Origin of the sequence: Pseudomonas sp. A-R-19 (assembly GCF_019956575.1) — a bacterium.
Classification (GTDB): domain Bacteria; phylum Pseudomonadota; class Gammaproteobacteria; order Pseudomonadales; family Pseudomonadaceae; genus Aquipseudomonas.
Genome location: NZ_JAHBDR010000038.1, coordinates 1 through 55,769 on the forward strand (window position 1 = coordinate 1; position 55,769 = coordinate 55,769).

The 55,769-nt window shown below is 60.9% G+C and carries 55 protein-coding genes (1 of these 55 running past the window's edge); 20 read left to right on the forward strand and 35 right to left on the reverse strand.

Translation table 11 applies throughout. The features are described from left to right. Positions 1 to 501: 501 nt before the first annotated feature. Positions 502 to 750, forward strand: a complete 249-nt coding sequence (locus KGA88_RS06165) for a DUF6124 family protein (protein WP_110660892.1) — start codon at positions 502 to 504, stop codon at positions 748 to 750. A 179-nt stretch (positions 751 to 929) separates the two neighbouring features. Here KGA88_RS06165 and ilvD read toward each other — a convergent pair whose 3' ends face one another. From ilvD to KGA88_RS06185, 4 genes are all read right to left on the reverse strand, one after another. Then, on the reverse strand, positions 930 to 2,771 hold the full coding sequence (gene ilvD / locus KGA88_RS06170; protein WP_223589629.1) for a dihydroxy-acid dehydratase: 1,842 nt from the start codon (positions 2,769 to 2,771) through the stop codon (positions 930 to 932). Positions 2,772 to 3,157: 386 nt separating this feature from the next. Next, positions 3,158 to 3,616, reverse strand: coding sequence for an REP-associated tyrosine transposase (locus KGA88_RS06175; RefSeq protein WP_223589632.1), 459 nt, complete (start codon positions 3,614 to 3,616; stop codon positions 3,158 to 3,160). Between the two features lie 193 nt (positions 3,617 to 3,809). Then, entirely contained in the window at positions 3,810 to 5,006 is a 1,197-nt protein-coding gene (locus KGA88_RS06180) for an MFS transporter (RefSeq protein ID WP_223589634.1), read from the reverse strand. Between the two features lie 235 nt (positions 5,007 to 5,241). Next, positions 5,242 to 6,438 (reverse strand): class I SAM-dependent rRNA methyltransferase, encoded by a 1,197-nt coding sequence (locus tag KGA88_RS06185; protein WP_223589636.1) that lies wholly within the window; start codon positions 6,436 to 6,438, stop codon positions 5,242 to 5,244. 279 nt (positions 6,439 to 6,717) lie between these two features. Between KGA88_RS06185 and KGA88_RS06190 the strand changes: the two genes are divergently transcribed. Together KGA88_RS06190 and mutM are read left to right on the forward strand one after the other, a co-directional pair. Next, a complete protein-coding gene (locus tag KGA88_RS06190; RefSeq protein WP_223589638.1) occupies positions 6,718 to 7,587 on the forward strand; it encodes an HDOD domain-containing protein in 870 nt (289 codons plus the stop codon). Positions 7,588 to 7,618: 31 nt separating this feature from the next. Continuing rightward, positions 7,619 to 8,431 (forward strand): bifunctional DNA-formamidopyrimidine glycosylase/DNA-(apurinic or apyrimidinic site) lyase, encoded by an 813-nt coding sequence (gene mutM / locus KGA88_RS06195; RefSeq protein WP_110662736.1) that lies wholly within the window; start codon positions 7,619 to 7,621, stop codon positions 8,429 to 8,431. Between the two features lie 126 nt (positions 8,432 to 8,557). Here the strand turns inward: mutM and KGA88_RS06200 are convergent, their stop codons facing one another. The 5 genes from KGA88_RS06200 to KGA88_RS06220 form a co-directional block, all read right to left on the reverse strand. Beyond that, positions 8,558 to 8,809 (reverse strand): YfhL family 4Fe-4S dicluster ferredoxin, encoded by a 252-nt coding sequence (locus KGA88_RS06200; protein WP_003195146.1) that lies wholly within the window; start codon positions 8,807 to 8,809, stop codon positions 8,558 to 8,560. A gap of 206 nt (positions 8,810 to 9,015) precedes the next feature. After that, positions 9,016 to 9,495 (reverse strand): pantetheine-phosphate adenylyltransferase, encoded by a 480-nt coding sequence (gene coaD, locus KGA88_RS06205; protein ID WP_007939322.1) that lies wholly within the window; start codon positions 9,493 to 9,495, stop codon positions 9,016 to 9,018. Between the two features lie 115 nt (positions 9,496 to 9,610). Continuing rightward, the gene (locus KGA88_RS06210; RefSeq protein WP_223589640.1) at positions 9,611 to 11,206 is read right to left on the reverse strand and encodes a GMC family oxidoreductase; all 1,596 of its coding nucleotides are present in this window, start codon (positions 11,204 to 11,206) and stop codon (positions 9,611 to 9,613) included. A gap of 130 nt (positions 11,207 to 11,336) precedes the next feature. Beyond that, positions 11,337 to 11,882 (reverse strand): twin-arginine translocation pathway signal protein, encoded by a 546-nt coding sequence (locus KGA88_RS06215; protein WP_110660802.1) that lies wholly within the window; start codon positions 11,880 to 11,882, stop codon positions 11,337 to 11,339. Positions 11,883 to 11,910: 28 nt separating this feature from the next. Then, positions 11,911 to 13,341: a coniferyl aldehyde dehydrogenase gene (locus KGA88_RS06220; protein ID WP_223589643.1), complete on the reverse strand. Its 1,431-nt coding sequence runs from the start codon at positions 13,339 to 13,341 to the stop codon at positions 11,911 to 11,913. A 145-nt stretch (positions 13,342 to 13,486) separates the two neighbouring features. Between KGA88_RS06220 and KGA88_RS06225 the strand changes: the two genes are divergently transcribed. Both KGA88_RS06225 and KGA88_RS06230 read left to right on the forward strand, forming a co-directional pair. Beyond that, positions 13,487 to 14,158 carry a TetR/AcrR family transcriptional regulator gene (locus KGA88_RS06225; protein ID WP_103395789.1) on the forward strand — a complete coding sequence of 224 codons (672 nt, stop codon included), beginning with the start codon at positions 13,487 to 13,489 and terminating at the stop codon, positions 14,156 to 14,158. 32 nt (positions 14,159 to 14,190) lie between these two features. Next, on the forward strand, positions 14,191 to 15,045 hold the full coding sequence (locus KGA88_RS06230; protein WP_223589647.1) for a sulfurtransferase: 855 nt from the start codon (positions 14,191 to 14,193) through the stop codon (positions 15,043 to 15,045). Positions 15,046 to 15,156: 111 nt separating this feature from the next. On the opposite strand, the gene KGA88_RS06235 is transcribed toward KGA88_RS06230, so the two are convergent. The 7 genes from KGA88_RS06235 to KGA88_RS06265 form a co-directional block, all read right to left on the reverse strand. Next, complete coding sequence (locus KGA88_RS06235; RefSeq protein ID WP_223589650.1) at positions 15,157 to 15,996, reverse strand: AraC family transcriptional regulator; 840 nt, start codon at positions 15,994 to 15,996, stop codon at positions 15,157 to 15,159. A gap of 3 nt (positions 15,997 to 15,999) precedes the next feature. Continuing rightward, complete coding sequence (locus KGA88_RS06240; protein WP_223589652.1) at positions 16,000 to 17,013, reverse strand: hydrolase; 1,014 nt, start codon at positions 17,011 to 17,013, stop codon at positions 16,000 to 16,002. A gap of 79 nt (positions 17,014 to 17,092) precedes the next feature. Beyond that, complete coding sequence (locus KGA88_RS06245) at positions 17,093 to 18,508, reverse strand: M16 family metallopeptidase (protein WP_223589655.1); 1,416 nt, start codon at positions 18,506 to 18,508, stop codon at positions 17,093 to 17,095. Between the two features lie 29 nt (positions 18,509 to 18,537). Then, positions 18,538 to 19,878 (reverse strand): M16 family metallopeptidase, encoded by a 1,341-nt coding sequence (locus KGA88_RS06250; protein ID WP_223589657.1) that lies wholly within the window; start codon positions 19,876 to 19,878, stop codon positions 18,538 to 18,540. A gap of 126 nt (positions 19,879 to 20,004) precedes the next feature. After that, the gene (gene rsmD, locus KGA88_RS06255) at positions 20,005 to 20,601 is read right to left on the reverse strand and encodes a 16S rRNA (guanine(966)-N(2))-methyltransferase RsmD (protein WP_110662683.1); all 597 of its coding nucleotides are present in this window, start codon (positions 20,599 to 20,601) and stop codon (positions 20,005 to 20,007) included. Next, positions 20,601 to 22,091: a M16 family metallopeptidase gene (locus KGA88_RS06260; protein ID WP_223589660.1), complete on the reverse strand. Its 1,491-nt coding sequence runs from the start codon at positions 22,089 to 22,091 to the stop codon at positions 20,601 to 20,603. Before KGA88_RS06260 ends, rsmD begins: the two co-directional genes overlap by 1 nt. Then, positions 22,084 to 23,439, reverse strand: a complete 1,356-nt coding sequence (locus tag KGA88_RS06265; RefSeq protein ID WP_223589664.1) for a M16 family metallopeptidase — start codon at positions 23,437 to 23,439, stop codon at positions 22,084 to 22,086. Before KGA88_RS06265 ends, KGA88_RS06260 begins: the two co-directional genes overlap by 8 nt. Before the next feature lie 343 nt (positions 23,440 to 23,782). On the opposite strand from KGA88_RS06265, the gene ftsY reads away from it, so the two are divergent. From ftsY to rpoH, 4 genes are all read left to right on the forward strand, one after another. Next, entirely contained in the window at positions 23,783 to 25,303 is a 1,521-nt protein-coding gene (gene ftsY, locus KGA88_RS06270) for a signal recognition particle-docking protein FtsY (RefSeq protein WP_223589666.1), read from the forward strand. After that, positions 25,300 to 25,971 carry a cell division ATP-binding protein FtsE gene (gene ftsE, locus KGA88_RS06275; protein WP_007975383.1) on the forward strand — a complete coding sequence of 224 codons (672 nt, stop codon included), beginning with the start codon at positions 25,300 to 25,302 and terminating at the stop codon, positions 25,969 to 25,971. The genes ftsY and ftsE overlap by 4 nt, the downstream gene beginning before the upstream one ends. After that, positions 25,968 to 26,990, forward strand: a complete 1,023-nt coding sequence (ftsX, locus tag KGA88_RS06280) for a permease-like cell division protein FtsX (protein ID WP_110661215.1) — start codon at positions 25,968 to 25,970, stop codon at positions 26,988 to 26,990. The genes ftsE and ftsX overlap by 4 nt, the downstream gene beginning before the upstream one ends. A 120-nt stretch (positions 26,991 to 27,110) precedes the next feature. Continuing rightward, positions 27,111 to 27,965 (forward strand): RNA polymerase sigma factor RpoH, encoded by an 855-nt coding sequence (gene rpoH / locus KGA88_RS06285; protein ID WP_007975386.1) that lies wholly within the window; start codon positions 27,111 to 27,113, stop codon positions 27,963 to 27,965. A 190-nt stretch (positions 27,966 to 28,155) separates the two neighbouring features. On the opposite strand, the gene mtgA is transcribed toward rpoH, so the two are convergent. Then, complete coding sequence (gene mtgA, locus KGA88_RS06290; protein ID WP_223589669.1) at positions 28,156 to 28,878, reverse strand: monofunctional biosynthetic peptidoglycan transglycosylase; 723 nt, start codon at positions 28,876 to 28,878, stop codon at positions 28,156 to 28,158. Positions 28,879 to 28,952: 74 nt separating this feature from the next. On the opposite strand from mtgA, the gene KGA88_RS06295 reads away from it, so the two are divergent. From KGA88_RS06295 to trmB, 4 genes are all read left to right on the forward strand, one after another. Next, positions 28,953 to 29,324 (forward strand): DUF423 domain-containing protein, encoded by a 372-nt coding sequence (locus tag KGA88_RS06295; RefSeq protein WP_110663371.1) that lies wholly within the window; start codon positions 28,953 to 28,955, stop codon positions 29,322 to 29,324. 180 nt (positions 29,325 to 29,504) lie between these two features. Then, positions 29,505 to 29,705 (forward strand): sulfur carrier protein ThiS, encoded by a 201-nt coding sequence (thiS, locus tag KGA88_RS06300; RefSeq protein WP_181432169.1) that lies wholly within the window; start codon positions 29,505 to 29,507, stop codon positions 29,703 to 29,705. A gap of 60 nt (positions 29,706 to 29,765) precedes the next feature. Then, complete coding sequence (locus KGA88_RS06305; RefSeq protein WP_007975390.1) at positions 29,766 to 30,560, forward strand: thiazole synthase; 795 nt, start codon at positions 29,766 to 29,768, stop codon at positions 30,558 to 30,560. A 9-nt stretch (positions 30,561 to 30,569) separates the two neighbouring features. Continuing rightward, positions 30,570 to 31,295, forward strand: coding sequence for a tRNA (guanosine(46)-N7)-methyltransferase TrmB (trmB, locus tag KGA88_RS06310; protein WP_223589672.1), 726 nt, complete (start codon positions 30,570 to 30,572; stop codon positions 31,293 to 31,295). A 116-nt stretch (positions 31,296 to 31,411) separates the two neighbouring features. On the opposite strand, the gene KGA88_RS06315 is transcribed toward trmB, so the two are convergent. From KGA88_RS06315 to KGA88_RS06360, 10 genes are all read right to left on the reverse strand, one after another. Next, a complete protein-coding gene (locus KGA88_RS06315; protein ID WP_007987827.1) occupies positions 31,412 to 31,735 on the reverse strand; it encodes a DUF3392 domain-containing protein in 324 nt (107 codons plus the stop codon). A 9-nt stretch (positions 31,736 to 31,744) separates the two neighbouring features. Next, positions 31,745 to 32,950, reverse strand: coding sequence for a radical SAM family heme chaperone HemW (gene hemW, locus KGA88_RS06320; RefSeq protein WP_110659975.1), 1,206 nt, complete (start codon positions 32,948 to 32,950; stop codon positions 31,745 to 31,747). Beyond that, the gene (gene rdgB / locus KGA88_RS06325; protein WP_223589675.1) at positions 32,947 to 33,543 is read right to left on the reverse strand and encodes an RdgB/HAM1 family non-canonical purine NTP pyrophosphatase; all 597 of its coding nucleotides are present in this window, start codon (positions 33,541 to 33,543) and stop codon (positions 32,947 to 32,949) included. Before rdgB ends, hemW begins: the two co-directional genes overlap by 4 nt. Continuing rightward, a complete protein-coding gene (locus KGA88_RS06330) occupies positions 33,540 to 33,974 on the reverse strand; it encodes a DUF4426 domain-containing protein (RefSeq protein WP_110659973.1) in 435 nt (144 codons plus the stop codon). Before KGA88_RS06330 ends, rdgB begins: the two co-directional genes overlap by 4 nt. Before the next feature lie 26 nt (positions 33,975 to 34,000). Further along, a complete protein-coding gene (gene metW / locus KGA88_RS06335; RefSeq protein ID WP_007987819.1) occupies positions 34,001 to 34,621 on the reverse strand; it encodes a methionine biosynthesis protein MetW in 621 nt (206 codons plus the stop codon). Positions 34,622 to 34,628: 7 nt separating this feature from the next. Next, complete coding sequence (gene metX / locus KGA88_RS06340) at positions 34,629 to 35,768, reverse strand: homoserine O-succinyltransferase MetX (protein WP_223589677.1); 1,140 nt, start codon at positions 35,766 to 35,768, stop codon at positions 34,629 to 34,631. A gap of 184 nt (positions 35,769 to 35,952) precedes the next feature. Further along, entirely contained in the window at positions 35,953 to 36,246 is a 294-nt protein-coding gene (locus KGA88_RS06345; protein ID WP_223589680.1) for a DUF167 domain-containing protein, read from the reverse strand. Between the two features lie 4 nt (positions 36,247 to 36,250). After that, on the reverse strand, positions 36,251 to 36,841 hold the full coding sequence (locus KGA88_RS06350) for a YggT family protein (RefSeq protein WP_110659970.1): 591 nt from the start codon (positions 36,839 to 36,841) through the stop codon (positions 36,251 to 36,253). 10 nt (positions 36,842 to 36,851) lie between these two features. Then, the gene (proC, locus tag KGA88_RS06355; RefSeq protein WP_223589682.1) at positions 36,852 to 37,670 is read right to left on the reverse strand and encodes a pyrroline-5-carboxylate reductase; all 819 of its coding nucleotides are present in this window, start codon (positions 37,668 to 37,670) and stop codon (positions 36,852 to 36,854) included. Between the two features lie 35 nt (positions 37,671 to 37,705). Then, positions 37,706 to 38,392, reverse strand: a complete 687-nt coding sequence (locus KGA88_RS06360; RefSeq protein WP_110659968.1) for a YggS family pyridoxal phosphate-dependent enzyme — start codon at positions 38,390 to 38,392, stop codon at positions 37,706 to 37,708. 56 nt (positions 38,393 to 38,448) lie between these two features. Between KGA88_RS06360 and KGA88_RS06365 the strand changes: the two genes are divergently transcribed. Beyond that, positions 38,449 to 39,483, forward strand: a complete 1,035-nt coding sequence (locus tag KGA88_RS06365; RefSeq protein WP_110659967.1) for a type IV pilus twitching motility protein PilT — start codon at positions 38,449 to 38,451, stop codon at positions 39,481 to 39,483. A 176-nt stretch (positions 39,484 to 39,659) separates the two neighbouring features. On the opposite strand, the gene KGA88_RS06370 is transcribed toward KGA88_RS06365, so the two are convergent. Then, complete coding sequence (locus KGA88_RS06370) at positions 39,660 to 40,277, reverse strand: C40 family peptidase (RefSeq protein ID WP_110659966.1); 618 nt, start codon at positions 40,275 to 40,277, stop codon at positions 39,660 to 39,662. A gap of 251 nt (positions 40,278 to 40,528) precedes the next feature. Between KGA88_RS06370 and KGA88_RS06375 the strand changes: the two genes are divergently transcribed. Next, positions 40,529 to 40,957 carry an NINE protein gene (locus KGA88_RS06375; protein WP_223589684.1) on the forward strand — a complete coding sequence of 143 codons (429 nt, stop codon included), beginning with the start codon at positions 40,529 to 40,531 and terminating at the stop codon, positions 40,955 to 40,957. Between the two features lie 99 nt (positions 40,958 to 41,056). Here KGA88_RS06375 and KGA88_RS06380 read toward each other — a convergent pair whose 3' ends face one another. The 7 genes from KGA88_RS06380 to gshB all read right to left on the reverse strand — a co-directional run bounded on the left by KGA88_RS06380 (position 41,057) and on the right by gshB (position 47,046). Beyond that, on the reverse strand, positions 41,057 to 42,328 hold the full coding sequence (locus KGA88_RS06380; RefSeq protein WP_223589686.1) for a dihydroorotase: 1,272 nt from the start codon (positions 42,326 to 42,328) through the stop codon (positions 41,057 to 41,059). Then, entirely contained in the window at positions 42,325 to 43,329 is a 1,005-nt protein-coding gene (locus KGA88_RS06385) for an aspartate carbamoyltransferase catalytic subunit (protein WP_007939362.1), read from the reverse strand. Before KGA88_RS06385 ends, KGA88_RS06380 begins: the two co-directional genes overlap by 4 nt. Positions 43,330 to 43,356: 27 nt before the next feature. After that, positions 43,357 to 43,860, reverse strand: a complete 504-nt coding sequence (pyrR, locus tag KGA88_RS06390) for a bifunctional pyr operon transcriptional regulator/uracil phosphoribosyltransferase PyrR (RefSeq protein WP_110660098.1) — start codon at positions 43,858 to 43,860, stop codon at positions 43,357 to 43,359. 78 nt (positions 43,861 to 43,938) lie between these two features. After that, positions 43,939 to 44,376: a Holliday junction resolvase RuvX gene (ruvX, locus tag KGA88_RS06395; protein WP_223589689.1), complete on the reverse strand. Its 438-nt coding sequence runs from the start codon at positions 44,374 to 44,376 to the stop codon at positions 43,939 to 43,941. Further along, complete coding sequence (locus KGA88_RS06400) at positions 44,376 to 44,948, reverse strand: YqgE/AlgH family protein (protein WP_110660096.1); 573 nt, start codon at positions 44,946 to 44,948, stop codon at positions 44,376 to 44,378. The genes ruvX and KGA88_RS06400 overlap by 1 nt, the downstream gene beginning before the upstream one ends. A gap of 180 nt (positions 44,949 to 45,128) precedes the next feature. Next, positions 45,129 to 46,028 carry an energy transducer TonB gene (locus tag KGA88_RS06405; RefSeq protein ID WP_110660095.1) on the reverse strand — a complete coding sequence of 300 codons (900 nt, stop codon included), beginning with the start codon at positions 46,026 to 46,028 and terminating at the stop codon, positions 45,129 to 45,131. Between the two features lie 64 nt (positions 46,029 to 46,092). Next, positions 46,093 to 47,046, reverse strand: a complete 954-nt coding sequence (gene gshB / locus KGA88_RS06410; RefSeq protein WP_110660094.1) for a glutathione synthase — start codon at positions 47,044 to 47,046, stop codon at positions 46,093 to 46,095. Between the two features lie 357 nt (positions 47,047 to 47,403). On the opposite strand from gshB, the gene pilG reads away from it, so the two are divergent. The 5 genes from pilG to KGA88_RS06435 form a co-directional block, all read left to right on the forward strand. Then, positions 47,404 to 47,808, forward strand: a complete 405-nt coding sequence (pilG, locus tag KGA88_RS06415) for a twitching motility response regulator PilG (RefSeq protein WP_223589942.1) — start codon at positions 47,404 to 47,406, stop codon at positions 47,806 to 47,808. A 57-nt stretch (positions 47,809 to 47,865) separates the two neighbouring features. Continuing rightward, positions 47,866 to 48,231, forward strand: a complete 366-nt coding sequence (gene pilH, locus KGA88_RS06420; protein WP_101209186.1) for a twitching motility response regulator PilH — start codon at positions 47,866 to 47,868, stop codon at positions 48,229 to 48,231. A 10-nt stretch (positions 48,232 to 48,241) separates the two neighbouring features. Then, entirely contained in the window at positions 48,242 to 48,781 is a 540-nt protein-coding gene (locus tag KGA88_RS06425; RefSeq protein WP_223589692.1) for a chemotaxis protein CheW, read from the forward strand. Positions 48,782 to 48,933: 152 nt separating this feature from the next. After that, positions 48,934 to 50,994 (forward strand): methyl-accepting chemotaxis protein, encoded by a 2,061-nt coding sequence (locus tag KGA88_RS06430; RefSeq protein WP_110660092.1) that lies wholly within the window; start codon positions 48,934 to 48,936, stop codon positions 50,992 to 50,994. Positions 50,995 to 51,031: 37 nt separating this feature from the next. Then, a protein-coding gene (locus KGA88_RS06435; RefSeq protein WP_223589694.1) for an Hpt domain-containing protein crosses the window boundary here: on the forward strand, positions 51,032 to 55,769 show its 5' portion. The gene runs 1,283 nt beyond the window's last position; only the first 4,738 of its 6,021 coding nucleotides appear in the window; its start codon is at positions 51,032 to 51,034; its stop codon lies beyond the right edge, outside the window.

Here is a 55,769-nt window from a genome sequence, read left to right on the forward strand (position 1 = left end):
TGTGGGATATTTACCTCTGCAGTTACCTATTAGGCAGGCTGAAAAGCGGCGAGAGCCGCCTTTCAAGCCAACAGAAACGTAAAGGATGTCCCCGGTTTCAATCGTAAAGGATGTGTCCGTTTCTACACCGATGGGGCCAATCGGTGCAATGAAAGCCTCCGCTCGAACGACATCTCCTTACAGTCGAAACCTACGCATTCTTGCGTAGCGGCCTACGACTACGCCAGAATCCGCCGGCTTGTGCGCCTTACTCCTGGAATCTACCGTCTACCTGTCACTGAGCATCAGTGATCGGGTTTGGTAGCCCGGCTGTGTAGGGTGCAAAGCATCATGATTTGCAGGCGTTCTTGCGTCTCTGCTTTTTATGGTGGTCATGCACAGGGCGCTTTCGGGCGCGCCGGTTTCCTTACACCCCGGTCTACCAACCTGCGCATGGCCGCCACCCTTCGTTTGGTAGCGAGGGTGATGGCTCCTTGTCTTATGGTGTAAGGAGTTTTATCTATGCTCAAAATTACCCCCGATCCTCCGCGCAAACCCAGCCGAACATTCGTCATCGCCCCCGGCCTCGACACCGAAACCCTGTTGGCCCACGCCTGCGAATCCCTCGCCTCGGCCAATGTCATGGCCAGCGATTTCGCCGCACTGCTGGAAGGTTCGCAACGCAGCACAATGCTGGGGATTGCACAGGTGATCATGCTGGGCGAATTGGCGGTGAATCAGGCGTTGGATAATCTCGACCCGCAGGACTGATCGATGTGACGCCCACTGTAGGAGCGAGCTTGCTCGCGATGAACCTGAGAACGCCGCGGGGTGTCAGGATGCCAGCGTTATCGTTGACGACCATCGCGAGCAAGCTCGCTCCTACAGGGGATCGGCGCAAAAAAATGCCCCGCACTTGGCGGGGCATTTTCATGTTCGACGGTTAACGCTTACAGCCCGTCAAGCATCGCCTTGTTACGCACAGCACCCTTGTCGGCACTGGTGGCCAGCAGGGCGTAGGCTTTCAACGCGGTGGTCACTTTGCGTGGACGCACTTCCACCGGTTTCCAGCCTTTCTTGTCCTGCTCGACCCGGCGTGCCGCCAGTTCTTCGTCGCTGACCAACAGGTTGATCGAGCGGTTCGGAATGTCGATCAGCACTTTATCGCCGTCCTGCACCAGACCAATCGCACCACCGGCAGCCGCTTCAGGCGAAGCGTGGCCGATGGACAGGCCCGAAGTGCCGCCGGAGAAACGGCCGTCGGTGAGCAGGGCGCAGGCTTTGCCCAGGCCTTTGGATTTCAGGTACGAAGTCGGGTAGAGCATTTCTTGCATGCCCGGGCCGCCTTTCGGGCCTTCGTAGCGAATGATGACGATGTCGCCTTCCTTCACTTCGTCGGCGAGGATGCCGCGCACGGCGCTGTCCTGGCTTTCGAAGATCTTGGCGTTGCCTTCGAACACGTGGATCGACTCGTCGACGCCGGCGGTTTTCACCACGCAGCCGTCCAGGGCGATGTTGCCGTAGAGAACGGCCAGGCCGCCTTCTTGCGAGTACGCGTGCTCGACACTGCGGATGCAGCCGTTCTCACGGTCGTCGTCCAGGGTTTCCCAACGGGTCGACTGGCTGAACGCGGTTTGCGTCGGGATGCCCGCAGGGCCAGCCTTGAAGAAGTGATGCACGGCTTCATCGTTAGTCTGGGTAATGTCCCACTTGGCGATGGCTTCTTCCATGCTGCGGCTGTGCACGGTCGGCAGCTGGGTGTGCAGCAAGCCGCCACGGGCCAGCGAACCGAGGATGCTGAAGATGCCGCCGGCGCGGTGCACGTCTTCCATGTGGTACTTCTGGATGTTCGGCGCGACCTTGCACAGTTGCGGCACGTGACGGGACAGACGGTCGATGTCGCGCAGGTCGAAATCGATCTCGGCTTCCTGGGCGGCGGCCAGCAAGTGCAGGATGGTGTTGGTGGAACCGCCCATGGCGATGTCCAGGGTCATGGCGTTCTCGAACGCCTGGAAGTTGGCGATGTTGCGCGGCAATACCGACTCGTCGTTATCAAAGTAGTAACGCTTGCACAGTTCGACGATGGTGCGGCCGGCCTGCAGGAACAGCTGCTCGCGGTCGCTGTGGGTGGCCAGGGTCGAACCGTTGCCCGGCAGTGCCAGGCCCAGGGCTTCGACCAGGCAGTTCATCGAGTTGGCGGTGAACATGCCGGAGCACGAACCGCAGGTCGGGCAGGCGCTGCGCTCGTACTCAGCGACTTTCTCGTCAGAAGCGCTGGAGTCGGCGGCGATCACCATGGCGTCGACCAGGTCGAGGCCGTGGGAAGCGAGTTTGGTCTTGCCGGCTTCCATCGGGCCGCCGGATACGAAGATCACCGGGATGTTCAGGCGCAGGGACGCCATCAGCATGCCAGGGGTGATCTTGTCGCAGTTGGAAATGCAGACGATGGCGTCGGCGCAGTGGGCGTTGACCATGTACTCGACGGAGTCGGCGATGATCTCGCGGCTCGGCAGCGAATACAGCATGCCGTCGTGGCCCATGGCGATGCCGTCATCGACAGCGATGGTGTTGAATTCCTTTGCCACGCCGCCAGCGCGTTCGATTTCGCGGGCAACCAGCTGGCCCAGGTCCTTGAGGTGGACGTGGCCCGGTACGAACTGGGTGAAGGAGTTGGCAATGGCGATGATCGGCTTCTTGAAGTCGTCATCTTTCATCCCCGTGGCGCGCCACAGTGCGCGGGCACCGGCCATGTTGCGGCCGTGGGTGGATGTTTTCGAGCGGTAATCAGGCATGAAGCACTCCGGGCGGCTAATCAGGTATCAAAAGGGAAGTGAGCTTCTATTGACGTCTGGAACACTCAGAAATGGCCGCGTGTCCGGAAGTTGCCGATAACTTTGCGGGATCGCCGCGCGCTTCAGCTTGAGCTCATAAACCCGCCGGGGATGACTGGCGATGAATGTTCGCGATTCTACACGGCTGGCGGCTGGAGGGAATGGTCGTAAGCGTGGAGGCAGCATTCACAAGACGTGCGGGCAGGCCTGCGGAACTTCACATGGAACGATTATCTGTAGGAGCGAGCTTGCTCGCGATGAACCAGCGGGCAACGCGTTCATCCAGAATAAACGCGTTATCGTTGACGACCATCGCGAGCGAGCTCGCTCCTACAGTTGGCTGCGTTTCAGAGCCAGATGGCGTCCCATAGCGGATATTTGCCGATATGGTCGACTAGCCCTGCTCGCAATGGGTTGGCAACGATGTATCGGGCTATCGCTTTCAGGTCGTCCTCGTGACGCAGCGCCCGGTCAAAATAACCTTTTTGCCATAGCGTCTCGTGACAGCCTCTCGCTTTGTTGATAGCGCGGGCGCTTCGAGATTTGGTGGCTTGCATCAGTTTCGGCAAATCACCGCTATGCAACTCGACCAGCCAGTGAAAGTGATCGGGCATGATCACCCAGGCAATAGAGGAGGCTTGGCCGTCCTCAGTTGCTTTCCTGAATTCGCTTACCACCGTACGACCCATATGCAAGTCCTTGAAGACGGGTTGTCGCTGGTGGGTGACAGCTGTGAGCAAATAAATCCGGCCGTTTTCCGAGTAGCGACCGGTGCGTAAGTGATGGGCATGGGGTGCGTTGGACATTCCTTGGTCCTCTTCTGCGATTGGAAGAGAAACGGTAGGTGAGGAAGGGGAGCCTGTCGGTCCGACAGTAGTTCCAGATGTGTCTTATATCTGTAGGAGCGAGCTTGCTCGCGATGAACCTACAGACAACGCTGGTTACCAGAAGCGCTGCGTCATTGTTGACGTTTTTCGCGAGCAAGCTCGCTCCTACAAGTCAGCGCCCGATCCTGGTGTTCGTCAGCAAACCCCAAAGACTGAATACGATGTAGCTGACGGCAATGGCGATCAGCAAATTGTCCCCGGCTTGTGCGAGGGCGGCGCTGCTGACGGCCGCGGTGATGAACATGATGCTGTTGCCTGCGGATGCTGCCGTTCCGGCACTGCTTGAGAACAGCAACATGGCTGCGGAAATGGCGGCAGGGCGAACCAGGGTGACTGCCAGAGCACTGATCAGCATCGGTATGAGCAAGGTGATGGTTGTCATCGCCTCATAACGGATGATCAACGCCAACAATACGCCAGCGGCACCCAGTAAACCGAGGCCGATGTTGATTTGCAGAGAGAGGGAAATATGTTTCTGCACAGTGCTGGCAACGACTCCGCCCAGGAAATAGGCGACCCCATACACCATAAGTACCCAAGCGTACTGGTACTCGGACAGTTTCAACTCATCCATGAAGATCAGCGGTGTCACGCTGATCAACGCGAAATAGCAAGCGAACACTAACGCGGCTATCCACCAGTACCGGATGAAGTCTCGATTTCCAACAATGGATTTCAGCGTGCGTAGAACGGAAACGGGTGTTCTTTGATGGTTGACTGCTTTGGAGGGTAGTATCACTTGGGCATGGATAAACATGCCAAGCGCCATGAGCGCAAAACCATAAAAACTTCCCTGCCAGTCAAACGTGGTTTGCAACCATGATCCCAGTAGCGGTGACAGTGCAACAAAGGAACCGCTCAGCGTCATGTAATAAATGCGCACCCGGGCCCGATCCTGTTCTTCGAACAAGTCTTCCACCAATGCGTGACCCAGCACAAAAAAACCACACCCGATTGCCTGCATGATGCGAAATAGCAGGAAGCCCAGATAGTCCGTAGCCAGTGCGCACCCTATAGATCCGAGCGTAGATACAACGATGCAACCAAGAAGAACTTCCTTGCGCCCCCACCTATCTGAGAGTGGGCCGGTTATTAATTGAGAAAACGCAAAAACCAGCGTGAACAGGCTGGTGGATAGGGCGATTTCTGCGGTTGAAGTGTTGAACTCCCCGGCCAAGGCAGGAAAAGAAGGCAGGAGGATATTCAGCGGGAAAAAACTGATTAACGAGATATTGGTAATCAGGATAAAACGCGAGGCCCGTTGGCGTTTCAGGTCGCCACTTAGAGCTGGGTAAGAGGGCTCAGACATTGTTTTTGTTTTCCGGAGTGTTCAAGCGTTCATGCTTGAAACCAGAAACCGATACTAGTCTGAGACGCAGGCAATTCAATCAGAAGCGCTGTAGGAGGCTTCCTGTTTTGATGCCGGGAACCTCTGTAGGAGCGAGCTTGCTCGCGATGAGCCTGAGAGCGCCGTGGGGCGTCAGGTTGCCAGCGTTATCGTTGACGTCCATCGCGAGCAAGCTCGCTCCTACAGGGGTAGGGCTTTAGCTGTTTGGCAGCAACCGGCAAGTAATGCTCTTGATGTAGCGGGTTTCAGCGATAGCAGGGTGAACCGGGTGATCCGGACCCTGGCCGCCGCGCTCGAGCATCTGGATATTGCGGTCCAGGTGGCGGGCGCTGGTCAGCAGGATGTTTTGCAGGTCGTCTTCCGGCAGGTGCATCGAGCAGGAGGCGCTGACCAGGATGCCGTCCTTGGTGAGCAGGCGCATGGCTTGCTCGTTCAGGCGGCGGTAGGCGCCTTCGCCGTTTTTCATGTCTTTCTTGCGTTTGATGAACGCCGGCGGGTCGGCCACGATTACGTCGAAGCGTTCTTCGCTGGCTTTCAGTTCTTTGAGGGCTTCGAACACGTCGCCTTCGATGCAGGTCATTTTCTCGGCGAAACCGTTCAGCGCGGCGTTGCGCTCGACGCCGTCGAGGGCGAAGGCCGAGGCGTCGACGCAGAACACTTCGCTGGCGCCGAATGCAGCGGCTTGTACGCCCCAGCCGCCGATGTAGCTGTACAGGTCCAGTACGCGTTTGCCTTTGGCATACGGTGCCAGGCGGGCACGGTTCATGCGGTGGTCATAGAACCAGCCGGTTTTCTGGCCCTGGATGACCGGTGCTTCGAATTTCACGCCGTTCTCTTCGAGAGCAACCCACTCTGGCACCAGGCCGAACACGGTTTCGACGTAGCGGGTGAGGCCTTCGGCATCACGGGCGGCGGAGTCGTTCTTGAACAGGATGCCGCTTGGCTTGAGCACTTGGGTCAGCGCCGCGATCACGTCGTCCTTGTGGGCTTCCATGGTCGCCGAGGCGATCTGCACCACCAGGATGTCGCCGAAACGGTCAACCACCAGGCCTGGCAGCAGGTCGGAATCGCCGTAGACCAGGCGATAGAACGGCTTCTCGAACAGGCGATCGCGCAGGGACAGGGCCACGTTCAGGCGGTGTACCAGCAGCGACTTGTCCAGCGGCAGCTTGATGTCGCGCGACAGCACACGGGCGCAGATCAGGTTGTTCGGGCTCATGGCGACGATGCCCAGCGGCTTGCCGCCGGCGGCTTCGAGGATCGCCTGGTCGCCGGCCTTGAAACCGTGCAAAGGCGTAGCGGCTACATCGATTTCGTTGCTGTAGACCCACAAGTGACCGTTGCGCAGACGACGGTCGGCGTTGGCTTTGAGGCGCAGGCTAGGCAGGGACATGTCGTCGCTCCGGAAAAAAGAGCGGGAGTATAGCGTGTTGAAGCGTACGCCGGTTCAATGGTGGACATGTGGCGAGGGGGCTTGCCCCCGTTCGGTCGCGAAGCGGCCGTCAAGCAGACGAATGGAGTCTGCCTGACAAACCGCAGGTGCAGATTTCAGGACCGCTTCGCGGCCCAACGGGGGCAAGCCCCCTCGCCACAGAGACTTGTCATGCGATTTGGTATGTCGGATCCAACTTCATAAAGGTTAGAATCACCGTCTGACCCAGAGTGTGCACAAATGTCCCAAGAGCTGACTTCCGAACAGATCCAACAAGCCCTGCAGGGCATCAGCGTACCGGCCCAGCCGCAAATCATGGTGGATTTGCAGATGGAGCAGTACATGCCCGACCCGGATCTGGAAGTCATCGCCAAGCTGATCTCCCAGGATCCGGGGCTTTCCGGTTCCCTGTTGAAGATCGTCAATTCGCCGTATTACGGGCTGAGCAACAAGATTGCCTCGATCCAGCGCGCGGTGAATCTGCTGGGCAGCCGCTCGGTCATCAACCTGATCAACGCGCAGTCGATCAAGGGCGAGATGAATGACGACACCATTGTCACCCTGAACCGTTTCTGGGACACCGCTCAGGACGTGGCCATGACCTGCCTGACCCTGGCCAAGCGCATTGGCATTGAAAATGGCGACGAAGCCTATGCCCTGGGCCTGTTCCACGACTGCGGCGTGCCCTTGATGCTCCAGCGTTTCCCCGACTACATGGGCGTTCTGGAGCAGGCCTATGCCAACGCCAGTGCCGAATGCCGGGTGGTGGATACGGAAAATCAGGTGTTCAATACCAATCATTCGGTGGTTGGCTATTACACGGCCAAGTCGTGGCGCCTGCCGGAGTACGTGAGCGCGGCGATCGCCAATCACCACAATGCGTTGGCGATTTTCAGCGATGAGTCTTCGCGCAACAGTTCATTGAAGAACCTGTTGGCGATCCTGAAGATGGCCGAGCACATTTGCGCGTCGTACCGGGTGCTGGGCAACCAGACCGAAGATCAAGAGTGGAACAGCATCGCGCCGCTGGTGCTCGATTATGTCGGCCTCTCGGACTACGACTTCGAGACCCTCAAGCAGACGATTCGCGACCTCGGCACTCATCGCTGAGTACCGGGCTTTCTTCTTTCAAGAGAGCACCATGCCTGAATTGCCAGAAGTCGAAACCACCCGTCGCGGTATCGCGCCGTACCTGGAAGGCCAGCGCGTCAGCCGGGTGATCGTGCGTGATCGGCGCTTGCGCTGGCCAATTCCCGAAGACCTCGATGTGCGCCTGTCCGGGCAACGCATCGTGTTGGTGGAGCGGCGGGCCAAGTACCTCCTGATCAACGCCGAAGTCGGTACCTTGATCAGCCACTTGGGCATGTCAGGCAACTTGCGCCTGGTGGAAGCCGGGTTGCCGGCGGCCAAGCATGAGCACGTGGACATCGAGCTGGAGTCGGGCCTGGCCCTGCGTTACACCGACCCGCGGCGCTTTGGCGCAATGCTCTGGAGTCTGGATCCGCTCAATCACGAGTTGCTGATCCGCCTGGGGCCGGAGCCGCTGACCGACCTGTTCGACGGCGAGCGTCTGTTCCAGCAGTCCCGTGGCCGTTCGATGGCGGTCAAGCCGTTCATCATGGATAACGCGGTGGTGGTTGGCGTTGGCAATATCTACGCGACTGAAGCGTTGTTCGCCGCGGGGATCGACCCGCGCCGCGAAGCCGGGAGCATTTCCCGGGCGCGTTACTTGAAGCTGGCCATCGAAATCAAGCGCATTCTGGCAGCCGCCATCGAGCGCGGCGGTACCACGTTGCGGGACTTTATCGGTGGTGACGGTCAGCCTGGCTACTTCCAGCAGGAACTGTTCGTGTACGGCCGTGGCGGTGAACACTGCAAGGTCTGTGGCACGGGGCTGCGGGAAGTGAAGCTTGGGCAGCGTGCGAGTGTGTTTTGTCCGCGCTGTCAGAGCTGAAAGTCAGTTAGATTTTCAGTGAGGCTGATGACGCCTTCGCGAGCAAGCCCGCTCCCACATTTGGAATGCATTTCCCCTGTGGGAGCGGGCTTGCTCGCGAAGGTGGCCTGACAGGCGCCGGATGCCTCAAGCCTTGCCGGTAATTTTCCGGTACTTCTCCATCAACTGTTCTTCAGTCTCCGGATGAGCTTCGTCCAGTGGAATGCAATCCACCGGGCAGACCTGCTGGCACTGCGGTTCGTCGTAGTGGCCGACGCACTGGGTGCACAGGTTCGGGTCGATCACGTAGATCTCTTCGCCTTGGGAAATGGCGGCGTTCGGGCACTCGGGTTCGCAGACGTCGCAGTTGATGCAATCGTCGGTGATGATCAGGGACATGCTAACTCCAGCCGGGGCGGCAGGCCCGGGCGTAATAAACCAATGCGCACAATTGTGCCGCATTGGCGCCTGCGTTGCACGCAGGTACGACGTACTGTAGGAGCCAGCCTGCTGGCGATGAAGCCGAGAACGCCGCGGGGTGTCAGGTTTCCCGCGTTATCGTTGACGTCCATCGCGAGCAGGCTCGCTCCTACAGTTTGCGGGGATTATTTCTTAAAGCGTTCGGTCAGTGCGTCCGCCACCACAGGGTGCACGAACTTGGTGATATCGCCGCCCAGGGCTGCGATTTCACGGACCAGCGTCGAGGAAATGAACGAGTAGCGCTCGGACGGGGTCAGGAACAGGCTTTCCACGTCCGGGGCCAGTTGGCGGTTCATGTTGGCCAGCTGGAATTCGTATTCGAAGTCCGACACCGCGCGCAAACCACGCAGGAACACGTTGGCATTCTGCTCTTTGGCGAAGTGCGCCAGCAGCGTCGAGAAACCGACGACTTCAACGTTCGGCAGATGTTTAGTGACCTCGCGCGCCAGTTCCACACGTTGTTCCAGAGGAAACAACGGGTTTTTCTTGGGGCTCGCGGCGACGGCGATGATCACGTGATCGAACAGGCGCGAGGCGCGTTCGACCAGATCGCCATGGCCCTTGGTAATAGGGTCGAAGGTACCTGGGTACAACACTCGGTTCATCGCGTCGTCCTGGCGGGAATCCGTTGGGGAGTCGGATGGTATCGCAGCCTTCCCGGTCGGCCAAGTCGCCTGTTGGGTAAGAAAGCACTATAGACGATGGGAATTATCGTCATTTTCATGGTTTTTTTAAACGTTCGGCCAGGGATGTCGCCAGTTGCGCCGTCAGTCCATAGACCGACAGCTGCGGATTGGCGCCAATGCTGGTGGGGAACAGCGAACCGTCGTGGATCGACAGATTGCCCAGTTGATGATGCCGGCCGAGGCTGTCGGTCACGGCGTTCACCGGGTCTTCACCCATGGCGCAACCGCCCATCACATGGGCACTGCCCAGGCGTGTGCGATACAACTCCAGGCTCAGGCCGTCGATCAGCGTGCGGGCTTCGGCTAGGGTCTTCACGTAGCGGGCGTCGGCGTGCATTGGCATGACAGCCTTGGCGCCACCGGCAAACTGGATCTCGGCCATGGTGTGGAACGCCCGGCGCAATCCATCCCAGGCGTACTGTGATAGTTGGTAATCCAGCACTGGCGTGTCATCGCTGCGCAATTCGACGCTGCCACCGGGGCTGTCCGGGTGAAAACCATCGCGCAGCAACGCGAGCATGGCGTGGGTATGCGGCAGATTGGCCATGTGCTGCGAGTTTTCCTGGCCGAAACCACCCAGCAATGTCGTGGCCAGCGCCGGGTGCAGGGGCGGGACTTCCAGTTTGAAAGACATCTTGCCCGTGGTGCCGTCCTGCCATTGGAAATGGTCCGAATAGATCGACTGCGGCGCGCCGTAGAACGGGTTGACCACTTCGTCGAACAACGCGGCGGACATGTTCACCGGGTGCAGGAACGTACGTTTTCCCAGGCGCTTGTGTGGGTCAGGCGCACTGGAGCGCATCAACAAGGCCGGGCTGTTGATACCGCCACCGGCCAGCACGAAATGCCGTGCCTTGACCGTGATGGTGCGCCCGGTCGGTGCGACGCAGCGCTCATCCATCGCCGAACATTGCAGACCGGTGACCTTGTCGCCGCTGATCGTGAGTTTTTCGGCGCGGGCCAGATAAAGCAGCTCACCGCCTTTTTCCAGGGTAGCTGGAATGGTGGTGACCATCATCGATTGCTTGGCGTTGGTCGGGCAGCCCATGCCGCAGTAGCCGAGGTTCCAGCAGCCGCGTACGTTGCGCGGGATGACGTGCCATGAGTAATTCAGTGCTTCGCAGCCCTTGCGGATCACGTCATTGTTGGCGTTGGGCGGCACCATCCACGGCGCGACGCCCAGGCGCTGCTCCATTTTTTCGAACCACGGCGCCATGTCCGTCGGGCTGTGACCCTTGACGTTGTGTTCTTTGGCCCAGTGTTCCAGGGTCGGCTCCGGCGTGCGGAAACTGGAGGTCCAGTTGATCAGCGTGGTGCCGCCCACCGCCCGGCCTTGCAGGATGGTGATCGCGCCGTCCTTGCTCATGCGGCCGATGCCTTCCTGGTAAAGGCTGGCGTAGGCCTGGTCTTCGAGCATCTTGAAGTCGCTGCTGGTCTTGAGCGGGCCTTCCTCGATCAGCAGCACCTTGTAGCCGGCCGCGCTGAGGATTTCAGCGGTGGTGCCGCCGCCGGCACCGCTGCCGATGATCGCCACGTCCGCTTCGAGTGTCAGGTCCTGGGTCAGTTGCGAGCCGTTGTAGGTTTTCCAGCCTCGGGCCATGCCTTCGCGGAACGGATCGGGTACGGGCATCTTCGGGTTCTCTTTTTATTATGGTTAGGTTCTGTGGTGATGCGACCGACGCCTTCGCGAGCAAGCCCGCTCCACAGGGTCATGCGGTCAATGTGGGAGCGGGCTTGCTCGCGAAGGCGTCGACTCGGTATCAAACGGTAGGCGGCCCGGGATACCCACAATGCGCCCACGATTCCTTGCGGCCGTACCAGGCCATCATCACCAGTTGCAGCAAGGAACTGTGGCCCATGCGCAACAGGCTCAACGAGCTGTTTTCCCAGCGATCGAGAAAGCGCCGAATATCGTCGGCGCTGGCGTTTTCCCAGCTGCCCCAGATTCCGGTCAGCGGTCCGCGAGTCACGGCCATGCCCAGTACATCGAACAGTTGCTGGGTCAGCTTGAGCATTTCCGGCGACAGGTGGGCGAGGTTGTAATCCAGGCTTTTCAGTGTGCCTTCGACCGCCTCGGGCCTCCGTTCGGAGGGCGCCGCACCCTCGAGCATGACCGGAATCAACGCCCGTAAAAACGGCAGATCGCCGCTGCGCAGTGTGACGAAACCACTGGCTGGCGCACTCGGCGAACAACCGCTGAGGCTGGCTCCGAGCCCGGCGGTAGCGAGGAAAGCTGTGGCACCGAGGCTGAATTTAAGCAGCCCGCGCCGTGACAGCGCGGGTGTATCGGACAGGCTGGGGGTCATTATTGTTATTACCCGACTGTGATGATTGTTAGCGGATGAACAGCTTCTGGATCAGCTTTTGAATCGACTTGCCGTACGGCGGGTAGATCAGTTTCGCCGCGTTGAACCGCTGTTTGATCAGCACGCCCTTGGCCTTGCTGAAGGTCAGGAAGCCTTCATGGCCATGGTAATGACCCATGCCCGAGGCACCGATGCCGCCGAACGGCATGTCGTCCTGGGCAACGTGCAGCAGGGTGTCGTTCAGGCACACACCGCCGGAATGGGTTTCGTGCAGCACGCGCTGTTGTTCGCGCTTGTCGTAGCCGAAGTAATACAGCGCCAGTGGGCGAGGGCGCTGGTTGATGTAGGCAAACGCCTGATCCAGATCCTTGTACGGCACGATCGGCAGCAGTGGCCCGAAGATCTCGTCCTGCATCACCGTCATGTCGTCAGTGACATTGAGCAGCAGGCTATGGCTCATGCGGCGGCCTTGACCCTGGTCGAACAGCGGCATCAGCAACGCACCCTTGCTGGTGGCATCGCTGACGTAGCCGTTGAGGCGCGCCAGTTGGCGCTCATTGATGATCGCGGTGTAGTCCGGGTTGTCGGCGAGTGTCGGATAAAAACTGCGGACGGCGGTGCGATAGGCCTCGACGAAACCACCGACGCGATCCTCCGGCACCAGCACATAATCCGGGGCCACGCAGGTCTGGCCGGCGTTCAGGGTCTTGCCGAAGGCGATGCGCTCGGCGGCGTCCTTGAGCGGTACATCCTGGGAAACGATGGCCGGGGACTTGCCGCCCAACTCAAGGGTTACCGGGGTCAGGTTTTCAGCAGCGGCGCGCATCACGTGTTTGCCGATGCTGGTGGCGCCAGTGAACAGCAGGTGATCGAACGGCAGCCGCGAGAAGGCCACGCCCATATCAGCCTCGCCCAGCACCACGCAAACCAGGTCTTCGGGGAAGATACGCGCCAGCAGTTGCTTCATCAGCAGACCGGTCGCGGGGGTCGACTCACTGAGCTTGAGCATCACCCGATTGCCTGCGGACAGCGCGCCGACCAGCGGACCGATGGCCAGGTAGAGCGGGTAGTTCCACGGCACGATGACCCCGACCACGCCCAGCGGTTGGTAAACGACTTTGGCAGAGGCGGGCTGGAAAGCGGCGCCAACCTTGCGTCGCGAGGCTCGCATCCAGCCCTTGAGGTGTTTGCTGGCGTAATGGATGCCGTGCAGGCTGGGCATCAGTTCGGCGAGCAGGGTTTCATCGGCGCTGCGATGGCTGAAGTCCTGGCTGATCGCATCGATCAGGGCCTGGCGTTCATTGTTCAATAAATCCTTCAGCGCCTTGAGCCATTGCTGACGCTGCGCGGCGGGTGGCATCGGGTTGACGGCGTACGCGGCACGCTGGGCGTCGAACAGAGCCTGAAGCTCTTCCAGCGGCTGCTGTAGGTTCTGCAGGTAGGAAATTTCAGCAGTCATGGTCGGCTCCGGATTTATTGTAATGAAGCACTTTTTAGAGTCTATGCTCTAGAAAGTCAAATGACATCCTGGAACAGCTTTGTTTTATCCGCTCGCGGATAGATCTAAGATGCCCGTCAACGCACTCTGAATTAAAGCTCAAGCCATGGCCCCACGGATCAAAACCAGCGAGCGCATCGTGCAGAACAGCCTGGAGCTGTTCAACCAGCAGGGCGAGCGCAGCATCAGTACCAACCACATTGCTGCCCATATGGAAATTTCCCCGGGCAACCTGTACTACCACTTCCCTAACAAGCAGGCGATCATCGCCGTTTTGTTCAGCGAGTACGAAAGCCTGGTGGACAGCTTCCTGCGCCCGCCCCAGGGCCGTGCCGCCACGGTGGAAGACAAACGCTTCTACCTCAAGGAGCTGCTGTCGGCGATGTGGCGCTACCGGTTTCTGCATCGCGATCTCGAACATTTGCTCGATAGCGACCCCGAGCTGGCCGACCGCTATCGACGCTTTTCCCAGCGTTGCCTGATCCAGGGTGGGGCGATCTACGAAGGTTTTGTCGCCGCCGGCATTTTGAAAATGGACAAGGTGCAGATCGAATCCCTGACCCTCAATGCCTGGATCATCCTCACGTCATGGGTGCGCTTCCTGTGCACCACGCGGGAGAACTCCAGTCACTTGAGCGAACAGGCCATTAAACGCGGGGTTTATCAGGTTCTGGTGCTGGAAGCGGGGTTCGTCACGGATCAGTCCCGCGATGCGGTCAACGCCTTGTTCGAAGAGTTTTACGTGCCCCTGGCCCAGGCACTGGAAGAAGTACAGTAGGATCAAGACCGACTTAATCACAGGAGCCCGTTATGCCCATTGCGCAACTGATCAGCCCGCAAGCACTGGACCTGAAAAAGGACCAGCCGGGGCTGGTGATTCTGGATTGTCGTTTTGCTCTCGAAGACCCGGATTACGGCCAGCGCAGCTATGCCGAAGGGCACATCGCCGGTTCGCGCTATGCCGACCTTGAGCGTGATCTGAGTGGCGCCGTGGTCAAGGGCGTGACCGGGCGTCATCCGTTACCCGAGCCGGCGCAATTGATCGAGCGCCTGCAAGCCTGGGGCGTCAACGCCGATAGCGAAGTGGTGCTGTATGACGACGGTCCGGGTGCCTATGCGGCGCGGGCCTGGTGGTTGCTGGCCTGGCTGGGCAAGCGTGACGGTGTATTCATCCTCGATGGCGGGCTCAAGGCCTGGCACGCAGCCGGTTTGCCGCTGAGCCTGGATGCGCCGGCGATCCTCCGTGGTTCCTTCACTGGCAAGCCTGACACGGCGTTGCTGATCAGTGCCGAGCAATTGCAAAAGCGCCTCTCCCGGCCGGAACTGACCCTGCTCGATGCCCGCGCATTGCCGCGTTTCAAGGGCGAAGTGGAGCCGATCGATCCAGTGGCCGGACACATTCCCGGTGCCCAGTGTGCGGCGTTTACCGACAACCTGGGCAGTGACGGTCGCTTCCTGCCGGCCGATCAACTCAAGCAGCGCTTTGCCGCCAAACTGGGCGATCGTTCGCCGAATGATCTGGTGGCGTACTGCGGTTCCGGCGTGACGGCGTGCCACAACCTGTTTGCGTTGTGCCTGGCCGGTTATCCGTTGGGTTCGTTGTATGCCGGGTCGTGGAGCGAGTGGATCAACGAACCTGCGCGGGGCATCGCCACTGGCGAGTAAACACAATTCCCCTGTAGGAGCTGGCTTGCCAGCGATAGGGGCGACGCGGAGCTTCAGATAGACCGCGTCACCGTTCATCGCTGGCAAGCCAGCTCCTACAGGTGCGCGCGTTCATTCCCTGAGTGATTGCCGGGCTGTGCGATACGCCCCCGGCCCAACCCCATACACCTGCTTGAACTGCCGGCTCAGGTGACTCTGGTCGGCAAACCCCAGTTGCATCGCGACTTCCAGCGGCAGACAACCACTTTGCAGCAACGCCCGGGCCCGGGCGATGCGTTGTTGCATCAGCCATGTGTGCGGCGGCATGCCGGTGGCCCGGCGGAACACCCGGGTGAAATGGAATGGCGAGAGATTGACCGCCGCCGCCAGTGCCTCCAGTGAGGGCGGTGCCGCCAGTTGTGCGTGCAGCAACTCCTTGGCCAGGCTCACGGCCCGGTGTTCCTTGCCAGGTTGGCCTGCATCGGGCACTGCTGCATGACGTTGCAACAGCGACAGCACCAGTTCCCGCCAGACCGTTTGTTGCTGCAATGCGGTGGCCGGGCTTTCCAGCAGGCGGTGGAGCTGGCAGAAGCCGTTCACCAGATCCTGATCGCGATACAGCGTGGCGCCGAAGGCCGGCAAGTGGTGGGTTGGCAGTTCGAGTTCATCCAGCAGCGAAGTTATCTGCCTGCTGTCCGGATAAAACGCCCGGTACAGCCAGCCATCCTCGGTGCCTTTGTGGCCGGTGTGCAGTTCATCGGGGTTGATTAGCACCAGCGTGCCGCTGCCCGCCAGGTGTTCGACACCGCGATAGCGATAACGTTGGGCGCCGGCCATGATCATGCCGATCACATAGCCGTCATGTACGTGGGGGGCGAAACGATGATCGATGTAACGGGCGGACAACAACTCGACCCCGGCCAGCGGCGGGGTTTGCCAGAAGTGGATGGACTCGCCCTGGTCAGCATCCATGATTCAAGCGCGCTCCATGGCGGCCAGCCACTCGGGGATGCGCCGTTCCAGGTAGTAACCCGGTTGCCTGAGCGTACCGTCGACGAAGCCGACATGCCCGCCCTTGGCTTGCAGTTCGAATTGCGTGCAAGCGGACAGTTCATCGATGTGCGGCAGGCTGTGGGGGAACACGAAGGGGTCGTCCGCGGCCTGAATCATCAAGGTCGGCGTACGAATTTCGCCAAGGAAATAGCGGCTGGAAGCGCGGCGATAGTAATCCTCGGCATCGGCGAAACCGTGCAGTGGTGCGGTGACGCGTCCGTCGAAATCCCAGAACGTGCGCATGTTTTCCAGTGATCCGAGGGCCGCCAGGGCTGCCAGTCCCTCTTCGCGTCCGTCGTGCTGGAACTGTCGCTGTTTGTTCTTGATGTAGGCGACCATCTCGCGCATGAAGTGCGCCTGGTAAATTTTCGAGAAGCCCTGGCCGATGCGATCGGCGCACTGGTCCAGGCGGAACGGCACCGACACCGCCACGGCAGCCATCACGCCGCTGTCGGTGCCAGTCTCGCCCAAATGCTTGAGCAGGACGTTACCGCCCAGGGAGTAACCCACCGCATACAGTGGCGCGAGAGGCCGTTTGGCGCGCAAATGCCGGATGGTTTCGGCCAGGTCTTCGCTGGCACCGGAATGGTAGCTGCGTGGCAACAGATTGGGCTCACCCGAACAGCCCCGCCAGTTCAGCGCGACGCTGGCCCAGCCCCGGTCACCCAGGGTCTTTTGCATGCCGGCCACGTAAGGCGAATTCGACGAACCGGTGAGCCCGTGCAACACCAGCACCAAGGGAGCCTCGGCGCTGTGCGGACCGTGCCAGTCGAGGTCGAGAAAATCGCCATCTTCAAGCCACAGGCGTTCGCGCTCGCGGGCGATGTGCACGGTTTTACGCCACAGCGGCCCCCACAAGGTTTGCAAGTGCGGGTTGCCAATGCCGAAGGCGGGGGTGAACGGTAGTGGTTGGGCTATTGCGGAGTGCGGGTGCACAGCGGTTCTCGGAGAAAGTGCTCATGAGTCTGCCCGAAGACGCGGCGGGACAGAGCCGCGACCGCGTCGTCGCGAGTAACTAACTTGCCACAATCTCTTCAGGTGCGCGACCCATGGCGTTGGTTGTGCTTTCGATTGGAGCTGGCAACGCTTGTTGATCTGTCTTCGGCCCCAGGATGACAACGCGCCATTGGTCGGCGTGGTGATGTCGCTTGAGGGCATTCTTGACTGATGCGAGGTTCAGCTCCAGGGCGGCTTGTATGGAAAAGTCGAGATCCAGCGGCAGATTGTGGATGCTGATGTTGTGCAGTCGGCTCAAAATCTGTGCATTGGTGGCGCGGCCCAATGGAGCGCTACCGGCCAGATGCTGCTGGATGTCGTCGAGTTCCTGTTGGGTCGGCCCTTGAGCGAGGAAGTCGCTGAACATCGACTTGATATGGCCCAGCACGGCATCGGCCTGATCCGGTCGGGTCTGCAAGTTAATGCTCAGAATCCCTTTTGCCTGAAGGGATGAGAGGTCGGCTTCAACGTGGTAGGTCAGGCCTCGGCGTTCACGAAGTTCATTAGTCAGGCGTTTGGTGAAAACCTGCGTAGCCATCTGCAGTGCGAGGTAGTCCGAACTGCTGCGCAGGACACTTGGCTGGGCAAGGTACAAGTAAGCCTGGGTTGATGGTCGCTCGACACGCAGCAGATCCGGAGCGGCTGGACTTGTCACAGACTGGATCGCGGCAGTGGCCGGTCCCAGGGGCAAGGCCGCGGATATCTGCGCGCCGATGCGCTGGGCTTCTTCCTCGGTGAGATCACCGACCAGTGTGATCTGGGCATTGCCCGCGGCATAAGCCGTGCGATGAAAGTCTTGCACCTGGGTGCGGGTGATGGAGGCTAGTCCGGCCCGGGTTCCGTAGAGAGACTGAGCATAACTGTGTTCGGGAAATAGCTGGCCGAGATTGGCTTCTCGGGCTTGAGCTGCATGCGACTGATCTTCACGGTCCAGTAAGTACTGCATTTCGGATTTCACCCTAGGCAGGGACTCTTGCGGCAACAGCGGTTTGCCGAGTACTTGGGCAAACAATTCCAGGGCTGGAGCGCGTCGGGCTTCGTTGCTGAGGCTGCGCAGAGAAAAAAGGGTCCGATCCTGGTTGATGTCCATTGTCACCCTTGCACCCAGATTATCGAAGGTCGCTTGTATGGCGTTGACGTCCTTGCCCGTCACGCCTTCATTCAAAAGACTGAAGGTCACCGCGGCCAGGCCGGGTTGATGCGGCGTGTGGGCGCTGCCGGCGGCAAAGCTCACAAGGGCATCAAACATCGGCAGGCCAGGGATGCGGATGAACAGGATCTTCGTTCCGTTGAGTGTTTTGTAACCCTTGATCGACAGCGTACGGTGGATCGCCGGAGTCTGTGGTTCATTGAGCGATTGCAGCGTTGGTTTCTGGGGTGCCGTGGTTGCAGCGGCAAGGGCCTGTGTACTCAACAGCATGCCGGCCAGAATCAATCCATTGATCAGGCCTTTGAGCTTATCCATTATTTTTTCTCCGGCAAGATTGTCGCGGTACTCAGGCGTTCACGCGTCAGGTAAGTCTTTGCGACCTGTTGAATATCCAGGGGAGTGACCTTATTCAGCTCGTCCGTATCCTGATCGGCCAGCCGCCAGTCGAGGCCGATGGTTTCCAGCAGGCCCAGGGTGCCTGCCTGCCCTTGCAGATCATCCTGCGCATAAACCGCGTTAGCGATCAGGAGGTTTTTCGCGCGCTCCAGCTCTGCTGCTTCCGGTGCCTTGTCTTTTAGTGCATTGATCACTTTCCAGAGTCGGGCGAGCGCCTCGTCGGGGTCTTTGAGTTTGTCCGGATTGAGCTGTGTGCTGATGGTCAGCAACGAATCGCCGCGATTGAAGGCGTCGTACTCTGAGTGGACTTCAGTGAATATTGCTTCGCCCAGTTGCAGTTGCTCTTTGATTCGCGCGCTGTTGGACCCGGCCAGCAACACATCAAGCAGACGCAGGGCATGGGCGGTCCGATGATCCAGGGCCGTGGCCAGGCTGGGCGTGTTGAAGCTCATGATCAGGCGCGGGGATGCTATCGGTGCATGCAGGGTCAGTGACCGTTCACCGGCAGAAGCCAGCTCGACGGGTGCAGGCGCCACAGGTGTCGCGCGCCGCTCAAGGTGTCCGAAGTACCGCTGTGCCAGGGCCTTGATCTGCTCAGGTGCAACATCGCCAACGACCACCAGCGTTGCATTGCCCGGCGAGTACCAGGCCTGGTACCACTGCTGCAATTGCACGGCGTTCATTCGTTGCAGGTCGTGCATCCAGCCAATCGTCGGGGTGCGGTAGCCGCTGGCCGGGTGGGCGATGCTGTTCAGTCGTTCGTGAGCCAGCACGGTGATTTCATCATCAACGTGCATCCGACGCTCCTCCTGAATCACCTTGAGCTCCGGTGTGAAGTCCTGTGCATCCAGCTTGGCCGTACTCATCAGGTCGGCGAGTATTTCGAAAGCGACGCCAGCGCGGCCCGAAGAAAGTGTTTGGTGATATACCGTGAAGTCAGTGCCGGTAACTGCGTTTTCGCTGGCGCCCAGTTTTTCCAGTATCGCCGAGAACTCTCCGGCGCAGGCCTTGCTGCTGCCTTTGTAGACCATGTGTTCGAGGGCGTGGGACAGGCCCGACTGGCCGGGCGGTTCGTAGCTTGAACCGACCTTGATCCAGAGTTGGGCGGTGACGATGGGGGAGCGGTGGTCCTCGCGCACGACAACCTTGAGGCCGTTATCCAGTACGAAGTCTTGTGTCGCAGGGGGTGTCGCCGCGCTAGCCATGAGCGGCAGCCAGGCGATAAAGGACAGCACAAACGTGCTGCGGGAAGTGTTCATCCGTGTACATCCTCAGTGGTTTGCAGGTATTTGCGCAAACCACTGTGGATGATCCGGGAGGGTGTCAGGCGGTAACTATGTAGGGCATTGCCAAGTAGGCTTTGGTGCTGTCATCTCGCCAGGCATTCAGGCGCTGCGTTGCCACAACGAGTAATACACGCGCCCGGATTTTTGCTCCCGGTGCAGGCGCCAGTTCTCCGGCAGGCCCAGGGTCGAAGGCGCCGACTCGCTTTCGGTATACACCCAGGCATCTTCGGCCAGCCATTGGCGTTCTTCGAGCAACTTGCAGACGGCGGGCAGCAGGTTCTGGTTGAACGGCGGATCGAGGAACACCAGGTCGTAGGCCGTTGCGGTCTGGGTTTCCAGGTAGCGCAGGGCGTCAGCGGTCTGGACCTGGCCGTTGGTGCAACGCAGCGTACCCAGGTGCTCCTTCAGGCTGGACACCGCGATATTGCTGGCATCCAGCGCCTGGCCCATGGCCGCGCCGCGAGATAAGGCTTCGAGGAATAGCGCACCGCTCCCGGTAAACGGGTCGAGCACCTTGGCGCCCGGCACGTACGGCGCGAGCCAGTTGAACAGGGTTTCACGCACGCGGTCCGGCGTCGGGCGCAGGCCCGGGGCGTCGGGGAAGCTCAGCTTCCGGCTGCGCCATTCGCCGCCGATGATGCGCAGTTGGTTCACGCCGTTATGGACGTTGCGTGCTGGTTTTTTTGGACTGGCCATTAATGCTCCGGAACCCCGAGCGGCTGCTCGGAAGGTTTATCAGTAGGGGCCGGTAACGGCTTTTGCGGCACGGTCGGGCCAGCGCTGACGATGACCATTTTATCCGTGCTCAGGTGTTTGTTCATGGCCGCTTTGACCTGCTCGACGGTCAAGTCCTGGGACTGTTGCATGAAGTCTTCCAGGTGACTCAGCGGCAGGTTATAGAAGCCGATGGCGCCCAGTTGGCCGACGATATCGGCATTGCTCGCGGTGGACAGCGGGAAGCTGCCGGCCAGTTCGCGCTTGGCGTCGTCGAGCTCTTTTTCCGTCGGGCCGGTTTTAAGGTAGTCGGCGAGCACGTCCTGCACCAGTTTCAGGGTGCCCTCGCTCATCTCGGCCCGGGTCTGCAGATTGATCATGAACGGGCCGCGCACCTGCATCGGGGTGAAGCCCGAATACACGCCGTAAGTCAGGCCACGCTTCTCGCGCACTTCGCTCATCAAGCGGGTGCCGAAGCCACCGCCACCGAGAATCTGGTTACCCATGGACAATGCCGCGTAGTCCGGGTCGTCGCGGTCGATGCCCAATTGCGCGAGCATCAGGTTGGTCTGCTTGGACGGGAACTCGATGTGGCCGACGCTGGCCTTGGGTTCGACCGGTTGCGCGATCTTCGGCAAGGCCGGGCCTTTGGGCAGGGCGTTGGAAACCTGCGCAGCAATGGCTTCTGCTTCTGCGCGGGACAGGTCACCGACCAGTGCGATGACCACGTTACCGGCTGCGTAGGCTTTCTCGTGGAAAGCACGCAGTTGTGCCGCGGTGATCGCCGGTACGCTTTTCGCCGTGCCGTCGCTGGAATGCGCGTACGGGTGATCACCGTACAGACGGTTCATCAGTTCCAGGCTCGCCAGTTTGCCGGGGTTCTGTTTCTGGTATTCAAAACCGGCGAGCATCTGGTTCTTGATGCGCTCCAGCGAATCGGCAGGGAAAGTCGGCTTGCCGATGACTTCGGCGAACAACTGCAGGGCCGGCTCGCGTTTGTCCTTGGCACTGAGACTGCGCAGCGAGGCGATTGCCATGTCCTTGTAAGCGCCGTTGCCGAAATCGGCGCCCAGGCCTTCGAAGCCCTGGGCAATGGCACCGACGTCCTTGCCGGCCACGCCTTCGTTGAGCATGGCGTTGGTCAACAGCGCCAGGCCCGGTGCGTCGCCGTCCTGGCTACTGCCGGCGGCGAAGATCAGGCGCATGTCGAACATCGGCAGCTCATGGGCTTCGACAAACAGCACTTTGGTGCCTTCGGCGGTGTTCCAGGTCTGCACGTCCAGCTTGCGGTGGTCCGGTGCCTTGCCGTTGAGCTCGGTCAGCGACTGCAGTTTCTGGCTGGCCTTGGCCTTGTCCAGGGCTTCACTGGCATTGGTTTGGCCAGAGCGCGACAAATAGAACGCGGCAGAACCGATCACGGCAACGGCGATCAACCCGATCAGGGCCAGGCGGGATTTTTTACGCTCACTCATGAGTCGTCTCCAGAGGCAGTACATGGGCGACGCTGAGACGTTCGCGGGTGAAATACAGCTTGGCGGCTTTCTGGATGTCTTCCGGCGTGACGCTTTCCAGGTCGGCCAGTTCGGTGTCCATCAGTTTCCATGACAGACCGACGGTTTCCAGTTGGCCAATGGCCGTGGCCTGACTGGTGATCGAGTCGCGCTCGAAGACCAGGCCGGCGATGACTTGTGCACGTACGCGTTCAAGCTCTTCAGCGGTTGGCGCCGTGGTTTTCAACTGGTCGAGCAGCTTCCACAAACCGGCTTGCGCCTGGGCAATGGTCTTGTTTTTCTGCGAGTTTGGCGATGCCGACAGGGTGAAGAGGCTGTCGCCGCGGGTGTAGGCGTCGTAACTCGACGAGCCGCCGGACACCAGTTCTTCGCCACGCTCCAGTTGCGTCGGGATGCGTCCGCTGTAGCCGCCGTCGAGCAGCGCCGAGATCAGGCGCAGGGCATTGACCAGGCGTTTGTCGTCGGCGGTGGAGATGCTCGGTACGTTGAAGGCCAGCATCAGGCTGGGCAGTTGGGTCTGCACATGCAGGGTGATCTGGCGCTCGCCCGGTTCAGCCAGTTCCAGCGGTTTTTTCGCGGCCGGCACTTCACGCCGGGCGATCGGGCCGAAATAGCGTTGGGCCAGGGTTTTGACTTCGTCCGGGGTGACATCGCCAACCACCACCAGCGTGGCGTTGTTAGGCACGTACCAGGTTTCGTACCAGTGGCGCAGCTCTTCGACTTTCATCCGCTCAAGGTCGGCCATCCAACCGATGGTCGGCGTGTGGTAGCCGCTGGCCGGGTAGGCCATGGCCTTGAAACGCTCGTAGGCCTTGGACATCGGCTTGTCGTCGGTACGCAGGCGACGCTCTTCCTTGATGACCTCGATTTCCTTGGCGAACTCATCAGGTGGCAGGCGCAAGCTGGCCATGCGGTCGGCTTCCAGCTCGAAGGCCACGCCCAGGCGATCCCGGGCCAGCACCTGGTAGTACGCGGTGAAATCATCGCTGGTGAATGCATTCTCTTCAGCGCCGAGGTCGCGCAGGATCAGCGAGGCTTCGCCGGGGCCGACTTTCTCGCTACCCTTGAACATCATGTGTTCCAGAGCGTGGGACAGGCCGGTATTGCCCGGCGTCTCGTAGCTGGAGCCGACCTTGTACCAGACTTGGGAAACCACCACGGGTGCACGGTGGTCTTCACGCACGACCACCTTCAGACCATTGTCGAGGGTGAATTCGTGGGTGGGTTGCGGGTCGGCAGCCAGGGCCGAAAGGGGCAGGCAAACCGTGCTGAGCAGCAGGCCTGCGGCGCGGCGGGCAAGAGCATTCATTCGTTTTTAAACCTTTGGGGCTGCCCGCTTGTTCTTAGCGTCAGCGGGCGAGAGGGTGCTAGGATACTGATCCGTTTTACTGGCGGCCACGCCTATCAGGCCTTTGACCGGCCTGTGGGTTGCATGGGTTACCGGCAGAGACTTTGAGTTTGTCAGCTAAACTCTGCGTTTTCGCCGACGATGCCGTTCCAGTCCTTCGTGTTAGTCGACCTTTGAGGCGCCGTTGGCTCCTCGACAAAATGTTGCGCGTGAACAAGCTGGGTCAATCGCAGTCTGTTCTGCATCGATTATTTATTTGCCGGGGCGCCATTGGCGCGTCGCTACCGTGAGATAGCCGTCCTCCATGTTTGGTTCCAACGACGACAAGAAGACCCCAGCTGCGGCTGGCGAGAAGAAAAGCCTGTTCGGATGGCTGCGCAAAAAGCCGCAGGAAGCCGTCGTCGAACAGCCACAAGCCGTTCCTGAGCCAGCGCCTGTCGCGGCTCCGGTAATAGAAGAAGCGCCCGCGCCGGTGGTCCTGCCGATTGCCGAGCCGGTGCTGCAACCGCAGGCCGAAGTCGTTGCCGAACCTGTCAGTGAAATCTTCGAGCAACCGCTGAGCACTGCTGCCGAGCCGTGGCTGACCCTGCCTGTGGCGGAAGAGCCCGTGGCATTGGTCGAGAATGACCTGGCTCCTCACGTGACTCCACCGATTCCGGCTCCGGCAGCGTTTACGCCGGCGCCGGTTCATGCGCCAGTGGTTGAGCCGATTGTTGAACCGGTCATCGTGACCGAGCCTGCGCCCGTTGTCAGCCAGCCAGAGGTTCCGGTATTCGTTGCTCCGGTTGCTCCGGTTGCTCCGGTTGCTCAGGCGCCTGCACCCGCTCCGATTCCTGAATCGATCGCGGCGCCCGTCGAAACCCCGGTAGAGCCTGTGCGCAGCGAAGAAACCAAAGCCGGTTTCTTCGCCCGCCTCAAACAGGGCCTGTCCAAGACCAGCGCCAGTATCGGCGAAGGCATGGCCAGCCTGTTCCTGGGCAAGAAGGCGATCGATGACGAACTGCTCGAAGACCTCGAAACCCGCTTGCTGACCGCCGACGTTGGTGTCGAAGCCACGTCGGTGATCATTCAGCGCCTGACGCAGAAGGTCGCGCGCAAAGAACTGGCCGACTCCGACGCCCTGTACAAATCCCTGCAGGCCGAGCTGGCCGCCATGCTCAAGCCTGTCGAGCAGCCGCTGAAAATCACCTCGCAGAACAAGCCGTTCGTGATTCTGGTTGTCGGCGTCAACGGTGCCGGCAAGACCACCACCATCGGCAAGCTGGCGAAGAAGCTGCAGCTGGAAGGCAAGAAAGTCATGCTCGCCGCCGGCGACACCTTCCGCGCCGCGGCGGTGGAGCAGTTGCAGGTCTGGGGTGAGCGCAACAAGATCCCGGTGATCGCGCAGCACACTGGCGCCGACTCGGCTTCGGTGATCTTCGACGCCGTGCAGGCCGCCAAGGCCCGTGGCATCGATGTGCTGATCGCCGACACCGCCGGCCGCCTGCACACCAAAGACAACCTGATGGAAGAGCTGAAAAAGGTTCGCCGCGTAATTGGCAAGCTCGACGCCGACGCTCCTCACGAAGTGCTGTTGGTGCTCGACGCCGGCACCGGCCAGAACGCCATCAACCAGGCCAAGCAATTCAACCAGACCGTCGAACTGACTGGCCTGGCGCTGACCAAACTCGACGGCACCGCCAAGGGTGGAGTGATTTTTGCCCTGGCCAAGCAGTTCGGCCTGCCGATCCGCTACATCGGTGTCGGTGAAGGCATCGACGATTTGCGTACCTTTGAAGCAGAACCCTTTGTCCAGGCATTGTTTGCCGAGCGGGAGCGTTCATGATTCGTTTCGAACAGGTCGGTAAGCGCTACCCGAACGGTCACGTCGGCTTGCATGAGCTGAGCTTTCGAGTCCGTCGTGGCGAGTTCTTGTTTGTCACCGGCCATTCCGGCGCCGGTAAATCCACACTCTTGCGCCTGCTGCTGGCGATGGAGCGCCCGACCAGCGGCAAGCTGCTGCTCGCCGGGCAAGACCTGAGCACCATCAGCAACGCGCAGATTCCTTTCTTGCGTCGGCAGATCGGCGTGGTGTTCCAGAATCATCAGTTGCTGTTCGATCGCACGGTGTTCAACAACGTCGCGCTGCCTTTGCAGATCCTGGGGCTGTCCAAGGCCGAGATCGCCAAGCGCGTGGACTCGGCACTGGAGCGCGTGGCGTTGTCGGATAAAACCGATCTGTATCCGGGCGACCTGTCCACTGGTCAGCAGCAGCGCGTCGGCATCGCCCGCGCCATCGTTCATCGCCCGGCCTTGCTGCTGGCGGACGAACCGACCGGTAACCTCGACCCGCGTCTGGCCGCCGAGATCATGGGTGTGTTCGAAGATATCAATCGCCTGGGCACCAGTGTGCTGATCGCCAGTCACGACCTGGCCCTGATTGCCCGCATGCGCCATCGCATGCTGACACTGCAACGCGGTCGATTGATCGGTGACGGGGAGGCGGCAGTATGAGTGCGACACGTAGCCCCAAGGTTTCCGAGCGCGTAGCCCCGAAGGCTGCCGATCCGCAGCCGCAAAAGAAGAAACACGATGATGATGACGGGCCGGACTTTGCCACGTTGTTCCGCGCCTGGATCGAAAGTCATCGCGCCAGCATGGTCGACAGCCTGCGCCGCCTGGGCAAGCAGCCCATCGGCAGTTTTTTCACCTGCATGGTGATGGCGGTGGCCCTGAGTTTGCCCATGGGCCTGTCACTTTTGCTAAGTAACGTCGAACGCTTGGGTGGTTCCTGGCAGCGCGCGGCACAGATCTCCCTGTATCTGGACCTTGAGGCCAAGCCGGCCGAAGGCGAATCGCTGCGCGATCAGATCAAGGGCATGCCTGGTGTGGCCGATGCCGAATACGTTGGCCGCGAGCAGGCGCTGGAAGAGTTCCAGCAACAGTCCGGGCTGGGCGAGGCACTCAAGGAATTGCCGGAGAACCCGCTGCCGGGCGTGGTCCTGGTGACGCCGAACGAAGTCGACAAGCCGGCCCTTGAAGCATTAAGACAAAAACTATCCGAGCTGCCGAAGGTACAACAGGCGCAACTTGATTTAGTCTGGGTCGAGCGTCTGGCAGCCATTCTCAAGCTGGGTGACCGATTTGTCTTCGGTCTGACCGTGCTTTTGGTTTCTGCATTACTTTTGGTGATAGGCAATACCATTCGTCTTCATATTGAAAACCGCCGCACAGAGATAGAAGTGATTAAACTGGTCGGCGGCACTGACAGCTATGTACGCAGGCCCTTTCTGTATATGGGTGCGTTGTATGGCTTCGGTGCGGGGATTCTGTCCTGGGGGGTGCTGGCTTTCGGCCTTGATTGGCTGAACGACGCGGTAGTAGGGCTGGCTGGTTTGTACGGCAGTGATTTTGCGCTGGCTGGAGTGCCAGTTGCCGACGGTCTGTCTCTCTTGCTTGGCGCGGTGCTGTTGGGGTATATCGGTGCATGGATTGCAGTCGCACGCCACCTGAGGGAGCTTGCGCCTAAGTAGTATCATTTTGCTCGTATTGACCTTTCAGCGTTTTTGGGTTTTAGGGAACTTGTCTTTCGGTTTCCGGTCAATTTTCGCAGTGCTGAACTGCACGAGTTTGTAAGTCGGAGGTTTTTTCGTATGACCAATTCTTTGCAACCTGCATATGCTCTGGTCCCGGGTGCGAACCTGGAGGCCTATGTGCACACCGTCAACAGCATTCCATTGCTGTCGCCGGAGCAGGAGCGTGAACTGGCCGAGAGTCTCTATTATGAGCAGGATTTGGGGGCGGCTCGGCAGATGGTGCTCGCCCACCTGCGTTTTGTCGTACATATCGCCCGTAGCTATTCCGGCTACGGCCTGGCTCAGGCTGACCTGATCCAGGAAGGCAACGTTGGCCTGATGAAGGCCGTGAAGCGCTTCAACCCGGAAATGGGCGTGCGCCTGGTGTCCTTTGCCGTGCACTGGATCAAGGCGGAAATCCACGAGTTCATCCTGCGCAACTGGCGCATCGTGAAAGTCGCGACCACCAAGGCCCAGCGCAAGTTGTTCTTCAACCTGCGAAGCCAGAAGAAGCGTCTGGCCTGGTTGAACAACGAGGAAGTCCATCGTGTGGCGGAAAGCCTGGGTGTAGAGCCTCGGGAAGTGCGCGAGATGGAAAGCCGCCTGACGGGCCATGACATGGCTTTTGACCCGGCTGCCGAAGCGGACGACGACAGTGCTTTCCAGTCGCCGGCCAACTATCTGGAAGACCACCGGTACGACCCGGCCCGTCAACTGGAAGACGCCGACTGGAGCGACAACTCCAACCACAACCTGCACGAAGCGCTGGAAGTGCTGGACGACCGCAGCCGTGACATCCTCTACCAGCGCTGGCTGGCGGAAGAAAAAGCCACGCTGCACGACCTGGCGCAGAAGTACAACGTGTCGGCCGAGCGTATTCGTCAGCTTGAGAAGAGCGCGATGAACAAGCTCAAGTTGTCGATCGCCGCCTAACCGGCGAGCCGGCAATAAAAAACGCCCCGGTTATTGATCGGGGCGTTTTTGTTTGTTCGATGAGCCTTGGTACACCGCAGAGCCAATGTGGGAGCGGGCTTGCTCGCGAAGGCGTCCTGTCAGTCGACATTGACGCTGTCTGATACACCGCTTTCGCGAGCAAGCCCGCTCCCACAGGGGATCTTCAGTGTTATTCGGCCCAAGGCGCCCGGCGCGAGTCGTTCAGTCCGACCAGATAGCTCTCGCCACCCAGCTGGCTCATCTGTTGCCGGATCCACCCCGCCCGCCGCGCTACATAGGAAGTCGGATGGCTGGCGCTCCAGACCCGCGGGTTGGGCAGCACGGCGGCGAGCAAGCTCGACTGCTGGCGGCTGAGGCCTTTGGCGCTCACGCCAAAGTGGTGTCGGGCCGCCGCTTCGGCGCCAAACACGCCGTCATCCCATTCGACACTGTTGAGGTACACCTCAAGAATTCGCTGTTTGGGCCAGAACACTTCGATCAGCGCGGTAAACCAGGCCTCCAGGCCTTTGCGCAGCCAGCTGCGGCCGGACCACAGGAACAGGTTTTTCGAAACCTGCTGGCTCAGGGTGCTGGCGCCACGGATCGAGCCGCCGCGCTCGTTATGGGCAAATGCCGCCTGAATCGCGCCGATATCGAAGCCCCAGTGCTCCGGGAATTTCTGATCTTCGCCGGCAATCACGGCGACCTTGAGGTCATCGGAGATCTCGTCCCAGGGTTTCCAGGTCCGTTGCAGGTCTATGGGTTCGGCATCGAACCAGGATTCGATCTTGCGCTCGACCATCAACGCCGTCCCCGGTGGCGGCACCACGCGAAAGATCAGCACCAGCAATACGCTGCCACCCATGAACCAGAGCACGGCCTTGGTGAAGCGACGGAAATAGATACGCAGCATAGAGATGGCTTGGCCGAACCCGTTGAGCGGGCCATTATACAGACCCTTTGGATCGAAACTGACTGGAGTTCTGCATGCTGCGTGGCTTTCTGATGCTGGCCGCTTTTTTCGGCTTCACCGGTGTCGGCCTCGGGGCCTTTGCCGCCCACGGCCTGAAAAACAGCTTGAGCGCCGAGTACCTGGCGATCTTCCATACCGGCGTCACCTATCAACTGGTGCACACCCTGGCATTGTTGGGCGTCGCGTTGCTGGCCACGCAGATCCCCGGGCGTCTGGTGACTTGGGCGGGTGCATCGTTTGTCATCGGTATCTTGCTGTTCTCCGGCAGCCTGTATCTATTGACGCTGACGGGCATCAGCAAACTCGGCATCATCACCCCGTTCGGTGGCCTGGCCTTTCTGGTGGGCTGGTTGTGCCTGGGCCTCGCTGCCTACCGATTGGCCTGACCTGTAGGAGCCGGCTTGCTGGCGATACGGACGACGCGGTGAAACAGACAGACCGAGTCGCCTGCATCGCCAGCAAGCCGGCTCCTACGGTTCGTCTGTCCATTTCAAGACGAATGGCTTGGGTCGGCCTGATTGATCGGGCTAGAATGCCTGCCCCTAAAAATGATGGCGGCATCCGGCATGCGCATTCAGTTGAACGGCGAATCCTTTGAACTGCCCGACGGTGAAACCGTTGCGGCCCTGATCACCCGTCTGGAACTGACCGGACGCCGGGTGGCAGTCGAACTCAATCTGGATATCGTCCCGCGCAGTCAGCACGCCGATACCACGCTCAACGACGGCGACAACGTCGAAGTGGTGCACGCCATCGGCGGCGGCTAGCAACCTCGGCCCAGTGGCCACAGAATTCTGCAAGTACCTCACCCCTACAGAGGATTTCCCATGAGCATCGTTCGTAGCGACAAGCCTTTCGTCCTGGCCGGTCGTACTTACCAGTCGCGTTTGCTGGTCGGTACCGGCAAGTACCGTGACATGGAAGAAACCCGCCTGGCCATCGAAGCCTCGGGCGCCGAGATCGTCACGTTCGCCGTGCGCCGCACCAACCTCGGGCAGATCGAGGGCGAGCCGAACCTGCTCGAAGTGCTGTCGCCGGATCGTTACACCTTCCTGCCGAACACCGCCGGTTGCTACGACGCCATCGAAGCCGTGCGCACCTGCCGCCTGGCCCGTGAACTGCTCGACGGCCACAACCTGGTCAAGCTGGAAGTGCTGGCCGACCAGAAAACCCTGTTTCCCAACGTGATCGAAACCCTCAAGGCCGCCGAAACGCTGGTCAAGGAAGGCTTCGACGTGATGGTCTACACCAGTGATGATCCGATCATCGCCCGTCAATTGGCGGAAATCGGCTGCATCGCGGTGATGCCGCTGGCCGGTCTGATCGGCTCTGGCCTGGGGATCTGCAATCCGTACAACCTGCAGATCATCTTGGAAGAAGCCAAGATTCCCGTGCTGGTGGATGCCGGTGTCGGCACTGCTTCCGACGCCACCATCGCCATGGAGCTGGGGTGTGATGCGGTGCTGATGAACTCGGCCATCGCCCACGCCCAGCAGCCGGTCATGATGGCTGAAGCCATGAAACATGCGATCGTCGCAGGTCGCCTGGCCTATCTCGCCGGCCGCATGCCGAAAAAACTCTATGCCAGCGCCTCTTCGCCGCTGGATGGTCTGATCAAGTAAGAGCCATTGATGACTGAATCGAACGACACGCCAATCCAGACGGAAGAAGGCGACGAGCGCCAACACCGCCGCATCAAGAGTTTCGTGATGCGTGCAGGGCGCATGACCGAAGGCCAGCAAAAGGGCCTGGAGCAGGGCACGCCACTGTTCGTGCTGCCGTTGGCCGACGCACCGGTGGATTTCGACCAGGTATTCGGTCGCTCGGCACCGCGCTCGCTGGAAATCGGTTTCGGCATGGGCCATTCGCTGCTGGAAATGGCAGCGGCCGCGCCGGACCAGGATTTCATCGGCGTCGAGGTTCACCGTCCGGGTGTCGGTGCGCTGCTCAATGGCGTACTGACCCAGGGTTTGACCAACCTGCGAGTCTACGATTGCGATGCCATCGAAGTGCTCAACCGCTGCGTGGCCGATAACAGCCTCGATCGCCTGATGCTGTTTTTCCCGGATCCGTGGCACAAGAGCCGTCACCACAAGCGCCGTATCGTTCAGGCGTCCTTCGCTGAGCTGGTGCGCAGCAAGTTGAAAGTCGGCGGCATTCTGCACATGGCCACCGACTGGGAACCGTATGCCGAGTACATGCTGGAAGTGATGAACGTTGCGCCGGGTTACCGCAACCTCGCCGAAGACGGCAAGTGCGTACCGCGCCCGGCCGAGCGGCCGATCACCAAGTTCGAACGCCGTGGCGAGCGTCTTGGGCATGGGGTTTGGGATTTGAAGTTCGAAAAACTGTCCTGATCCGTACAAACCTGTAGGAGCCGGCTTGCTGGCGATGGTGTGTCAGTCAACACTGAAGTGTCTGACCCCCCATCGCCAGCAAGCCGGCTCCTACAGGTTTTTTTTGCGCCTGGAAGTCAGCGGCGGTCAGCCACGACGCCAATCAGCACCAGCACCACCAGCAACACCGGTGCCAGGCTGTAGTTGTTGAACTGGCTCAAGCCGCGCACGACCCAAGGCGTGGCGTAGATCAGTGCCGCGCCGCTGCCGATCATGCACAGCAGGGACATCAGCGGCACGCGCAAGGCGCCGGCGATGCTGCCCAGGCGCTGCTCGACCCAGCCTTTGAAATCCGCACCAAACAGCACCAGCAGGCAGCCCACCAGGGCCAGGGCGATTTCCGAGAGGTTGCTGCGACTCCAGCGAGACACGGTGGCAAGCAGGTCGAGTACCAAATCCATTGGATTTCCTTATGTCAGAAATTTCTGCAGCAAGTCGTTGAGGAAGAGTTGTCCGCGCTCGGTGGCTACCAGACGTGACGGTTCGACCTGCAACAGGCCGCTTTGTTCGGCTTCACGGCGGCCTTCAGCAAGGCTTTCCAGGGTCATGCCGGTACGTTCCGGGTACAGCCGCGATTCGACGCCTTCAGTCAGGCGCAGCGCGTTCATCAGGAATTCGAACGGCATTTCATCGTTGCCCAGCGCTTTCTCGCCGGCCCGGAAGCTTTTTGCCGGATTCAGGTAATCCTTCGGCAGGCGGGTCTTCCAGGTGCGAATGATGCGTCCGTCCGGATGGCTGAGCTTGCCATGGGCGCCGGCGCCGATGCCAATGAAGTCGCCAAAACTCCAGTAATTGAGGTTGTGGCGCGCCGGGCGACCGGGCAATGCATAGGCCGATACTTCGTACTGTGCGTAACCGTGTTCGGCCAGCAGCGCTTGCCCGGCTTCCTGGATGTCCCACAGCGTATCGTCTTCGGGCAGCGTCGGCGGCTGGTTCCAGAACACCGTGTTCGGTTCCAGGGTCAGTTGATACCACGACAGGTGTGTCGGTTTCAGGGCAATGGCTGTGTGCAGGTCGGCCAAGGCGTCGTCCAGGGACTGATTCGGCAAGCCATGCATCAAGTCCAGGTTGAAGTTGTCGAACCCGGCCTGCCGCGCCATGCCAGCGGCGCGTACGGCTTCGTCGCCGTTGTGAATCCGCCCCAGGGCCTCAAGCTTTTCTTGCTGGAAACTCTGGATGCCGATCGACAGGCGATTGATCCCCAGCTTCCGGTACGCCACGAACTTGTCTTGCTCGAACGTCCCCGGATTTGCTTCCAGCGTGATTTCGATGTCGCTGGCAAACGGGATGCGTTGTTCGACGCCTTTGAGCAATCGACCCAGCGAATCAGCACTGAACAGGCTCGGCGTGCCGCCACCGAAGAAAATCGAGCTCAACTCACGACCATAGACGGCGTGCAGGTCCTGATCGAGGTCGGCCAGCAAGGCGTCGACGTACTCTTCTTCCGGCAGCACAGGGCTGGCGGTGTGGGAGTTGAAGTCGCAGTAAGGGCATTTGCGCACGCACCACGGGATGTGGATATACAGCGCCAGTGGCGGCAGCACAGGCAGGGTCGCTCGAGGCGATTGAGCGTCGCCGCCGAAGATCAGCGGCGACGCGGATGATTCACGGGTCATTTCAAGCCCAGACGCTGGCGCAGCAGATCCATTGCACGGGCGCGGTGGCTGATCTGATTCTTGTCGCCCGGGCTCAGCTCGGCGCTGGAGCAATCGCGCTCCGGTACCCAGAACAGCGGGTCGTAGCCAAAACCGTGATCGCCGCTGGCCTGGGTCAGGATGCGCCCGTGCCACAAACCTTCGCAGAGGATCGGCAGCGGATCGTCAGCGTGACGCACCAGCGCCAGCACGCACACGAACTGTGCGCCACGTTCGGCTTCAGGCACGTCTTTCAACACGTCGAGCAGCTTGGCGTTGTTCGCCGCATCACCCTTGCCGTCGGCATAACGCGCCGAGTAGATACCTGGCGCACCGCCGAGGAAGTCCACGGCCAGCCCGGAATCGTCGGCCAGCGCCGGCAGGCCGGAAATACGCGTGGCATTGCGGGCCTTGAGGATGGCGTTCTCGACGAACGACAGACCGGTTTCTTCGGGCTCGATGCTGCTGAACTCGCCGATCGAGCGCAGTTGCACCGATTCGCCGAGCATGGCCTGGAGTTCCTTGAGTTTGCCGGCGTTATGGCTGGCCAATACGAGTTGCGTGAAGTTGGTCATTGGCCGGGGAAGAGCTCTTGGTTGAAATTGATGGTGTTGATTTTGTCGCCGGTCTGCACCTTGATGTCGAAGGTGCGGATTTCCTGCTGGGGTACCGGGTATTGGGCGATGTAGTAGATCGCTCCCTGCTCGGTGACTTGTTTGAAGTTCAGTGTGTAGCTTTGGCTGGTCAGGTCTTTAACGGTGCCGCTGACCTCGGCCATCATCGGCGTGCCGGCCTTGATCACCGAAATGTTGATCACGCCCTGGTCCTTGGCGCGCGTCAGTTGGGCGGCTTTGGCAACGTCCGGTAGCAGGTAGGTGGAGTTGAAGGTGTTGTAATGCACCGTCACGTCACCGAAGGTTTCCTGGCGTTCGCTCTTGATGGCGTCGGCGGCCATGGTGGTGACGCTCAGGCAGGCAGTGATTAGAAGCAACGCTAGACGACCCATGATCGTTCTCCTTGAAATAGGGTGGATCAGACCGCGACCTTGTGGTCGGAAAGTCCCGGACTGCTGACGCGGTAGATTCCGATCTCACCTAACAGATTAGGCCATAGCTTACTGGCCCACCCGTGCCGATGCTGTTGATCCACGGCAAGCCGATCAATGACCTTCGCTTCACGTTCGCGACACAAGGCTTCAAAGTCCGCGAAGGTACAGAAGTGGATGTTCGGCGTGTTGTACCAAGTGTAAGGAAGGAATTCAGAAACCGGCATCCGGCCCTTGCTCGCAAGGTACCAGCGGCAGCGCCAGTGCCCGAAATTCGGGAAGGTGATGATGCACTGGCGGCCGACCCGCAGCATTTCGTCGAGGATCTTGTCCGGGTAGTGCACCGCTTGCAGCGCCTGGGTCATGACCACGATATCGAAGCTGTTGCTGGCAAAGTTGCCCAGGCCCTTGTCCAGGTCCTGTTCGATGACGTTGATGCCCTTGGCCACGCATTCGGCAATGTTGTCGGCGTCGTTTTCCAGGCCATAGCCGGTGACTTGCTTGTTGTCGCGCAGCCAAGTCAGCAGTTCGCCATCGCCGCAGCCGAGGTCAAGCACGCGGCTGCCGGCGGGGATCCATTCCTGGATGATTTCCAGATCAGCTCTCATGGCTTTCTCACAACGTAATGCGGTTCATGTAATTGCCGAATGCCTGCAGGTAGCGCGGGATCGGAATCAGGAAGGCGTCGTGGCCTTGCGGTGCGTCGATCTCGAGGTAGCAGACGTCCTTGCGCGCGGCCATCAGCGCGTCCACCAGTTCCCGCGAGCGGGCAGGGGAGAAGCGCCAGTCGGTGGTGAACGACATCACGCAGAACTTGGCTTTGGCACCTTCAAAGGTTTTTGCCAGGTTATCGTCGAAGTTCGCCGCCGGATCGAAGTAGTCGAGCGCTTTGGTCATCAACAGGTACGTGTTGGCATCGAAGCGCCCGGAGAACTCTTCACCCTGATAACGCAGGTAGCTTTCGACCTGGAACTCGACGCTGTGGAAGTCGTAGTTGAGCTTCTCGCTCTTGAGCCCGCGGCCGAATTTTTCACCCATGGAGTCGTCGGACAGGTAGGTGATGTGCCCGACCATCCGCGCCAGCATCAGGCCGCGCTTGGGGATCACGTTGTGTTCCTGGAACGAACCGCCGTGGAACTCGGGGTCGGTGAGGATCGCCTGGCGTGCCACTTCGTTGAAGGCGATGTTCTGCGCCGACAGCTTGGGTGCCGAGGCGATGGCCAGGCAGTGACGGATGCGGTCTGGGTAGGTGATGCTCCATTGCATCGCCTGCATGCCGCCGAGGCTGCCGCCGATCACGGCCGCGAACTGGGCGATGCCGAGTCGATCGGCCAGGCGCGCCTGGCTGTGCACCCAATCTTCGACGGTCAAGACCGGGAAGTCGGCGCCGAACGGCTTGCCGGTCTCCGGATTGATGCTGCTGGGGCCAGTGGAACCGTTGCAGCCGCCGAGGTTGTTCAGGCTGACCACGAAGAACTTGCTGGTGTCGATCGGCTTGCCGGGACCGATGCAGCTGTCCCACCAACCGGGCTTGCGGTCGTCGGTGCTGTGGTAGCCGGCGGCATGGTGGTGACCGGACAAGGCGTGGCAGATCAGCACGGCGTTGCTCGCCGTGGCGTTCAGCGTGCCGTAGGTTTCGTAAATCAGGTCATAGGCCGGGAGCGAACGACCACAGGCCAAGGCCAGCGGCTCGCTGAAGTGCGCCACTTGCGGCGTCACCAGACCAACAGAATCGGGGGAAAAGGCAGCTGGCATCGACCCTGCTCTCATTGAAATGAGGCGTAAGTCTAAAGACCGCTGGGGTCAGCGGCAAGCAACGATCGGGCCTGATTTCATTCAGCAGAACCGCGGTGCGGCCTTCGCGAGCAAGCCCGCTCCCACAGGAGATCGCATTCCAATGTGGGAGCGGGCTTGCTCGCGAATGAGACGACTCGGTGGATCAGACTGGACGCACCAGATCAGGCAAGTCCGGCAACTTCTTCGGCGAGCAGATTCGCACCCGCTTCTGCCGGTTCAACTCGCCACTGATCAAACTGACCTGGCTCTTGGACACGCCAAAGGCCTTGGCCAGGAACGCCATCAGATAGGCGTTGGCCTTGCCCTCGACCGGCGGCGCGGTCAGGCGGATCTTCAGGCGATCACCGTGCAGCCCGCAGAAACCATCGCTACGGGCTGCCGGTTGCAGGTGACACTCCAGAATCAGGTCGTCACCTTCCCAGCGAAACCAGCTCACCGGGTCAGATCAACACGCGGAGGATTTCCGGCATCATGGTCATGGCGGCGAGGTTGTTGATCACCAGCATGTCGATCAGCTTGATCGCCAGGAACGCAAAGATCGGCGACAGATCCAGCCCGCCCAGGTTCGGCAGGAACTTGCGGAACGGCGCCAGGGCTGGCCCGCAGATGTCGTTCACCAGTTCGGCGCCCGGGTTATGGCTGCCCGGGGCGACCCAGGACAGGATCACGCTGATGATCAGGGCAAAGAAGAAAATATTCAGGAACAGCGCGGTCACACCGATGATCGACCAGATCAGCAGTTGCAGCGGATTACCAGTGGTGCCGTAGGTCAGCAACAGGGTCAGGGCCATCAGTGCCAGTTGCACCAGGATCGCCAGCACCAGCGAGGACATGTCCAGGCCGAACACGCTCGGGATGATTCGGCGCAGCGGCTTGAGCAGCGGCTGGGTGGCTTTCACGGCGAACTGGCAGATCGGGTTGTAGAAGTTCGCCCGCACCAGTTGCAGTACGAAGCGCATCAGCACGATCAGCAGGTACAGGCTGCCGAGGGTTTGCAGCACGTAGACCGCTGCGGTGTTCAATCCAATCATGAAAAGCTCCTTATTGACCCAGTTGTTCGGCCATCTCGGCCGAGCGATGCGCGGCAGCGCCGAGTGCTTTCTCGACCATGGCTTCAAAACCATTGGCCTGGAACGACTTGATTGCAGCTTCAGTGGTGCCAGCAGGCGAGGTGACACGGCGGCGCAACTCGGCGGCGTCGACGTCGCTGGAGACAGCCATGTGGGCGGCGCCCAGTGCGGTTTGCAATGTCAGTTGCGCGGCGATGTCCGCCGGCAGGCCGAGTTTCACACCCGCGGCGGTCATGGCTTCGATCAGCAGGAAGAAATACGCCGGGCCCGAACCGGAAACGGCAGTGACGGCGTCCAGTTGCTGCTCTTCATTCAGCCAAAGGGCGATGCCGACCGCGGACAGCAGCTCCTGGGCGTGCTGACGCTGTTCGGCAGTCACTTCGGCGGTGGCGAACAGGCCGCTCACGCCCTGACGCAACAGCGCCGGGGTGTTGGGCATGCAGCGCACGATCGGCTGGGCGCCGAGCCAGTTGTTCATGCTGGCGCAAGTGATGCCTGCGGCAATCGACACCACCAGCTGATGGGGCTTGAGGCTTGGGCGAATCGCTTCGCACACGGCTTTCATCGCCTGCGGCTTGACCGCGAGGACGACGACGTCGGCGCCGTCGATGGCCTGGGCGTTGCCGGCGAAGGTTTCGATGCCGTGCTCAGCGCTCACGCGGGCACGGGTTTCTTCGCCCGGATCGCTGGCACGGATCTGCGCCGCTTCCAGACCCTTGGCCCGCAGGCCGCCGATCAGGCTGGCGGCCATGTTGCCGGCACCGATAAAGGCAATACGCGTCTTGCTCATGTCAGGTCCTTATAAAGAAGAGAGTCAGCCATGGGTTATGGCCGATCGTAATCGCGAGCGCCAAACAAGGCCGTTCCGATACGGACCCAGGTGGCACCCTGGGCGATGGCCGACTCAAGGTCGTGGCTCATGCCCATGGAAAGTGTGTCGAGTGGCAGGTTCAGGCTGGCCTGCAGGCTTTGCACGGCAGCAAACGCGGCATCCTGGGCGGCGCGATCTTCAGTCGGCTCAGGGATAGCCATCAGCCCGCGCAATTTCAAGCGCGGCAGGGCGCTGATGGCATTGGCCAGGGCCGGCAGATCGGCCGGGGTACAGCCGGATTTGCTGGCTTCACCGCTGACATTGACCTGAATGCAGATGTTCAGGGGCGGCAAGTCGGCGGGACGTTGTTCGGACAGGCGTTGTGCGATTTTCAGACGATCCACGGAATGCACCCAGTCGAAGTGCTCGGCGATAGCACGAGTCTTGTTCGATTGAATGGGGCCAATGAAGTGCCAGATCAAGGGCAGGTCGGCCAGTTCCAATTGTTTGCCCAGCGCTTCCTGCAGGTAGTTCTCGCCAAAGTCGCGCAGGCCGGCGGCGTAGGCTTCACGCAGGTCTTGTGCGGGTTTGGTCTTGCTCACGGCCAGCAACCGGACACTGTTTTCGGCGCGGTTGGCGGCGAGTGTTGCGGCGTTTATGCGCGAACTAACCTGAAGAATGTTGTCTGCTATGGTGGACATCAAGAGGCGCCAGCGGTCTGAAGGTTCGCGGCATTCTACTGGAATTGAGAGGCGCAATGGATATCACCGAACTGCTGGCATTCAGCGCTAAACAGGGTGCATCCGACCTGCACTTGTCCGCCGGCCTGCCGCCGATGATTCGGGTAGATGGCGATGTGCGGCGCATCAACCTGCCGGCCCTCGATCATGCTCAGGTGCAGGCGCTGATCGATGCAATCATGAATGACGCCCAGCGGGTGGACTTCGAGAACCATCTGGAAACCGATTTTTCCTTTGAGGTGCCCGGTGTGGCGCGTTTTCGGGTCAATGCATTCAATCAGAACCGTGGCGCGGGCGCGGTGTTTCGCACCATCCCGTCGAAAGTGCAGAGCATGGACGAACTGGGCATGGGGGATGTGTTCCGCAAAATGACCGATGCGCCCCGTGGCCTGGTGCTGGTGACAGGTCCCACCGGCTCCGGCAAGTCCACCACGCTGGCGGCGATGATCGATTACCTGAACACTCATCGTCATCACCACATCCTTACCATCGAGGACCCTATCGAATTCGTCCACGAGCCGCGCAAATGCCTGATCAACCAGCGTGAAGTCCATCGCGATACCCGTAGTTTCGCCAGCGCCTTGCGTTCGGCACTGCGAGAAGACCCCGATGTGATTCTGGTAGGAGAGATGCGCGATCTGGAGACCATTCGCCTGGCTTTGACCGCCGCCGAAACCGGCCATCTGGTGTTCGGCACGCTGCACACCACGTCTGCGGCGAAAACCATCGACCGGGTGGTCGACGTGTTTCCGGGGGACGAGAAGTCGATGGTGCGCTCGATGCTCTCCGAGTCGCTGCTGGCGGTGGTATCCCAGACCTTGGTGAAAAAGGTCGGTGGTGGGCGCATCGCGGCCCACGAGATCATGCTGGGGACGTCGGCGATCCGCAACCTGATCCGCGAGGACAAGGTGGCGCAGATGTATTCGGCGATTCAGTCGGGAGGGGCGCTGGGGATGCAGACGCTGGATATGAGCTTGAAGGACCTGGTGGCCAGAGGGGTGATCAGTCGTGATCATGCGCGGGAGAAGGCGCGGTCACCGGATGGTTTTTGAAGTTGCGCGGGACCTGTGGCGAGGGGGCTTGCCCCCGTTCGGCTGCGGAGCAGACGCAAAGCAGGCAGCGGGTTGTCCCTGATAAAACCATTAAGCTGGCTTTGGGGGCGCTGCGCGCCCCAACGGGGGCAAGCCCCCTCGCCACAAGTGCTCACCTTCAGGTGGGCATTAGCCAATCAACGCTGAACCACACGCAACTGATTCGGCTCTTTCGGCAGAACCCGCTTGGCAACCACGTAGTGGCTTTCCCAGTACGGTTTCTTCAAAGTGTCGATGCTCACCGACTTGCCGCGACGTGGCGCGTGGATGAAGCGGTCGTTACCCAGGTAAATGGCAACGTGATTGACCCGACGGCTCTTGATGTTGAAGAAAATCAGGTCGCCCGGCTTCAGGTCGTTGCGATCGACTTTCTCCCCATGACCGCTGGCCATGGCGTTGGAGGTGCGTGGCAGGTCGAACGTGGCGTCGTTGAACGCGTATTTCACCAGGCCGCTGCAATCGAAGCCTTTGCTTGGGCTACTGCCGCCCCAACGATAGGGAGTGCCAAGGACGTTCACGGCGCGGCTCAGCACGTCGCTACTGACCTTGGTGCCCATCGGTGGAACCAGGCCGCTGTTGCTGGCCAGGGTTGGAGCATGTTTAGCGGATTTTTTGTCTTTGCTCGAAGGAGCAGAGGCATGGGATTTTGGGGTGTAACCATTAACGTTAGGAAGACGTTGCTCACGATTGGTGGCGTGGGCGGCCAGTGGCATCAAAAGGCAAATGGTTAGCCATGTCTTGAAAAATGAACGCATTAGGCAAGGCTCTTAATAAGTTAGCGCGCAACTTTATAACAGCTTTTTTGCCGCTTCCGAGGCCGTTGGTCGATTCAACCCGGGGGGCAATGGTGGCAAAAAAGCGGCAAAATGGCGCAATTGTCGGACAGAAGTCCGGTGTTACAAGGCTTTGACAGGTGCGAAGCTAGCATTTGCCATACGTCGGGTGCCTGTAAAAAAGTCACAAAGAAATGAAGAATATTTATCTATCGCGCGAATCGAGGTCATTCATGAACCCCTATCAACAGGCTGTCCCGCAACAAGACACCCACAGCAAAGTGATCGGTTACCTGCTGTGGATTTTTGGTTTTACCGGCGCTCACCGCTTCTATTACGGCAAGCCGGTGACCGGGACGATCTGGTTCTTCACCTTTGGCTTGCTGGGGATCGGCTGGCTGATCGACCTTTTCCTGATCCCGGCGATGGATCGCGAGGCTGACCTGCGGTTTACCGCCGGCCCCATCGAATACAACGTGGCGTGGATTCTGCTGACGTTTCTAGGTGTGTTCGGTGTGCATCGGATGTATCAGGGGAAATGGATCAGCGGGTTGCTGTACCTGCTGACGGGCGGGTTGTTCTTTATTGGCGTGCTGTATGACTTCTGGACGTTGAATGACCAGGTTTCGGTGCGCAACGCGCAGAGTCGCGGCGCCTTTTAGTCAGTTGTGGTGAGGGAGCTTGCTCCCGTTGGGTCGCGAAGCGACCCCAAAACAGGTCTGCTGCGCAGCCCAGCGGGGGCAAGCCCCCTCGCCACAGTGTTACGCCTGGTGGCTGATCCGCCCATCCACCAGGGTGTAACGCACCACACCCGGCAGGCTGTGGCCGATGAACGGGCAGTTCTCGCCCTTCGACAACCAGGTTTCACCGGCGACGGTCGAGGCCGCAGGGTCGAACAGCACGATGTCCGCCGCGCCACCCACTGCCAACTTGCCTGCCGGCAGGCGCAAGGCCTCGGCAGGGCCGGTGCTCAGGCGCTTGAGCAGCGTCGGCAGGTCCAACAGGCCGTCTTCGACCAGGGTCATCGCCATCGGCAGCAGCAGTTCGACGCTGCTGATGCCCGCCTCGGTGGCGCCGAACGGTGCCAATTTGGCGTCACGCTCATGGGGTTGGTGGTGACTGGAGATCGCCGAGATCACCCCCGATTTCACCGCAGCACGCAGGCCCTCGCGGTCGGCGCGGGTGCGTAGCGGTGGCTGGACGTGATACAGGCTGCTGAAACCGATCAGAGCTTCGTCGGTCAGGATCAGTTGGTACAGGGCGACATCCGCGGTGACCTTCAGGCCCCGGGCCTGGGCCTGGGCGATCAGTTCCACGCCGCGGGCGCTGGTGAGCTGGCTGAAGTGCGCGCGCACGCCGGTCTGTTCAACCAGCAGCAGATCCCGGGCCAGGGCGACGGTCTCGGCACTTTCCGGAATGCCCGGCAGGCCAAGGAAGCTGGCAGTCGGACCTTCGTGAGCCAGGCCACCTTCGGCCAGGTCGTGATCCTGGGAGTTGAAAATCACCGTCAGGTCGAAGGTTGCTGCGTAGTCCAGCGCGCGGCAGAGGGTGCGGGTGTTGCGGAAGCTCTCCAGGCCATTGCCGAAGGCCACGCAACCGGCATCGCGCAGGGCCACGAGCTCAGCCAGCTGTTCACCGTCCAGACCTTTGCTCAGGGCGCCAATCGGGAAGACTTTGGTGTTGCCAGCCTCACGGGCGCGGTCGAGGATCAGTTCGGCCACGGCCGAGGTGTCCAGCACCGGTTTGGTTTTTGGCGGGCAGCACAGGCTGGTCACGCCGCCAGCCGCCGCTGCGCGGGTCTCGCTGACGATCGAGCCTTTACGGCTGTAACCCGGCTCGCGCAGGGCAACATTGAGGTCGACCAGGCCGGGAGCGGCCACCAGGCCTTTGGCGTCGATCGTGTCGACGGCGATAAAACCGGCTGGCGCAGCGCCAAGGGCGACGACTTTGCAGGCTTCAATATGGATGTCGGTAACTTGATCCAGGCCACTGGCCGGATCGATCACGCGGGCGCCGAGAATGCTGAGCTTCACTGGGCGTTCTCCTGCTCGAATTGGCGCTGGGCTGTTTGCCCGCTCATGGCCATGGACAGCACGGCCATACGAATGGCGATCCCGTAGGTCACCTGGTTGAGGATCACCGAGTGCGGGCCGTCAGCCACTGCGGACTCGATTTCCACGCCACGATTGATCGGCCCCGGGTGCATCACGATGGCATCGGGCTTGGCGCCGGCCAGGCGTGCGGTGGTCAGGCCGAACAGGCGGTAGAACTCGCCTTCGCTCGGCAGCAGGCCGCCGGTCATGCGTTCACGCTGCAGGCGCAACATGATCACCACGTCGACGTCTTTCAGGCCTTCGGTCATGTCGGTGTAGACCTTCACGCCGTATTGCTCGATGCCGATCGGCAGCAGGGTCTTCGGCGCGATCACGCGGATGTCCGGGCAACCGAGGGTTTTCAGGGCCAACATGTTCGAGCGTGCGACCCGCGAGTGCAGGATGTCGCCGACGATGGCCACCGAAAGGTTTTCGAATCCGCCCTTGTGCCGGCGGATGGTCAGCATGTCGAGCATGCCCTGGGTCGGGTGCGCGTGCCGGCCGTCGCCACCGTTGATGATCGCCACCTGCGGGCAGACATGTTCGGCGATGAAGTGCGCGGCCCCGGAATCACCGTGACGCACGACGAACATGTCGGCGGCCATGGCTTCGAGGTTGCGCAGGGTGTCGAGCAGGGTTTCGCCCTTGCTCGCCGACGACGTCGACACGTTGAGGGTGATCACGTCCGCTGAGAGCCGCTGGGCCGCCAGTTCGAAGGTGGTGCGGGTGCGGGTCGAGTTCTCGAAGAACACGTTGCATACGGTCTTGCCGCGCAGCAGCGGGACTTTCTTCACGGCCCGGGCGCCGACTTCGAGGAAGGAGTCGGCGGTGTCGAGGATTTCCGTCAACAGCTCGCGGCGCAAACCGTCGAGCGAGAGGAAGTGGCGCAGCTGGCCCTGATCATTGAGCTGCAGCGGGCGCTTGGTTTCTAGAGGCGTCATCGCAAGGGGGACTCTCAATAGGGCGAATTAAAGGGCGAGGTCTTGCAGTTCGAGCGCGAGCTCCGGGCCGGACAGCTTCACCCGTTCGTGGGCAGCCAGCGACAGGGTCGCGCCAACCACGTTCGGGCGGATCGGCAGTTCGCCGGCGTCCAGGTCCAGCATGCACACCAGCGTTACGCTGGCCGGGCGGCCGTAGTCGAACAGTTCGTTCATGGCGGCGCGGATGGTCCGGCCGCTCATCAGCACGTCGTCGATCAGCACCAGGTGCTGGCCTTCGATCTCGAACGGCAGCGCGGAAGGGCGAACCTGCGGGTGCAGGCCGTTCTGGCTGAAATCGTCGCGGTAGAAGGATACGTCCAGGGTGCCGAGGGGCTCATCGCTGCCCAGCTCCTTGAGCAGGGCTTGGGCCACCCAGACGCCGCCGGTACGAATGCCGATGTAACGCGGTTCGCTGATGCCTCGTTTGGCCAGATAGGCGTCAAGTCGGGTTGCCATCTGGCTGATCAGTTCGGCGGGATTGGGCAGGCTCATGGTTGCTCCTTCTTGGGCCCGAGCCGGCTTGTGCGGGAGTGGCTCGGGTTGTAGCTAAGAGAGACGCGCAGCGGCTCTTCAGGATTCAAACAGTGCGGTGTTTTCGTCCAGCCAGCCTTGCAGTAGCAGGGCGGCGGCGATGGCATCGATCGGGTTGTCGCGGTAACTGCCTTTCTGGCCACCACGAGCCAGGCGTTCGCCCTTGGCCTCGAAGGTGGTCAGGCGTTCATCGTGGGTATAGAAGGGCAGGTTGAAGCGGCCGTTCAGGCGCCGGGCGAACTTTTCCGCGCGGGCGCACATGTCGCTGGGCGTGCCGTCCATGTTCAACGGCAGGCCGACCACCACGGCATCAGGCTTCCACTCTTTGATGAGGGCTTCGACCTGGTTCCAGTCGGGGATGCCGTTCTGCGCTTTCAGGGTGCACAGTTCACGGGCCTGGCCGGTCACCACCTGGCCGACCGCAACGCCAATCTGTTTGGTGCCGTAGTCGAATCCGAGAATCAACCGCAGGGCCATCAGGCGTGCCCCGCCTGGCTGGTCAGCAGGCTGAGGTTGACGCCCAGGTGCTTGGCCGCCGCTTCCAGGCGCAGTTCGCTGCTGGTGTTGAACAGGATGTCCGCGTCAAATGGGCAGTTCAGCCAGGCATTCTGTGCCAGTTCGGCTTCCAGCTGCCCGGCTTCCCAACCGGCATAGCCGAGGGCAATCAGGCTTTTTGCCGGGCCGACGCCATCAGCGATGGCGAACAGAATGTCCTGGGTGGTCGATAGGGATAACTCGTCTTCCAGATCAACGGTTGCCTGGAACGTCAGCCCCTTGGGGTGAAGGACGAAGCCACGATCGGTCTGCACCGGGCCGCCGATAAAGATCGGCACATGCTGGCAGAGCGCTGGCGGTTCGATATCCGGGCGCAATTGCTCAAGGATATCGGCCAGGCTCAGCTCTTGCGGACGGTTGACCACCAGCCCCATGGCCCCATTGGCCGTGTGCTCGACGATATAGGTCAAGGTGTGCGCAAAGTTCGGGTCGGCCATGTGCGGCATGGCGATCAGGAATTGATGCTTGAGGTAGCTGGGGCTGACGTTTTTCATGTGCGCTAGTGTGGCGTTCGAGGGGCGAACTGACAAGCTGGGGATGGCGCATTTTGGTAGTCGACACCGATCAAATGTGGGAGCGGGCTTGCTCGCGAAGGCGTCGTGTCAGTCGACATTTATATTGAATGACAGACCGCATTCGCGAGCAAGCCCGCTCCCACAGGGGGTTGCGGTGAATCAATTGCTGGAGAGTCGATCCCCGCGGGCAAATTTCCAGGTGCGGATGATCTCCAGCCGGTCAATATCCGACAGATCACCGGTAAACGGTGCAAACGGCGCCGCCAGCCGGACGATCCGTTGCGCCGCCTGGTCCAGCAGGGGCTGGCCTGAAGACTCCAGCACCAGCACTTCATACAGCGAACCGTCGCGATTGATCGACACCATCAAGCGCAAGTTGCCGTAGATCTGCTTGCGCCGCGCTTCGTCGGGGTAGTTGAGGTTGCCGATGCGCTCGACTTTCTTGCGCCATTCGTCCTTGTACCAGGCGCCCTTGTCGCGCATGGTCGAGGCCGCGCTCAAGCGGTGAATGCGCGGGCGTTTGGCGTACAGCTGTTGTTCGGCGGCCAGTTCCGCTTCGAGGCTGGCGATGTCACTGGACAGCTGCTCGCTGTCGAACGTCGGTGCCTGGACCTGAGGCTTGACCTCGGTCTTGGGTTCCTCGGTCTTGGCCGGGGCTTTTTTCGGCTTCGGCGCCACGGTGGTCACGGCAGCCTTGGGCGGGGCTTCCTGTACTTCGGGCTTGGCGGCCGGCGGTGGCGTGACTTTCTGTACCTTGTTGTCCTGGAATGGCGCGACCTCGGTGGTCTTGGGAATCGCCTTTTTAGCCAGGGTGCCGCTGCCTTGCTGATTCTCCTGGGCCAGGAAATCGGCTTTCTCGGGCTTCTTTTCGCTTTTGAAGGTGGCGAGGGTGATTTCCAGGGTCTTGCTGATCTGCTTGGGCTCGACCACTGCAAACCCGATACCCAACAGCAAGGCCAGATGGATCAGCGCGGCCAGGAACAGGGTAAAACCGAGGCGATCGGCCGGGCGCACGCCACGATGGGCGAGTTCGACAGGCAGATCGGACGGGAGGGTCATGACAAAAAAACCAACATCGCGTTTTCACAGGCCGCGCATGATAACGCAATGTTGGTTTGGCTAATCAACGTGCCTTGAGCTTCTGATCGATGGCATCCATCAACATGCCGCCAATATCGGTGCCAAACGCGTTATCAATTTCGCGAATGCAGGTCGGGCTGGTGACGTTGATCTCGGTCAGGTGCTCGCCGATCACGTCCAGGCCAACGAACAACAGGCCTTTTTCACGCAGGGTCGGGCCGACTTGCGCGGCGATCCAGCGGTCCTTGTCGGTCAGCGGGCGGGCTTCGCCACGGCCACCGGCGGCGAGGTTGCCACGGGTTTCGCCCTGGGCCGGGATCCGCGCCAGGCAATAATCCACAGGCTCGCCGTCGATCATCAGGATGCGCTTGTCGCCGTCCTTGATGGCCGGCAGGTAGGCCTGGCCCATGATCTGCTGGGCGCCGAGGGCGGTCAGGGTTTCGAGGATCACCGACAGGTTCGGGTCGCCCGCGCGGTGACGGAAAATCGATGTGCCGCCCATGCCGTCCAGTGGCTTGAGGATCACATCGCCGTGTTTGGCGGCGAACTCACGCAGCACGTCGGCGCGGCGGCTGACCACGGTCGGCGGGGTGCACTGCGGGAACAGCGTGGCGAACAGCTTTTCGTTGCAGTCGCGCAGGCTTTGCGGCTTGTTGACCACCAGCACGCCGGCGCGCTCGGCCTGTTCCAGCAAGTAGGTGGAGTAGACGAACTCCATGTCGAACGGCGGATCCTTGCGCATCAGGATCACGTCCAGATCGCTCAGCAGCGCATCGCTTTCAGCACCCAGTTCGAACCATTTTTCCGGGTTGGCGAACACCTGCAGCGGACGCATCCGCGCCCGGGCCTCACCTTCGCCTTGGTACAAGTCGCGCTGTTCCATGTAGAACAGCTCCCAGCCACGCTTCTGCGCGGCCAGCAACATGGCCAGCGAGCTATCCTTTTTATAGGAAATGCTGGCGATAGGGTCCATGACAATCCCGACGCGAACGCTCATTGGGTTTTCCTCGAAATTTTGGGGCGAGAACCGCCTTTCTGTAGGAGCGAGCCTGCTCGCGATGAACTCAAGGACACCGCGGGGTGTCAGGTTTCCCGCGTCATCGTTGACGTCCATCGCGAGCAGGCTCGCTCCTACAATTAAAAGCAGCGATGCCGTATAAAAGTGGCGTCAGAGTGGCGCTGAGTGTGTTCCCGGTCAAGGAAAAACCACCTTGCGGGTCGGCCGATAGATTGGTTCTGGAGACTGTGCTAAAAAGGCTGCCATGTCGTGCTGGCCCTTGAGCACCAAGGGTTTCGAGCCGCGTTAACCGGCAAACGGACAAATTGTTTCGCAAAGGCGACGGTAGAGCATTTTATGGAACAGCACCCCAGCGCCTTGAAGGTCATGGTGATCGATGATTCGAAGACGATTCGTCGCACCGCCGAAACGCTGCTCAAGAATGTGGGTTGTGAGGTCATCACGGCCATCGACGGTTTTGATGCCTTGGCCAAGATTGCCGACACCCACCCCGGCATCATCTTTGTCGACATCATGATGCCGCGCCTGGATGGCTACCAGACCTGCGCCCTGATCAAGAACAACAGCGCGTTCAAGTCCACGCCGGTGATTATGCTGTCATCCAAGGACGGCCTGTTCGACAAGGCCAAGGGGCGCATCGTCGGCTCTGACCAGTTTTTGACCAAGCCTTTCAGCAGGGAAGAATTGCTTGATGCGATCCAGGCTCATGTTCCTGGTTTCGCCGCCGTTTTGCCGCAGTAGGACACGCACAGTGACGCTCGGCCATCGGGCCCGGCGTCGACAAGAATGGGGAAGACCATGGCACGTATTCTGATCGTCGATGATTCGCCGACCGAAATGTACAAACTGACCGGCATGCTGGAAAAGCACGGTCATGAAGTGTTGAAAGCAGAAAACGGCGCCGACGGCGTGGCCCTGGCCCGCCAGGAAAAACCCGACGCGGTCCTGATGGACATCGTCATGCCCGGCCTCAACGGCTTCCAGGCGACCCGCCAGCTGACCAAGGACCCCGAAACCGGGCACATTCCGGTGATCATCATCACCACCAAGGATCAGGACACCGACAAGGTCTGGGGCACGCGCCAGGGCGCCAAGGACTACCTGACCAAACCGGTCGACGAAGACACCCTGATCAAAACCCTGAACAACGTGTTGGCCGGTTGATCTTCAGGTCATGAACGAGTCGCTGACGGCTTTCGAGCTGCTGCTGCAAATCGACCAGCGCTGTCGTTTGCTGGCGGCGGACTTGCCGTCCCAGCCACCCCGGCGGGACAGTTGGAGCGGCATCGGTTTTCGCCTGGGCGAGCACTGGTATGTCGCGCCCATGAGCGAAGTCAGCGAAGTCTTGCATGAGCCGCGTTTCACCCAGCTACCGGGGGTCAAGTCCTGGGTCAAGGGCGTTGCCAACCTGCGCGGGCGTTTGCTGCCGATCATGGATTTGTGCGGCTTCTTCGGGCACGAGCTTTCGGCGGTGCGCCGACAGCGGCGGGTGTTGGTGGTGGAGCATGAAGAGGTGTTTGCCGGGCTGCTGGTCGATGAAGTCTTCGGCCTCCAGCACTTTGCCCAGGACAGCCTGGAGCCGGTGCCGGCAGACGAGTTGAAGGGGCCGATGGCGACGTTCGTCAAGGGCCGGTTTCAGCGCGAGCAGTGCTGGCAGGTGTTCAGCCCGTTTGCGTTGACGCAGTCCCAGGGATTCATGAGCGTCGCGGTGTAAGCGGAACAACAGAGAACCAATGTGGGAGCGGCTTGCTCGCGAAGAGGGCAGTCCATTCAACATTGATATTGGCTGATCTACCGCTTTCGCGAGCAAGCCCGCTCCCACAGGGTCTCGGGTAAGCGCAGAAGTTGCTTAACAGGCGAGGACCGATGATAAAAGCAAAAGCAGGCAAGCCAATGGAAGGGTCGCGCAGCCGGTCGCAGATTATCGTGCTGTTCATCGCGCTGATCGTCTTCATCATGCTGCTGTTCGCCAACTTCGCGTACCTCAACACCCAGGCTACCTACGACAAACAGTACATCGGCCACGCCGGCGAGCTGCGCGTGCTGTCCCAGCGCATTGCCAAGAACGCCACCGAAGCCGCCGCCGGCAAGGCTGCCGCGTTCAAGTTGCTCAGCGATGCGCGCAACGACTTTGCCCGGCGTTGGGGTTATCTGAAGAAGGGCGACCCGGCCACCGGCCTGCCGCCGGCCCCCGCCACCGTGCGTCCAGAGATGCGCGCAGTGCAACAGGACTGGGAACGCCTGCTGAAAAACACCGACGCGATTCTCTCCAGCGAACAAACCGTATTGTCGCTGCATCAGGTCGCCGCGACCCTGGCCGAAACCGTGCCGCAGTTGCAGGTCGAGTACGAAAAGGTCGTCGAGATTCTCTTGCAGCGGGGCGCCCCGGCGGCCCAGGTCGCGATGGCCCAGCGCCAATCACTGTTGGCCGAGCGGATCCTCGGCGCGGTCAACACGGTATTGGCCGGCGACGAAAACTCACAGCAGGCCGCCGATGCGTTCGGACGTGACGCAACGCAGTTCGGCAAGGTGCTCAACGGCATGCTGCAGGGCGACCCGGCGCTCAAGGTCAGCCAGGTCGAAGACCACGACGCCCGTGCGCGACTCGCGGAAATCGCCGAGCTGTTCGAGTTCGTCTCCGGCTCGGTGGACGAGATCCTCGAAACCTCGCCGGAGCTGTTCAAGGTCCGCGAATCGGCCTCGAACATTTTCAGCCTGTCGCAAACCCTGCTCGACGAGGCCTCACACCTGGCCAGCGGTTTTGAAAACATGGTCGGCGGACGCACCACCGATACCATTGGCGGTTATGTGCTGGGCTTGCTGGCGCTGACTTCGATCATCCTGATCGGCCTGGTGATGGTGCGCGAAACCAATCGTCAGCTGCGCGAAACCGCCGAGAAAAACGAGCGTAACCAGAACGCGATCATGCGCTTGCTCGACGAGATCGAGGACCTCGCCGACGGCGACCTCACGGTGACGGCCTCGGTGACCGAAGACTTTACCGGCACCATCGCCGACTCGATCAATTACTCCGTCGACCAGCTGCGCGATCTGGTCGCGACCATCAACCTCACCGCCGGCCAAGTGGCCGCCGCCGTGCAGGAAACCCAGGCCACCGCCATGCACCTGGCCCAGGCGTCTGAGCACCAGGCCCAACAGATTTCCGAGGCCTCCACGGCGATCAACGACATGGCCGAGTCCATCGACCAGGTGTCGGCCAACGCGGCAGAATCTTCGGCGGTTGCCGAGCGCTCGGTGGAGATCGCCAACAAGGGCAACGAGGTGGTGCATAACACGATCCACGGCATGGACAACATTCGCGAGCAGATTCAGGACACCGCCAAGCGCATCAAGCGCCTGGGCGAGTCGTCCCAGGAAATCGGTGACATTGTCAGCCTGATCGATGACATTGCCGACCAGACCAACATCCTTGCCCTCAACGCGGCCATCCAGGCGTCCATGGCCGGTGACGCCGGTCGCGGTTTCGCGGTGGTCGCCGATGAAGTGCAACGCCTGGCCGAGCGCTCATCCGCCGCCACCCGGCAGATCGAAACCCTGGTGCGGGCGATCCAGACCGACACCAACGAAGCGGTCATCTCCATGGAGCAGACCACGACCGAGGTGGTGCGTGGCGCCCGTCTGGCGCAGGATGCCGGTGTGGCACTGGAGGAAATCGAAGGCGTGTCGAAGACGCTCGCGGCGCTGATCCAGAGCATTTCCAATGCGGCGCAGCAGCAGACGTCGTCGGCCGGCCAGATCTCCCTGACGATGAACGTGATCCAGCAGATCACCTCGCAGACGTCGTCGGGTTCCACTGCCACGGCCGACAGCATCGGCAACCTGGCGAAAATGGCCAGCCAGTTGCGCCGTTCGGTGTCCGGCTTCACCTTGCCGGCGGCCAAGGCGCAGGTTGTGGACAAGGCGTGAACCGCCCGCAGGTAGAACTATTGTGACTGGAGTGGTTATGGGTGATCGGCACGACTATGTGGCCCTCGAGTGGGTCAAGGGCGAGATTGCCGAAACGCTGAAACAGGCTCATCACGCGATTGAAAACCTGCTCGATGACCCGCAGGCGACCCAAGCGCTGGATGATTGCCTTTCGTGCATCCATCAGGTCCACGGCAGCTTGCAGATGGTCGAGTTCTACGGTGCGGCGTTGCTCGCCGAAGAAATGGAACAATTGGCCGTGGCCTTGCAGGGCAATCGTGTCAGCCATCGCGACGAGGCGTTGCACCTGTTGATGCAGGCCCTCGGGCAGTTGCCGATCTACCTGGACCGGGTGCAAGGGGCGCGTCGCGATTTGCCCTTGGTGGTGTTGCCCCTGATCAACGACCTGCGCAGTGCCCATGGTGAAAGCCTGCTGTCGGAAACCAGCCTGTTCAGCCCGCAATTGCCGGAGTTGCCAGCGCTGGACGCACAAGCGCTGGCGCAGCTGGAACCGGCCGAATTACCCAATGTGCTGCGCAAGTTGCGGCAGATGCTGCAAATGGCGCTGGTCGGCTTCCTGCGTGAGCAAGACAACGACACCAACCTCGATTACCTGGCCAAGGTCTTCGCCCGCCTCGAAGCGCTGTGCGCCAATGCGCCCCTGAGCCCGTTATGGCAGGTGGCATCGGCGCTGGTCGAAGGCATGCAGGGCGGCGCGATCGCCAACAGCCCGGCCTTGCGCAGCCTGTTCAAGGATGCCGACAAGGAACTCAAGCGCCTGCTCGAACAAGGCATGCACGGCATCAACCAATCGGCCCCGCCGGAGCTGCTCAAGAGTTTGCTCTTCTACATTGCCAAGGCCGAACATCCCACCGGGCAGATGCTGACCATGAAAGAACGCTACTCACTGGACGAGGCGCTGCCTGACAGCGCGATGGTCGATGAAGAACGCGCGCGGCTGGCCGGTCCTGACCGTGACGCCATGCGCTCGGTCCTGGCGGCGCTGTGCGAAGAACTGGTGCGGGTCAAGGAGCGTCTGGATCTGTTCGTGCGCAGTGACCGCCAGCACACGTCTGACCTCGAAAGCCTGCTGGCGCCGCTGCGGCAAATCGCCGACACCCTGGCAGTCCTGGGCTTCGGCCAGCCGCGCAAGGTGATCATCGACCAACTGGCGGTGGTGCTCAGCCTCGCACAGGGCCAGCGCGAACCCAACGATGCGATCCTCATGGACGTTGCCGGGGCCTTGCTGTACGTCGAAGCGACACTGGCCGGCATGGTCGGGACCGTGGAGCCGGAGAGCCAGGATGACAATCGCCTGCCAACCACCGACCTGACGCAGATCCATCAGATCGTGATCAAGGAGGCCCGCATCTGTTTACAGCAGGCCAAGGACATGATCGTCGACTACATCGACGCCGATTGGGACCGCCAGCATTTGCAGGCGCTGCCGGCCTTGCTGACCCAGGTGCGCGGCGCCCTGGCGATGATTCCGTTGAGCCGGGCGGCGAGCCTGGTGGAAACCTGCAATCACTTCATTCGCGAGCACCTGTTGTTCGAGCCGGGTCAACCGGGCTGGCAGGAGCTGGACAGCCTGGCCGACGTGATCACCAGCATCGAGTACTACCTCGAACGTCTCAGTGATGACCCGCAAGCGCAGGGCGAAAACCTGCTCGATGTCGCGGAAAAAAGCCTGGCGAGCCTCGGCTTTTTCCCCAGTGAGCAGCATGTGCCGGTGCTTGATGAGGTGCTCAACCCGAGCGAAGCGCAGGTCATGCAGATGATGCGGGAGCTGGAAGATCCGCAGACCGTCCAGACCCTGGCCGATGTGCTTGCCAGCCCGGTTTCGAGCCTGAACCCGCCCGCGCTGAACACCCCGGGCAGCCTGCTGCCGCCGCCCGCAGGCGAAGAGCCGGTGGACGAGGAACTGCGCGAAGTGTTCCTCGAAGAAACCGACGAAGTCCTGGAAATCCTGCGCGAGTACTTGCCGCGCTGGTCGGCCAACCCTGACAACCACTCGGCCCTGAGTGAGCTGCGCCGCGCCTTTCATACCCTCAAGGGCAGTGGCCGCATGGTCCGCGCCCTGGTGCTGGGCGAGCTGGCTTGGGCCGTGGAAAACCTGCTCAACCGCGTACTGGAAGACAGCGTGGAGCCGGGCGCTACGGTGCAGCAACTGATCGGCGATGTGCTGCATCTGCTGCCGGAGCTGGTGGCTGAATATGCCGCCAATGCCCAGCGTCAGCGCAACGATGTCGATCAGTTGGCCGCCCGCGCCCATGCCCTGGCCAAGGGCGATGAACCGGTGTCCGATGAGGATACCCAAGACGTCGCGGCCCTCGACCCGCTGTTGCTGGAGATCTTCCGCAAAGAGGCCGAAACCCATCTGGGCAGCCTCAATCGCTTCCTTGATCAGGCCGCCGAACATGTACCGCTGCAGGCCAGCGACGAATTGCAGCGCGCCTTGCACACCCTCAAGGGCAGTGCCTCCATGGCCGGTGTCTTGCCGATTGCCGAGCTGGCCACACCGCTGGATCAACTGGCCCGGGAATACAAGGCGCACCTGATCGCACTGGACCTGGATGAAGTCGAATTGCTGCTGGAGGCAGAAGGGCTGTTCCGCCTTGGTTTGCGCCAGCTCAAACGCGATCCGCTGGCGGAAATTCCCGGTGCGCGGAGTTTGATCGAACGCGCCAGGGCACTGCTGGCCGAGCGTCTGGAAAACCTCCTGAATACCCCGAACACCGGGCTGCGGGTCAAGCGCGATCCGCAACTGATCAACAACTTCCTCGCCCAGGGCATGGACATCCTGCTGGACGCCGAAAGCCTGTTGCAGCGTTGGCAGCAACACCCCGGCGAACGTCAGGAACTCAGCGCGCTGCTGGACGAATTGACCACCCTCGGCGAAGGCGCCCATCTGGCCGATTTGCACCCGGTGGATGAGTTGTGCGAGGCGTTGCTCGATCTCTACGGTGCCGTGGAAGAAAGCAGCCTCGCGGTCAGCGAGCGGTTTTTCCATGAGGCACAGGGTGCTCACGAAGCGCTGATCAACATGCTCGACGAACTGGCCGCCGGTCAGGAAGTCAGCCCGCAACCGCAACGGATCAGGGCCTTGCGCGAGCTGCTCGACGAGAGCCTCGACCCGTCGGCCATGGGCCTGATCCGCAGCGATGGCAGCCGCAGCCTGAGCATCCGCGAACTGGGCGCAGCCACCGCCGAACTGGAGCACACGCTGCCCCCTGCACCTGTAGGAGCGAGCTCGCTCGCGATGGACTCAAAGGCGCCGCGTTTATCCAATGACAACACGTCATCGTTAACGCCCATCGCGAGCGAGCTCGCTCCTACAGGAGAGGGGCGTGGGCTGGACGATGAAATCGTGGCGATCTTCCTTGAGGAAGCGGTGGATATCCTCGAAAGCGCCGGTCAGGCCTTGCAGCGCTGGTTGCGCGATTCGGACAACGCCGCGCCGCTGTCGTCCCTGCAACGGGATCTGCACACCCTCAAGGGCGGCGCGCGCATGGCCGAGGTCGGGCCGGTCGGCGATCTGGCCCATGAGCTGGAAAACCTTTACGAAGGGCTGGTAGATCGTCGCTATGCCTTCAGCGAGTCACTGGCGGTGCTGTTGCAGCACAGCCATGACCGTTTGGCGCAGTACCTTGAGCAGCTACAGCACCGCCAGCCGTTGGACGACTGCGCCGAACTGATCGAGGCCATTCGCGCCTACCGGCAGGGCCATGCGGGCACCACCGAGGTCAGCGAACCGGCGGCCACCCAGGATTCGGCCGCCCATGATCCCGAATTGCTGGAGATCTTCCTCGAGGAAGGTTTCGACATCATCGAAAGCTCCGGGGCGGCGCTGGAGCGCTGGCAGGCCCAGCCTGCGAATCGCCAGGAAGTGGAAACCCTGCTGCGCGATCTGCACACCCTCAAGGGCGGCGCGCGCATGGTGGAAATCGCCGCGATTGGCGATCTGGCCCATGAACTGGAGTTCCTCTACGAAGGCCTGTCCACTGGCATGTTGCAACCGACGGCGCCGTTGTTTGCGCTGTTGCAGCGCAGCCATGACCGCCTCGCGCAGATGCTCGACGCGGCCCGCGCCGGTGAGCCGATGCCGCCGGCCGACCGCTTGATCGATGCGATCAAGAACTTCAGCCACCCGGCGGTGCCTGAAGCGTCCACGCCGGTTGCGCCATCGACCACGCCCAAGGCCGAGCCGCTGGCGTCGCCGTCCGATGCCGGCGCCGACATGGTCAAGGTCTCGGCGGAACTGCTCGACGATCTGGTCAACCTGGCCGGTGAAACCTCGATCTTGCGTGGCCGCATCGAACAGCAGGTCAACGATGCGCACATCGCCCTGAGTGAGATGGAGACCACCATCGAGCGCATGCGCGACCAGTTGCGCCGCCTCGATACCGAAACCCAGGGGCGGATCCTCAGCCGTCAGCAGGTCGACGCCGAACGCCTGGGCTACGAAGAATTCGACCCGCTGGAAATGGACCGCCATTCACAGTTGCAGCAACTGTCCCGTGCGCTGTTCGAATCGGCCTCTGACTTGCTCGACCTCAAGGAAACCCTTGAGCGACGCAATCAGGATGCGGAAAACCTGCTGCAACAGCAGGGCCGCATCAACACCGAATTGCAGGAAGGCCTGATGCGCACGCGCATGGTGCCGTTCGAGCGCATGCTCCCGCGTTTGCAGCGCATCGTCCGGCAGGTGGCCGACGAACTGGGCAAGGACGTGGATTTCATCGTCGATAACGCCGAAGGCGAGATGGATCGCA

Bases quoted from the DNA above. Each gene is read 5' to 3' on its own strand.
- ilvD (WP_223589629.1), bottom strand. From the start codon at position 2,771: ATGCCTGATTACCGCTCGAAAACATCCACCCACGGCCGCAACATGGCC.
- metX (WP_223589677.1), bottom strand. From the start codon at position 35,768: ATGCCAGCTGCCTTTTCCCCCGATTCTGTTGGTCTGGTGACGCCGCAA.
- KGA88_RS06405 (WP_110660095.1), bottom strand. From the start codon at position 46,028: ATGACCCTCCCGTCCGATCTGCCTGTCGAACTCGCCCATCGTGGCGTG.
- coaD (WP_007939322.1), bottom strand. From the start codon at position 9,495: ATGAACCGAGTGTTGTACCCAGGTACCTTCGACCCTATTACCAAGGGC.
- KGA88_RS06210 (WP_223589640.1), bottom strand. From the start codon at position 11,206: ATGCCCGTACCCGATCCGTTCCGCGAAGGCATGGCCCGAGGCTGGAAA.
- KGA88_RS06430 (WP_110660092.1), top strand. From the start codon at position 48,934: ATGATAAAAGCAAAAGCAGGCAAGCCAATGGAAGGGTCGCGCAGCCGG.
- KGA88_RS06365 (WP_110659967.1), top strand. From the start codon at position 38,449: ATGGATATCACCGAACTGCTGGCATTCAGCGCTAAACAGGGTGCATCC.
- KGA88_RS06250 (WP_223589657.1), bottom strand. From the start codon at position 19,878: ATGAACACTTCCCGCAGCACGTTTGTGCTGTCCTTTATCGCCTGGCTG.
- KGA88_RS06305 (WP_007975390.1), top strand. From the start codon at position 29,766: ATGAGCATCGTTCGTAGCGACAAGCCTTTCGTCCTGGCCGGTCGTACT.
- KGA88_RS06295 (WP_110663371.1), top strand. From the start codon at position 28,953: ATGCTGCGTGGCTTTCTGATGCTGGCCGCTTTTTTCGGCTTCACCGGT.
- rdgB (WP_223589675.1), bottom strand. From the start codon at position 33,543: ATGACCAACTTCACGCAACTCGTATTGGCCAGCCATAACGCCGGCAAA.
- KGA88_RS06370 (WP_110659966.1), bottom strand. From the start codon at position 40,277: ATGCGTTCATTTTTCAAGACATGGCTAACCATTTGCCTTTTGATGCCA.
- KGA88_RS06265 (WP_223589664.1), bottom strand. From the start codon at position 23,439: ATGAATGCTCTTGCCCGCCGCGCCGCAGGCCTGCTGCTCAGCACGGTT.
- KGA88_RS06235 (WP_223589650.1), bottom strand. From the start codon at position 15,996: ATGGATGCTGACCAGGGCGAGTCCATCCACTTCTGGCAAACCCCGCCG.
- ftsX (WP_110661215.1), top strand. From the start codon at position 25,968: ATGAGTGCGACACGTAGCCCCAAGGTTTCCGAGCGCGTAGCCCCGAAG.
- KGA88_RS06230 (WP_223589647.1), top strand. From the start codon at position 14,191: ATGCCCATTGCGCAACTGATCAGCCCGCAAGCACTGGACCTGAAAAAG.
- mutM (WP_110662736.1), top strand. From the start codon at position 7,619: ATGCCTGAATTGCCAGAAGTCGAAACCACCCGTCGCGGTATCGCGCCG.
- mtgA (WP_223589669.1), bottom strand. From the start codon at position 28,878: ATGCTGCGTATCTATTTCCGTCGCTTCACCAAGGCCGTGCTCTGGTTC.
- rpoH (WP_007975386.1), top strand. From the start codon at position 27,111: ATGACCAATTCTTTGCAACCTGCATATGCTCTGGTCCCGGGTGCGAAC.
- KGA88_RS06220 (WP_223589643.1), bottom strand. From the start codon at position 13,341: ATGACTGCTGAAATTTCCTACCTGCAGAACCTACAGCAGCCGCTGGAA.
- KGA88_RS06315 (WP_007987827.1), bottom strand. From the start codon at position 31,735: ATGGATTTGGTACTCGACCTGCTTGCCACCGTGTCTCGCTGGAGTCGC.
- KGA88_RS06200 (WP_003195146.1), bottom strand. From the start codon at position 8,809: ATGTCCCTGATCATCACCGACGATTGCATCAACTGCGACGTCTGCGAA.
- KGA88_RS06330 (WP_110659973.1), bottom strand. From the start codon at position 33,974: ATGGGTCGTCTAGCGTTGCTTCTAATCACTGCCTGCCTGAGCGTCACC.
- proC (WP_223589682.1), bottom strand. From the start codon at position 37,670: ATGAGCAAGACGCGTATTGCCTTTATCGGTGCCGGCAACATGGCCGCC.
- pilH (WP_101209186.1), top strand. From the start codon at position 47,866: ATGGCACGTATTCTGATCGTCGATGATTCGCCGACCGAAATGTACAAA.
- gshB (WP_110660094.1), bottom strand. From the start codon at position 47,046: ATGAGCGTTCGCGTCGGGATTGTCATGGACCCTATCGCCAGCATTTCC.
- KGA88_RS06165 (WP_110660892.1), top strand. From the start codon at position 502: ATGCTCAAAATTACCCCCGATCCTCCGCGCAAACCCAGCCGAACATTC.
- KGA88_RS06360 (WP_110659968.1), bottom strand. From the start codon at position 38,392: ATGTCCACCATAGCAGACAACATTCTTCAGGTTAGTTCGCGCATAAAC.
- KGA88_RS06180 (WP_223589634.1), bottom strand. From the start codon at position 5,006: ATGTCTGAGCCCTCTTACCCAGCTCTAAGTGGCGACCTGAAACGCCAA.
- KGA88_RS06185 (WP_223589636.1), bottom strand. From the start codon at position 6,438: ATGTCCCTGCCTAGCCTGCGCCTCAAAGCCAACGCCGACCGTCGTCTG.
- KGA88_RS06425 (WP_223589692.1), top strand. From the start codon at position 48,242: ATGAACGAGTCGCTGACGGCTTTCGAGCTGCTGCTGCAAATCGACCAG.
- pilG (WP_223589942.1), top strand. From the start codon at position 47,404: ATGGAACAGCACCCCAGCGCCTTGAAGGTCATGGTGATCGATGATTCG.
- metW (WP_007987819.1), bottom strand. From the start codon at position 34,621: ATGAGAGCTGATCTGGAAATCATCCAGGAATGGATCCCCGCCGGCAGC.
- ftsE (WP_007975383.1), top strand. From the start codon at position 25,300: ATGATTCGTTTCGAACAGGTCGGTAAGCGCTACCCGAACGGTCACGTC.
- rsmD (WP_110662683.1), bottom strand. From the start codon at position 20,601: ATGGCCAGTCCAAAAAAACCAGCACGCAACGTCCATAACGGCGTGAAC.
- trmB (WP_223589672.1), top strand. From the start codon at position 30,570: ATGACTGAATCGAACGACACGCCAATCCAGACGGAAGAAGGCGACGAG.
- KGA88_RS06260 (WP_223589660.1), bottom strand. From the start codon at position 22,091: ATGAGTGAGCGTAAAAAATCCCGCCTGGCCCTGATCGGGTTGATCGCC.
- thiS (WP_181432169.1), top strand. From the start codon at position 29,505: ATGCGCATTCAGTTGAACGGCGAATCCTTTGAACTGCCCGACGGTGAA.
- KGA88_RS06225 (WP_103395789.1), top strand. From the start codon at position 13,487: ATGGCCCCACGGATCAAAACCAGCGAGCGCATCGTGCAGAACAGCCTG.
- ftsY (WP_223589666.1), top strand. From the start codon at position 23,783: ATGTTTGGTTCCAACGACGACAAGAAGACCCCAGCTGCGGCTGGCGAG.
- KGA88_RS06350 (WP_110659970.1), bottom strand. From the start codon at position 36,841: ATGATTGGATTGAACACCGCAGCGGTCTACGTGCTGCAAACCCTCGGC.
- KGA88_RS06175 (WP_223589632.1), bottom strand. From the start codon at position 3,616: ATGTCCAACGCACCCCATGCCCATCACTTACGCACCGGTCGCTACTCG.
- pyrR (WP_110660098.1), bottom strand. From the start codon at position 43,860: ATGAGCCTGCCCAATCCCGCCGAACTGATCAGCCAGATGGCAACCCGA.
- KGA88_RS06375 (WP_223589684.1), top strand. From the start codon at position 40,529: ATGAACCCCTATCAACAGGCTGTCCCGCAACAAGACACCCACAGCAAA.
- KGA88_RS06385 (WP_007939362.1), bottom strand. From the start codon at position 43,329: ATGACGCCTCTAGAAACCAAGCGCCCGCTGCAGCTCAATGATCAGGGC.
- KGA88_RS06215 (WP_110660802.1), bottom strand. From the start codon at position 11,882: ATGACCCCCAGCCTGTCCGATACACCCGCGCTGTCACGGCGCGGGCTG.
- ruvX (WP_223589689.1), bottom strand. From the start codon at position 44,376: ATGGCCCTGCGGTTGATTCTCGGATTCGACTACGGCACCAAACAGATT.
- hemW (WP_110659975.1), bottom strand. From the start codon at position 32,950: ATGACCCGTGAATCATCCGCGTCGCCGCTGATCTTCGGCGGCGACGCT.
- KGA88_RS06400 (WP_110660096.1), bottom strand. From the start codon at position 44,948: ATGAAAAACGTCAGCCCCAGCTACCTCAAGCATCAATTCCTGATCGCC.
- KGA88_RS06190 (WP_223589638.1), top strand. From the start codon at position 6,718: ATGTCCCAAGAGCTGACTTCCGAACAGATCCAACAAGCCCTGCAGGGC.